Source organism: Bordetella tumbae, from assembly GCF_965139195.1.
GTDB classification, from domain to species: domain Bacteria; phylum Pseudomonadota; class Gammaproteobacteria; order Burkholderiales; family Burkholderiaceae_B; genus Bordetella_A; species Bordetella_A tumbae.
Genome location: NZ_CBCSJH010000034.1, coordinates 1 through 57,671, shown reverse-complemented (window position 1 = coordinate 57,671; position 57,671 = coordinate 1). Strand labels below are relative to the sequence as shown.

The following is a 57,671-nucleotide window of genomic DNA, read 5'->3' as shown; positions in this document are numbered from 1 at the left end:
ACGAGCACAAGGTCTTCGTACAAGCACTTATCTGGGGCATCAATCCTTTCGATCAATGGGGCGTAGAGCTGGGCAAAACACTCACTTCGCGCATACGTAAAGATTGGCAAAATATGGCAGATGGCAAAACTGTCACACGCATGTCTCACGATGCTTCAACGCAGCATTGGTTACAACGCTTCGCCCCTAGCATATCGCGGGAAAATAGCTGATCAGGATATACTCGTTGGCTGTCTAACAATAAAACAGCCAACGAGTGTCATTAGAACTAAGCGTAGCGGCTATCGTTAAAAACGAAGCTGATTCTTTACTGGAATGGATTGCCTATCATCGCGTAATTGGCGTAGATAAGTTTTTTATCGCTGACAACGATAGCAATGATGGCACCAGCGAAATGCTGCAAGCATTGGCCAAGCATGGCGTCTTGCAATGCATCCGGTTTCCCACACCTGAAAGTGGCAACGCTCAGATGCCCGCATATGCAATGCTACTGACGCATGTACGTGGAAGATGTGATGTCGTAGCATTCATTGATGCGGACGAATATCTCTTGCCCATGGACGGCAGCACATCTCTTATACCTTTCATCGATAAACTATTTGCGAGTCCCGACGTTAGTGCGGTGGGCCTAAATTGGGCAAACTTCGGTTCAGGCGGAGCTCTGTTTGCTGAGGACGGCCTTGTCATTGAACGGTTCACCAAACGGGCCCCCCAAAGCTTTGGTGTCCATTATCATATTAAAACGTTGTTGAGGCCAGAACGAGCCATCAAATTTGCAAATCCTCATTTTGTGCAACTATCCGGTGGGCGATACATTGATGCAACGGGCGAGGACATCATCCCTCACTTCAAACACGGTAAAGGTCTTAGTAGCAAGATTATCTGGGATGAAGCACGCGTCAATCACTATGCAACGAAATCCCTTGAAGAATTCTTGGTTGGCAAAAGTCGGCGCGGTAGTGCCACGAAGAAATCTCGAGTAAAGCATAAAAAATACTTTCTCAGCCATGATCGCAATGAGGATGATTGCCTGATCGCTAAGGAACTGAGTCCGCTGGTAAAAAACGAAGTAGAGTACTTGACACAACTCATGATGCCTACAGATCCGTCTACCCCCCAGCCACAACGCAACTCTTGGCGTACGCTGATCCAGCGCCTGCGATCCAAATAGATTCCGCTAAGTAATGCCACCAATGGTTAGCAACACAACGTTTTCGAAGGCGCGGGATAGATTAACGCAGTGGTAACCATAAGACTCTATAACTTCTTAAGAGTGTGGTATTTTGTACCAGCGTGCTGAAGTATAGACGTTGGCCGCAAATAGAACGAATACATCGTCGTCATTTATTTTTTAAGTGCAGGAACATTATGATCAAGTCATTTATTGTTAAAGGTAGATCAGGCGACACAATTTTAGGGCTTGGGGAAAATAACGAACTGTTTTTTTCCCACCGGCCCGCTAATAAGATTTATCTTTCCACTGTAGATATGAAGAGTGGAGCGCTTCATGGAAGTGAAATAAAACCTATAGTCGTTGAAATTAATTTCTTAGAAGGGAAATATTTCATTCGCGACAAAAAGACCAACAAAATATTCTCGTCGAAAATCTCCGACATTGCGACAGATGAGGCTTCCTTTGTGCCCACGATGGGCATTGCAAAAGACTCGTCATTGTTCGATATTGAGCCAGTTCATTTACCCAACGAAGCAACCCGGGATTTCAAAAAGGTAAATTTTTATGGCAGCGACTATATTTCAGATAATGACAAAAAAATAAAGTTCTTTTGGTCAAGAAACAGAAATGGAAAAGTCAATTTTGGCGACGATTTAAATCCGTATTTAGTTTCCCATATTTCTGGATTGAATTTAGAACGACTATCAAAAGATAATATTATTGAATCGGAGCTATTGGCAGTAGGCAGCATTTTGCACTGGGCTCCAGAACGAGACAAACCCTATCCAGTTTGGGGTTCTGGTACTCTCGGCGCCGACCCTCTCAATAGTGGACTCTTTAAAGTAAATCTATTACGAGGCCCTTTGACGAAGTCACTCTTAGATATTCAAGGAAATATCCCATTTGGAGATCCAGGGTTACTCGCGAGCCAAGTGTGGGAAAGAAGCAACGAAGAGAAATATGACTGGGGAATCATTCCTCATTGGTCTCAAAAAGACAGCCCGTGGGTAAAAAGGCTGCTAAAAGACACGAAAAACTCCATTGTCATTAACGTAAACAATCCCGATATGACTCAAATAATGAGTCAAATATCGTCTTGCAAACATATCGCAGCTACTAGCTTGCATGGATTAGTTATTGCCGATAGCTATCGCATACCTAGCGTATGGTTATGGGAAGACAACTCCACACGGAGGGTACAGTGGAAATATTTTGACTATTTCGCGGGGATAGGAAGAAACAACATAAAAAATGTCAACATTAACAAAATAGAATCATTAGCAAAAATTAAGCTTAATTCTGATGAATACGCTTACTTTGACAAACTCGATTCTGTTTGCAGCAGAATAATCTCTGCATTTCCTCTATAAATAAACTGTTAATGCCTGTGGAGTGCTACGCTTCTCGTCAAGCGCCTATCATCCAAGAGCGAGCAACTCTATCCCGCTCCACAAGCAAACAACCGGTTATCCCACCGACGCTGGCAAGTATGAGACTCAGGCCACATTGAATCCTTAACTAACCTAGCACGCTTGCTAAACGGGGGAGTTAACAATTCCTTTATGCGGCGGGGGTGTCCAATGTTTCACGAAGATATAGCGTAGCTCTGGAGATAAATTAACACCATCGAGCGATGCATCCACAATGAATACGTGCCCGCGCCTATACCCTGCAATCTTTGCAGATAATGTTTGTCCGACCGAGACTGAAAACTTGTGCGCGTCGCGAAGGCTTCTATATGGACTCACGTAAGCCTTTAGCAGAGTATTTGACGTCGCCTGCCATATCCCAGATGGCAGATCAATATTCCGCTGCGCGAAAAGTTTCTTCGAAATAGCAGAAGCCCAAATAGTCGCCGCCATATTATTATCCATATGGTGATTAGCGGGATTCTTATTTCTAAAGCTAGTATCGACCACACCAGATGTTGAATTCAGCATTTCTGAAGATACGTCGACAAAACCGAGGCCACGCGATAAGGCTTCAGTCTGTAAATATCGATTAAAATCCAAGGTAAGTTGAGTGCGCTCAACTTGCGTCGCCGTGACTTTGCTACGCCGCTCGTTAACAACAGCACCTAATTGATCAAAATCGTTAATAGTGGGCAGGGTCGCTGACGTAATAATTATGTCGCGATACCCTTCGCCTATCAACTCGTCAATAAATGAAAAATATGCAGCAACCGAGCGGCGCAACTCTGCTTGTAAACTACTCGCATTCTTCTGAACCCTCATCCAAATTAGAATACCGCAGTCCACTTCTCCCAAATGAAATACAAGCGTCGCGTCCTTAGGCTGTCTTTTTAGGAATTTTCTAAACTTCGGGGCGGCGGCTGTAATCGAATCAGGATTAATAAGGCCAGCGGCTGTAGCACCATGCACCGTACATACTCGAGCGTTCCATGGTAGTAATAACCCAGTTTCATTCGCGTGCGAAAAATAACAAGTATGGCTATCGCCGAGAAACAAAACGGGTGACTGCTGAATCACGGAACAACTCCTGATAAGAGAGTAGGCTAGTACGCTAGCGATGATCAAATGCGATGCGGATTAAATGTGGATTACGGTGAATCAACGCGGCCGACCGCACTCACTGAACGGCAACGTCACTACTGAATATTATTATCAGGCGACGATTTTATCAGAAGTATTCACTAGAAGGCCCGCCAAATAGAAGCAAGCCTCTGATAATGGTTGCGTACTGGGGCCGTGAATATTGTATTGGTTCACGTATCTTGCCATAAGGCTATCCCTATCCAGACCAGTTATCGCCGTAAATCTTACCTTCCTACCTCCTTTATTGCTCCAATTCTTCCAAGACAATGGAAAATTCTTTGACATGAATCGATTTTCATCACCCTTTACCCATTTATGTTGGCAATCAATCACAAATGGTGCCTCACCCTCCTCTTCCACTAACACGGACAGAGAATCAAAAGTAGAAACGTAGGTAAACGCCACCAGCGTCCCCGAGAGTTCGATTTCCACAGTCTCTCCCAAGGAGAGCGATGCTGCCGTAAGATCTACGTGGCTGTTCTTAAATTCCCTCTTTCTGATGCTGTACCGACTTGCATCGACTACTACACTATTCTCAAAATTATCCTGATAATTTTCAGGCAAGGGCGAATAGTCGATGCTCTTAGGATTTACCAATCCTGAAATATAATGATTAGACAACAGACTACCCACTAAAGAAGCCACAACCGGGGGCTTATAATGCACGTAGTCTTTATAAAGATTCTCATAAACATCGCGCTTCTTATCACAAATCGCCATAAGCAAGCGTGTAATATTAATAATTTCTATGCTCGCGTAAGACGAATATTTTTTAACAAGCGCATTAATCTCCCTTGTTAATCTATTTTGCCAGGCAAAAGTTGAGAGAGAGCGTCGACCCAAGACCAAATTTATAATTCTAGTGTGAGGTGCGCAATTCTTTATTAAATGACGAATCAAGCCATCATACGCTTGCCGCCATGTATGAATAGTTTCACTTTTTGCGAGCTGGTAATCGTTGATAACGTATTCGATTACGACACAATCATAGTCAGAAAGATTCTGTTCCGCTTTAATCAACTCCAAACCATGCACGCAGCTATTAGCGCCAATAGCGATATTACGTATCTCTATCTCTTCATGGCAGAATTGCTCGAGAAAGAATTTAAAGTGACGAACATACCCCTCTCTCATAAGGGTATTGGATCCACCGACAAAAAGAAACTTCATGATGCCCTATTGTTAGCTTACTGACAAAGTTCAACAATCTAAACAAAGCGAACTACAAGACAGGCCATACTTTATGCTGACTGCACTCATTTCTTCGCAGTTGTCTTGCCTTGTCGTAATGCTGCCCAGTTACATATGTCCCCGCCCAATCTCAAGGCATCGATACATTCGCGGCTACGACGAGCTGAAAAACTAGTGTCCCCGGCCCGTAATCTGTCATAAATGGGAAGCCATGAAGGTTTGGAGATACGCATTTGCTTCACTCCCACCTTTTCCTCCAAGTATCTTGGATTAGCTGCAGTCTTCTTAAGCAAGCCCACCAATTTGCCAAAACTGCCGTTCTCCAATTCACTAAAGTTAGCGTTATGAAGGACCGCCAGACCAAAAATAGCTTGCGCGGCAAATGCATGGTAAATCGCCGCCCTTTGACCTCGCCTTAATTCAATAGGCAACGTGCCATCTGGTTGAATTGCGAGTAATGATTCATGAAATATCTCAAGAGATTTATCTTGATAGGCCTTATTTTCCAAAACCAATCCCATCACTCCGAGCGAATATCCGGACCAGTAATACAAATTGCTCTTACTCTCTCGTTGAATAACATAGTCATTCACGTTCTTTCCCAGGGCCTGCAACCAATCACGGACGGCGGGTGGCGTAGTTTTCTCATCTAGCCCCAGCTTCAACACTGCTACACCAATAGCTCCTGTTGCCCAAAATCGTACTAGCTCCCCAGGACCCGACACGCTACCGTCCAACAGTGCACGTGCCTTGGCCCAGCTATCTAGATAATTTTTCCCACACTCCAATTTATCAGGAGTCGGATTATCATAATACTCGTCCGCTACATCCTGAATATCTTGCAGGAACTTGTTAATAGGGGCTCTCGCCTCATCATTAGCCGCCTTCTTCTTTGGATCAGCGATAGACCCGCGCTTATCGATATATATGCTCGGCATTTCGATATTTTTGACAGCTGCAGGCGATATAGGGCAATCAAATGCATAAGCCTTAGGCGCGCCGAACAACATAGAGCCTGCGGAAAACGCGAGCGTCAAGCACATCGACTTTAAAACGAATTGATAATTTACAGATTTCATTTAATAGTCCGATTAAAAATAACACTTGACAAATTTGAGGCTAACATTCTCGCGCATATCCGCTGCTCTTCTGCTTCACAACGTATAGGGATGTAAAAAATACAAACCTCTCCCGTTGTTTATCGAATTAAGCTCCGTACAATCTAATCAATTTAGTCATGCAACAATTCCGACCCAAGAACTTTAAGGCCTACTCTAAGATATGATGTAGGTCAGAATAACGGAATTGCGTCCAAATTCACGTCAGTCGAAGCTTTTCCACCTTATAAGCCCAATCTCGACGACACGAAAAATTACAGCACTCTCTCTATTGCGCAGAACTATTCGGAAAATAATTTATTAGCGTCCCGCAAATATTCGTACCATAATCTGGTACTCTCGTGCGTAGCGGATTTCTCTTCTCCAATCTTCCACGGTTTAGTTTGACCGGCGTAATGCAATATCTTTATATAGGGCATAATTTCCTGCTTATCTAAAGGTTTGAGTCGCCGTACAAACTGTTCCTGAAAGTTATATATAGCAGGTGCCATATACAGTAAACCCTTGTTTTCTTGGAAATATGCACTCAAATGGCCTTGCTCGTGAAGGTCGATTCGAGACGCTGCAAATTTGGTAACCTCTTCGAAGAATTTATCTGCGAGCAAATTCTTCCTTATGTACATAACGCCAGAATTTATTCGATTACGATGCCGGCCATCATACTGCCCGGCAATTAGCTCTTTTAGCTTATTTAGCGAGTCGCCCTCTTTCAGTTCTTCTTGAAATTGAGGCATTGTAATAAGACTCTTGTCTTCCCTGATCTTACTGATTTCATGCAGATTCTGTAGAACCAACATGTCAGCATCAAGGAAAAGTAGCTCTTCCGTATCTTGCTCTTCAAATACAGCCCATTTTAAGAAGGTGCCCCTATTCCATTGGGCCCTTTCTGGACGGCGGACATTGTTCTTCGCGAGCTCATACAACGTTTCTTTCTTATGCCCGTCAATTAGAACAACTTTATCAATGAAATTTTTCACCACCTCGTGGTCAAAAACTGTAGGATCATCAGTATAGAGAGAAATAGGCGAATGGATAAAGGCGCGGCTACGCAACATGCTAAAAAGCATCACTTTCATGCACTCTAAATAATTACTGTCCAGTGCAAATGCTAAAGTGACCTTTTCATCCGCTGCCTTATTACTATATTCACCAATATCGTGCCCATATATATTGGACGCATTAAATATAGTCAATTTTTCACCATCCTTAATTACTAAAATTTTTGAGCCAAGCTAATTAACTGATGTTAGATACCCTAACGGATAACTGAACGGCCTCTTACTACTCATGTAAGCCAGACAGGCCGAAAACAGCGATGTCTAACGGATAGCCTAACATTGGAAATGAGTGCGCATCTGCTGCTATAAAAACGATCGATAGGATTAAATTCATGGCGAACCAGACGAATCGTCTCTTTGAGATGCATACACAAGTAGTGCGAATCGATGATACATTTAATCTCGATTCTGCAGCGTTTTAGTTAATCTCCTCCTCAAGCAAAACACTTCAAATCACTGCGCTGCAAGTTGCTATAAAAAAGCCCAACAGTCAAACTTGCAGGATGATCGTGACTTTGCCCGTCTATCACGGTCTTCGAACAGCCACTCAAATCTCGAGTGGCAATAAATTCTTCTATGTCTTTCACACAATTCAAACTGGTGGCTTTACTCAAGCACCGAATCTGGACGAGAAGCTATTCACACTACATTGCTCAACAGCAAAAATCCGCGCCTTCTTACTCGCGTCGGAATAACGCTTCGAATCATTCCAATATTCTGTAGCAATCGAAACCACCCGCTCCGGCGCAGCATAAATTGCAGCGTTTCTGAACAATTTTCTAAATTCCGGATATGTGATCACCGGCAAACCAGCAGCCATCGCCCTTAGCATAACAGGGTCACACACTCCAGTATAGGTTCGATCTGGATAGTAAAGATAAAAATCAATATCCTTCGAAAACTTCTCTACACTGATCTCCTCTGCGCCCTTAAAAACCCAATTTTTCGGATGACGACCAAAATGACTGCAGATCATGTCCTCACCACCGATAAAGTAGATCTTTAAAGACTCATCAGCGCAATAAGCTCGTTTTGCGTCTCTAAAACTTTTAGGCCACGTTTCACCTATGAGAATCGAATCGCCATAATAGCGTCCCAATTTAGGTACCTTCCTAGCCTTATTAGGCAACTTGGATTGAAGCTTTTCTTGATGTAATTCAAAAATCGGCCACCAAATGCTGGTGGACACGTCGAGGTTAGGATCCGCACTTTTCAGCTCTGACTGTAGAGAAAGAGAGGCTGCCCACCATGTGCCACTATTACCTAAAAACTCCGCTATATGTGACTTAATAGCCTTCGAAGTTGCACTCTTGCGCCCAATCTCATAATCACCTAATGCCACAGTAGCAGGCTCATTGGCAATCACTGCTATGCGTTCGGCTCTCACTTGAGGAAATTGATCGAGCTTATATTGGAAAATTTCAGGATGCGGCACTAGAGCTGTTTGTACTGAAATTACATCGCCGTTAGTGATGATTTCCACATCATACTGCTGGCAGGCTTCATAGACCCGAGCATCAATGGGTGTATGTACGTAGCCCTCATATCGGGGCCAATGACACAATGCAGTGCTCCACCCCTTTTTTTTCGCCGCCTTAATATATAACAAAAGGTCGGTCGTCCAAGCTTCGGCGCTAAGGTCGGTCACAATTAAAAAATCAAACGAACCCTCTTGATTAGATCGTGATCTTAAAATCTTCGGCACCGGGAAAGGACGTGAGGAGTCCGATTTTATTGAAGGATTTCGCTGAAAATAATCAGATCCATGCCAATACTGATATGCGTCACGATATAACCAACGCAAGCCAAAATCTAGGCTTCTCAAATGAGTTATTTTTGTCTGAGTTAGAGAATCATCTCTCATTAGAGATAATGACAAGAGATAACTCTGCGAAATTTTGACGACAGAATTTTTTCCATACCTGCGGGCGATACGAGCACGAAACTCAGCATCGCCACTCACACGGACCTCATCCCAGCCACCTATTTCATCCAATATCCCACGTCTGAACATTAAAGATGAAAAGTTTAAATCAAAAAAACTGCCGGTAGGGCGCCATGCACCAAGAGGTCTTAAGTGTTGATTAAACCGAACCCAATGAGAAACAACAGCGATAGGATTATCAGCTGCTTTAAACCCATTCATTTGAATCTCTAATTTTTGCGGGTGCGACCAATCATCACTATCGTGCACCATAATAAAATCGCCAGTTGCATACTTCAGGCCAAGATTACGAGCGGGATATGCTCCGCCGTTAACCTCCATACGGATCAGTTTTACTCGACTATCTTGCTGAGCAATTTTTTTAACTACATCCGCCATACCATCTGGGCTACAGTCGTCGACGACAATAACCTCCAGATTTGACCAAGTTTGTTTCAGCAAACTTAATATCGGAATGTGAATAGTCTCTTCAGCCCCGTATGCGGGAATAATGATGGATATTTTTTCCGGAGTTTCAGCTAGAGGCAGAGGCTTAACGTCTTCTGCGGTGAAGTTAAAAAAACTCAGAGGGGCGTTTTCATCTATTTTCTTAAGCTGTGCCAAACCCCGCTCTTCGAACAACCTATTAATCCAAGGTAAAGGAGCGTCCCTGTCTCGTATCGACTTCTCATCAAGAACATCTTTTTCCCCTGCTACAGCTGCCCAGGCCAAATTCAAATTCGAGCTTCCAGGCATTCTTGATGTAATGTTCTCCAAAGCCTTTCTGGCCCGCTTCATTTTTCCCATTTTTGACAAACACTGGCTTTCGACGACAGCCAATTTCATCAAGGGTACAGTCAGCTTACGAAACGCTCGTAAACAATAATATTTAGAAAACAGAACGTTTTTTAAAGCTTCTTCAAACTGTCCTTCCACAAAATACCATCTGGCTAGATGCCACCCGATATTTATCTTTTCAATAACAGTAGAAGATGCAGCATACTTCATCTTTTCTAGGGCAACAATTGCGTAGGATGAATACCCTCCCCACAACTTCACCTCGAGGTCCATTACGGAGAATGGAGTCAGCACTTGGTCTTTCGAAATCAAACTAGCCCGAGGAAGATGCCAATCGGGCAATTTAATTAAGTTATTGTTGTGATCCGACTTTGCCAAGGTATCGAGAATTGACGGATCAAACATTGATGCCAGGGATTTCTCGTCGAGCGTAGAAAATCGCTTACTCGCGTCCCGACTCTCTCGCCCTTCTCTTTCCCCCCATATCACGTAATGATAAAGAGGATTAATTCCAGCTCGGAGAACGTCTGGATTCTCTACCAAGTATGCTCTCGTAGAAAAATTAGGGGCGGGATCGCGATATAGCAATGCACCCAATTGCACATAGTGAACAACCGGATCCATACCCAGAGCGGCCACATCAGGATACTCAGACAGATACCACTTCTGATCCAGAAGGCCCGAATCCTTAATAGTTGATATCACTTTATCCATTGATCACTTCTCTTCTGTGCAATTGTTTAGCCATTCTTCTTTATATAATGCAACAAAGGATTCTCCCCAGAGTTCGCAAGCTCTGGATTCTTCCTTGTGTATTCCAACGTGTTAAATCTGGGGCCAGGATCTCTACCCTCTTTGGCGCCAAATTTTAAATAATGCAAGACCGGGTCAACACCACTCTTTTGAACATCCGGATATTTCTTTAGGTACCAAAGTTGGTCAAACAGAGCGCTATTTCTTAATGTAGCCAAATCCTTCTTCAATTTGGACGTATTCTTCCCTAATAAGTAAGAAGGAATTCCCCAAAAACGTCGCTTGTGCGACCTTTCCAATTTCGCACTCTGCAATTGTGGGCGGGATTGAATTTCCTCTCGAAGATCAAGCACCAATTTACTAAGGATAATGATCTCTTGTAACCTGGCATCAGCCAACATCTGAGTGTCGGCTAATTTCGTCGTTAAATTCTTGACGTGCTCGATCGCGCTTTTCTCTTTTGGTTCGGCATCAGCTCGGCTTGGCTTCGCAAGCAAACCCGTTTTCTTGCGTGCAGCATCAGGTACGACTTTATGAGGCGTCGACATGTCTTTCATAGTCGTAGTCTAAATATCCAATTCGCAGATTAAGTTAATCACTTCCAAAGATATCTCGGGTATAAACTTTCTCAGCTACATCGCTAAGCGTTTCCGTCATACGGTTCGTAATAATTACGTCAGATCTAGTTTTGAACTCATCAAAGCTACTGATAACCGGAGAATGGAAAAACTCACTATCATTGATAGTGGGCTCATACACTATGATATCCACTCCTTTAGCTTTTATTCGCTTCATTACCCCTTGAATGCTAGAGGAGCGAAAATTATCAGATCCGCTCTTCATAATGAGGCGATGAATACCTACCACTTTAGGTTGGCGACTCAAAATATCCTCAGCGATGAAGTCCTTGCGAGTGGTATTTGAAGCAACGATTGCTTGGATTAAATTCTGCGGTACTACTTGGTAGTTTGCGAGCAATTGTTTGGTATCTTTGGGTAAGCAATATCCACCATAGCCGAACGAGGGGTTGTTATATCCATGAGCCACTCTAGGATCTAAGCATACCCCTTCAATGATTTGCTTGGTGCTAAGGCCGTGTATCGCCGAATATGTATCCAATTCATTAAAGAAAGATACTCTCATCGCCAAATATGTGTTCGCGAAAAGTTTGATCGCTTCCGCTTCTGTCGAACCAGTAAACAATACTGGGACACTCTTCTCCAACGCGGCATCTCGGAGCATTTGAGCAAACACTTCAGCCCGCTCGGACTGTTCGCCGATTATTATCCTTGCAGGATGCAAATTATCGTATAGAGCCTTTCCTTCACGTAAAAATTCTGGCGAGAAAAATACTTGATGGCAGCTCAATTCTTCCCTGATCCGTTCAGTATATCCAACCGGTACTGTAGATTTTATGACCATTACAGCGTTCGGATTAACAGCCATTACATCTCGGATGACTGCTTCAATAGACCGAGTATTAAAATAATTGGTCTCAGGATCGTAATCAGTAGGTGTAGCGATCACCACATAGTCTGCACCGACATAAGCTTCTTGCTTATCGAGCGTGGCGCGAAAGTTCAGCGGTTTGTTCTTTAGATAGAACTCAATCTCGGAATCAACAATGGGGGACTCCCTGCGCTGAAGCATTTCGACTTTTTCGGGAACGATATCCAAGGCTACTACTTCATGATGCTGAGCAAGCAGTATCCCATTAGAGAGACCAACATAACCCGTACCTGCAATTGCAATCTTCATTAAATTTCCTTAATCTCGATCGAAGCGCTGCTCGATATGTCGAACCAAAACATCGCTGTATACCCTCTTACTCAGTCTTTCTGAGAACATATTCAAACTTAATTCACACCAAGGAATAGAAAAAATTCGTAAGAATTAATTTTCTAATCGGAATCCCAGGGTCTAGGACAAATCTTCAAATCTCTCTTTAAATCGTCAGGCCAAACATTTTTTATCAGCATAATTCGATACTGATCTCCACCCTCACCACTATTTCGATCCAATGTTTTCGTGGAAATCTGGGATGCGTGGCGGACTTTTGCACTAGGCGTGTATACGATACGCTGTTTAAGCACCTGTTTAACAAAATCGCACATTATTCGGTCAGACCTATAATGCCGCCCGTTTATATAGTCCAATCCACCGCAAGCGTTCCAGGATGCCCTTTTTATATAGGCACAAAAGAAAGGCGCGAAATTCAGTTCCACTTGGTGTCCATCGTGAAACAGTCCAATTGACTCAATATTTCTATGATGGATTGAAAGAGTAACGTCACATTCCGCTCCTATAGTCGCGTAAGGAACATGTAGACTTATATCGTCTGTCTCTGGAGGTAGAATTTGACGGGGTACAGCTATCGCAATATCAGGATCCTGATAAGCTAATTTCTGCAAATACTCCAAGCTGTTTCTTGCTAACTCAGCATCATTATTCAAGATGAGGATATCTGCCTCAGTTGATGCAAGAGCTACGCCCTGGTTTACTGCGTACGAGAATCCATAATTAACATCATTCAGAACTATTTTTATCTTCTCGCATGAGATTTTTTGCAAGTATTTTTTTACCTCATCCGGGGAATTATTATCAACGATAACTACCTCGAAATACTCGCTGTTGAAGTATGGACGTAGAGACTCCACGCAATTTTGAAGGAATTGCAACGCTCGATAGCTAGGAATAACGACGCATATTTTCCTAAACAGCCAGACATCAGGATCGATTTGGGGAGTTAGCTTTCGCTTTAAGGCGATGCATTCAATGGCAGGATCGATTGCAACAGTTTTTGTAATCGTATTTTCTGCCGCATTAAGATAGTAGCGACTCAACAAAACAGGAATAGACACCATGCGAAAAGATTCGCTGATCCGCAATATAAAGTCCCAATCTACTAATCTTGACAGGCTGTCATCGAAAAAAATATCCGCTTCTAGCACCTCACGGCGATGTGCAAAGCAATTCAAATCAACATAGTTATGTTGATCTAGCAAAGATAGATTCATTGGCCCGAAACGCACCGCCGACACTTTTGTGGGATCAGAATCCGCGTATATATACTGACCGCTATAAATCGCACTTACATCATTAGGTAATAAATGAAATGCGCCAACTACCGCCCCGAGATAGTCCTCGAGCCAAGTGTTATCGGAATCAAGATATGCAATTATGGATCCGCTCGCAATCGCCAACCCTGTATTGCGTGCGATGGAAACCCCACTATGCTGCGCGAGCTTTATACAACGAATGCGAGGGTCGGCTGCTCCGGCAAGTTCTGCCAGATCGGCCGAATCGTCTTCGCTACCATCATCAATGACAATTAATTCAAAATTCTCATATTTCTGGGCGCGGACCGAGTCAATTGCAGTCAACAGCGTTTGTGCCCGATTTCGCACCGGCATAATCACCGATACTTTTACATGCTCAGCTCCGTTCAAACCTTGAACCAGATATCTGGCAATAGCTTCCATAACGGCAAAACAACGTCGATCTTCCTCTTTGAAGGGAGCCGAGGTAACGGGACTCAAAGCAGAAAATTTCAGGAACTCTGTTAGATTTGAATATTCTCTCTTCTTATTAGTATTCTTTAAATCAAATCGTCCTCGATTCTCAAGGTAGTGCAAAATCGGATTTTTAACTTCTGCTCCATCTCCGACTGCCTCAAGATATTCTTCCGTATCAAACCACGGCCCCGGCTTCCGCCTTTCTTGTGCGCCATGGCGAACATAATGCACCACCGGATCAAACCCTGCTCGCAACACGTCAGGATATTGATCGAGATACCAAACAGGATCAAAAAGATCGCTCTTTCTCACGACATCGCAAGCGATCGATTCTGCATTTGGAAGAGTTTGATTACGGCGCCGAAAAAACATCGCTTCGCTCAGATATATAAGTCGAACTCAAAAGTTGGCGCATCAGCGCTCATAAGAATATGTGGCTAGAAAATTAAGCTTTCCCATGAAAACCAAGCTCGGAGTCCAACTTATATTCATCTCCCTATTTAACACATTCAGATGACATCTTTGAGTTGATTGATTTGACTTAAAACCCTCTCTGCAAAGTTCTGCCAAATGCCATTGCCTGAACAATAGGTGTAATGATCTTCTGCCATTCGTGTATCGCAGCGTTCGTTACATAGACCGCATCCTCTGGTTGAACCAAGAACTCTTTCGCCAGAAAGATAGCTGCTGGATCGCGCATATTCAGACGGAAAACCTCAGGGGTAGCCTCCGTGGCTCCTGGCATTCGCGATAGACGGAAAACAAAGACCCCCTGGGGATCGGCTGCACTCTCATCCAACCAACCTGCCGCCCCAAGAACTTCCAACAAACTGGGCTGTTCGGAGGGCAAATCGAGCAAGCCCGGCGTCTTTACCGCTCCCATGGCGACAAAGCGCTTTTTCGCCCTTGAGACTACTATTTCTGAACGGGGTGACACAGGCCTATTCAAACCGTTCAATAAGCTCTGATAGGAATACACTTGAGCGTCTTTACCATTGCGAACGGTGACTTCCACAAGGTGTGGTTCAAGCATAGGGCCACCCGCCAAATTAATCGCATCGAGCAACGTCAAAGGTCCCTGAAGAGCGGAGAATCTTCCAGGTTGCTTCACAGCACCTGCTACCAGCACTGAGCCGGAAACATCGCCAAGCAAACTAACCATGACTTGGGGATCACTAGCTACCCCTCTTAATCGACGCCGTATCTCGTCCTCAACCGCATTAGGAGTTTTCCCTGCTACAGAGAAACGTCCAGCATAGGGCAATGATATTTTTCCTGTGGAATCAACGCGGGACTCAAATTTTGTACCGCCCATCGCCAACGGTGCAAACATTGCATTCTCTTCGCCTATATCGGCGATTATTATTTGGATCACATCCCCCGGTATCAGCCGAATCTCGTAGGCTTTCGTAGGAGATACTGTTTTGGCCACAGGTGCATCAATGGGGCGAGCATAAGGAGTTATCGTTTCCGGAGAGAGATCAATTAATTCATACGGAATTGTCCGATCCTCCGGCGAGTTAACTATCGTTCCTACATATGGGCCTGCTCCTGACAAAATACCGCCGGCGCATCCCGAAAGCAGCGCAACAAGTCCCAGCGAAGCACAAAGCCGAGAATATCTTAAAGAAAAGGCTGGCCTAGTCACGGTGATCCTCGATGCTGGCGATTACGAAACGGGTAATTCCGTATATGAATAAGAGAATGACCAAAATAGTCAATAGATCGTACAGCTTAAACGGATACGTAGGATCCTCAGGCATATTAGGTTGGACGACAGTTATCAAACTGTGTACGTTTTTATTAGCTTCGATTTTGGCGTTCTGTAAAGCAGAAACGCTAAGCTTATATGCCTCTTCAGCTATCTCGGCATCGACTGTCAATTTGCGATAAGCGGCTGCAATCACGTTTAGATGCCCACCTTGTGACGACGAAACAAGTGCGGCCTTTTCTGCAGCCAATTGTTTTTCCAGCGCGGCTACACGAATCTGCTGCTGCCTTACCTGCGGGGATTGCGGGTTGAGAGAGGCTAACAATCCTTTCAAGGTCGCTTTTGCATCCGCCAAAGTGGCTTCGAGAGTAGCAATGATTCCAGCTTGCGATTTTGCAGATGCCTCGGCATCTAGCAAACTGTTCTTGCTTTGAAACTCAACTAGAGCATCTCTCTTGCTCTCATAATCCGCACGTGTCTTTGCAAGTTCCGCCTCTGCAAAACGTACTTGATCCGTCGCCATTTGACGGGAAACATCATTAATGAATTTTTGGCTCTGCTTCAAAACCTCTTTCAGAGTTGCGTTGGCAAACTCAGGGGTTAGGCCTTGGACTTCAATACTCAGGAGACCAGTCAATTCGTCTACATGAACCGTTACTAGTCGTTGATAGTACTTGAGCAGTTTTTCTCGAGAAACTTTATCACCGATCCAAAACACGGGATCTGAATATTGAGCGGCAAAATGCTCATGCCATTTAAGTTTATCTTCCAATACTGCTAACAGATCAGGCGACGTCACATACTCCAACAAAAAGATCGTCTCTTGTTTGGAGACTTGCTTTGCCGTAGAGGCCAAGATAGCCGCGCCAGCAGTTTGCTGAGTAAGGGCGCCAGAAGATGCACTGGAATCATCAACAACCACTACCTGAGCTGTGCTCGCATAACGATCCACCGCCAAGACGCCGTAATAGATCGTTGCCAGCACCATCGGCAGCACTATGATAAATAGCCTTAGCAATCTATTGCGCCGTTTATTTTTCTGATCCATTCTTTGTTTTCCAGACTTTATTTGGTGAGATATACATTAATACCTTCTGCAACATCGTCATATACCTTTAATTGCCCGTTGTCGACCAACAGCACCATGTCGCATAGGCGCTCGACCTCTTTCATATTGTGTGTCGTAAGAAAAATCTTTGATTTTCCCAATTTTTCGTTAAAGACTTCTTGGCATTTCTTGCGAAACGTATTGTCGCCAGCAGCCATCACTTCATCGATAAGGTAGTAGTCAAATTCAAATGCCATACTCAATCCAAACGCAATTCTGGACTTCATCCCTGAGGAGTATGTACGAATGGGCTCATCGAACCAGGAACCAATATCCGCGAAATCCTGCACATATCGAATTTTGCTACGCATCTCTTCTCCAACGTAGCCATATACACGGCAGACGAATTTGACATTGTCCCGTGCGCTCATGCTGCCTTGAAATCCGCCAGACTGCCCAACGGGCCACGAAATGCTCTTATCTGTACGAATCACCCCTGAATCAGGCGTATCCACCCCTGATAACAAGCGCATTAAGGTAGATTTTCCCGCACCATTCCTGCCTATGAGCGCGATATTCCTGTCCGGGGGAATTACCATGGACAAATTTCGGAAAATGTATTTCCGGCCGCTTGTCGTGCGATATGATTTAGTAATGTTATCTAGAGTGAACATCGGCTAAACAATTCCTTTAATAGCCAACATTTTCAATCGCCGTATTCTAAAAAGCCCCAAGCCCACAGTCAGGAACACACCTGTGCAAGCTGCCAGATAAGGAAACGACGTTAAATCAATAACTTGATAAAACGGAAATACAGCCTGTCGAAGCAGCTCTGTTAGATGTAAAAATGGATTCCATGCCAAATACTGTAATGCGTATTCTGGAAATCTGGTAACAGGAAGCATCGCCCCAGAGGACAGATAAAGAACCAAAAAGAAAAAACGTGTAAAAGTACGTGCCGCTGGGAGTGCGTCCACAATAACGGCCAATACTAGGCCCATTCCAAATGCTAACGCCACGCCCATTAAGAGCAATCCCAACCATTCCAATGGTTGATGAATGCTCATATCGAATCCATACCAGGCAAAAATAGCCATAACAAACAAATACGAAATACTCGCAAGGCTACATTGCATTATTGTTCTAGCTACGAACGTGTCCATCGGCATCACTTGCTTATATGCAAATAAGCCTCGATTGGCAGATAAACCTTCCATCATTAGCATAGCAACGCCCCTAAACATCACAAAGGGCGCAATGCCAGTGAGCAGAAAAACCTGAAATGGAATACCTTGGACCGGCCCTCGTCCACGAATTACGCCCATCACGACCGTCATTGCAATCAACTGAATGATCGGTTCAGCCAACATCCAAAACGCGCCCAGTTGACGCTGACCAAAACGCGTGCGCATCTCCCGCAACAAAAGTGCGAAGATCACAGCTCGGGTAATTTGGAATGGAGTACGTGGCGTCATAAGAAAGATGTTTAGTAAACCGGTGCTGCGCTGCAGTATACCCATGAAAACAGTTCGATAAGCTGACTGAATGTTGCAGTACATTCATAGCAAGGATAGCTACCCCCTATCGAGCCAACTTTCCTCTCCACGGCAGCGTCACATGCGGCATGCCGCTCAAGCTGAAATCAGGCTGCTGGTAGTTCAAATTCGGGTTATAGAAGGGATCATGGTGCATTAGATGGGCCCACCGCGTACGCATATAGTCCACTTCTGCTCTAGCCCTTAGAATCTGCGCGGGGCTCGTATCCCTTCCTCTAGTGATAGATTCGTGGTGATAGAGCAATGCGTGAGGAGTCCATAACACGCGAAGACCGCACTCTCGGATACGTAAGCAAAAGTCCACATCATTAAACGCCACTGTCAAGTGAGTTTCATTTAAGCCACCCAACGACACATACAAGGACTTATGTGTCAGCAGACATGCAGCTGTGACTGCCGACAGGTCTTGCGCAACAACAGCTCGCCCACAGTATCCAGGCTCATCACGATTGATACCTGTGTGCAAATGATTCGCACACCCCCCGGGGCCCACAGTGTCACCACCATGCTGAACGGTATCATTGTCGTATAAGAGCTTAGCGCCGACCGCCCCTACCCCCTTTTGTAACACTAGGCTTGTCATCTCTGCCAGCCAATCGGGGGAAATGACTTCGGTATCGTTGTTTAATAAACAAATTAACTCCCCTTTCGCGTGTCGAATCGCATGGTTATTGATTTTTGAATAGTTAAACGGCTCGTCGAACGACAACACGCGGACCGTGGAAATAGTCTCAATGGTGCGGAGATAGGCCAAAGTCTCGGGTTGAGCACTCTGGTTGTCCATGACAATGATTTCGTATTCTGGGTACGTAGTCTTTTTCAACAGACTATCGATGCAACGCCGCAAATGGGCAAGACCGTCTCGTGTTGGAATAACAATCGTGACTAGTGGCAGCGATGTCGGTAAAGCGTAGCGAACGTGACAACGCCCCTGCCCCGCTGCGGATGCTACCGCCTTAATTCCCAATCGCTGCAAATGTGCGGTAACAATTTGACTCGTCTCTGTATCATCTATACAGTCAATTTTCCTACGGCTATTGTCTAGATGCCACAGAGGAGCATGCGCGTGACCTACTCCAGGGGTATCCGCGGTCAAGGCCAAAAGTAGGCTATGCAAGGCCCCATCTACACTAAGAGTCGCAGCCTGCACTGCATCCCAAATTCCTGCCAGTGGCCTTGTATGCCAAGCAAAAGCGTCGCCTATATAGTTAGTCGAACGTAACAACTCCGCCGACCAATCTGGCTTGAAAGCGGGGTTCGAGAATTTACCATCCACGCCGACGGTATCGTGATCGGCATAAACTACTCCGAGCTTACCAGTACTGTCGCCACTAATTGTATGGGCCAACCAAAACAGAGCGGCTTCAGATAACTGGGTTCCATTTCGCAGGATAATAGTCCAACTGGGGCCATGAACCGCTTGGTTGGCAAGTGCAAAATCCCGTGAGCTTGCCATGGATAGGTCGAGCAGCCTTTGCTCCCAACCTTCATAGGGTAAGCGCAATCGGGAAAAATGAGGATATATCTGATTATCCAGACTGGATTCGATCGCCGGATCTTCGATTTTCCCGTTGGAGTCATGCCCCAATATAATGACTTGAAAATGCGGAGGCCGTTGCCAATGCCGCATGTACTTTTGCATCAAGTGACGATCTTCGGGGGAAACGCTATAAAATTCAGCGTGCCAATCCGCATAGCTCCGCATATAAGCGTTGGCCCGAAAGCGGCAGGACACGTTATACGCATAGTTCAGATTGGTAAATAAAGTACCTAGCCTTAATCCGGCACGGGCACGTCGCTGCTTAGTTTGCCGAAAAAAAACCGGCACCACTCGACGCAATTGTCGGAAGCGATATTCCGGCCACAATAAGCGTCGCAACGATACAGAAACTTCGCTCGCTGAAATCGCTGAGCTTCTAAGACTGACGGCCCGTATGCCTGTATGTACTTTGACCATTTCTTGAATCTGGCCGTTACGTGTTACCAGAACATCAACGTCCACAGCTTGCCCATCGATCAGACTCAGCGTTAGGACGGCACCATAGGCACGATCATGCCCTATCGCGGAGCCTTGAATTAGATAGACGCCAGCAGTAGAGGCTCCTTCACCTTGCTCAATAGGCATTAACCAGGCATCGGAGGCTCGTTTTGCAAAAACAGTGCTGTGAGAAAAAAACATATCGTCTTGATTAGCCTCGTTGCAAGCCTGCCTTCAGGCTGTGCAACCATTGCCGCCAAGCCGACCCGGGCGCCTTTGCTTCCATCTCAGGCGCAATCAACGCCTCCAGGCGCTCTACCTCGGCGTTGACGGCGGGCACAAAGGCCAGCATATCGTCGCACTGCTCGTTATTCTTGTCATGCAACTCAAAGTATTTGCGATGCTTGATCCGGCCCGCTTTCGTGGCGCTACCTTTCGGGCTCTTGCGTAGTACAAATTCTTCGAATGATTTCACGACGTAGTGATTAATCCGTATATTCGACCAGACAACATTCTTACTTAGGCTATCCAGGCGGCCATCACGGCAAACGAGATCGTTACCTAGCACATCTACATAACGGCCGCTTTTCAGCACCGCATGGTGTGGCGTCGCCCAGTGATCAAGGTTCGTCGGCCGTATCACCGCTTTGTAGTGTTGATTAACGGGAAACTTCACCAAAGACCGCCGCAAAAACCGCTCGATGACCAACCCCTCTTCCCAAAACCGCTGCCCACCAGATCCAAAGCATGCCCAGTTCAATGCTAAACCGCCTACACCGGGGTCGGAAAACAACTCAGTCAATTTCGGCACAACCGACTCTGTACCCTCCATCGGCGTAATGAATTCATCCGCATCAACGAACGCAATCGCATCAATATCGGCCGGACACATTTTCGTCAGCAAGTTGTACGCACCCAATTGCGGCCGAACATCCGGCTGGTCCGGATAATCAACCAAGGTAATAGGCTCATGCCTCTGCAAGATCGACAGTATCTGTCGAGTCAAATCAGTGCTGCCATTATCGGCAATCAAAAACTGACTGAACCCGACGATCTTGTGGAACGCCAGCCATTCCAATACATATGCGTCTTCGTTTTTGAAGATCGCACCCACAGCAAACTTCATAGGATGATGATCAAAATGGCTGTTGAGGAGTTACCAAACGGCGTCGCGCTTATTCGGTAAAGCCGTGATATTTCTTGCCCAACGCCACGGTAGCGGAAAAGAAACCTTGTTTATTACCGCAATCGTAACGCGTACCGTCGTATTGATAACCGAAAACAGCACGGTCACGCAGCATGGCAGCGATACCATCGGTCAATTGGATTTCACCACCGGCACCCTTACCCGTTTGGCGCAGATACTCAAAAATCTCGGGTTCCAGCACATAGCGGCCCACCACAGCCTGCGTAGACGGGGCTTGGGCAGGCTCAGGTTTCTCAACCATGCCATCCAACCGCCACGTTTCGTTATCGACCTGATTACCAGAAATAATCCCGTACTTGTTCGTCTCATGACGCTCAACGTTCTGAATCCCCAGCACGCTGCCCTCGCACGAATGGGCAACCTGCACCAACTGGCGCGTCACAGGAACCTCGGCATCAATCAAGTCATCCGCCAACAACACAGCGAACGGCTCATTCCCAACCACGGGTGCGGCGCACAACACCGCGTGCCCCAACCCCAAAGGAGCCGGCTGCCGGATGTACACGCAGTTCACATGCGCCGGCAGAATGCTGCGAATCGCTTGCAACTGCTGCTGCTTGTTCTTCGCTTCCAGCTCGGCCTCGAGCTCGGGCATCGTATCGAAATGATCTTCAATTGCACGTTTGTTACGTCCAGTTACGAAAATCAACTCGGTAATGCCAGCTGCGACAGCCTCTTCAGCCGCGTATTGGATAAGAGGCTTGTCCACGACGGGGAGCATCTCTTTGGGCATCGCTTTGGTGGCCGGCAAAAAACGAGTGCCAAGACCCGCGACGGGGAATACTGCTTTACGGATTGGTTTCATAGCGACCTACGGAGAAAACGCGAGTATGAAGGAAGTTAACAGGCGAAAGTGCAAGGAAAGGCAAACATGACTACAGGAAACTAACTGAGCATTTTGACGGTTTGATGTGGCACATTACGAAACAATCTATCATTTCTGTAACTGAGTCATACTTTTCTATCACGTCATGCCGATTAGAGCACCTTCCCTGCAATATGAAGCATCATTTTTCGCGAAATACTTTGGCAATCCAATGGCGCCAAGGTTGTGCATGTTGAGGCATTTGCCGCCACTCAATTAATTCTTGCAACACACGCTCTGGGGTGGCAAACCGCCGGGTGATCCGGCTGACGTAGGTGGGATACAGAATCAAGGTACCGGCCACCAGCTCGTCCAACGTCAGCAATCGATCGCGCCTGCGCTGTACGTCATCGATTAACGCTCTATCCTCGGTCAATCCCCACCCGGCATAGAACGGTTGACCATAGGTCACCACCGGTTTATGGCGCAACAGCGCCTCAAAGCCCGCCAGGGATGTCAGGACGTGCACCTCGTCTACCGAGAGGAATAGCTGCTCTAACGAAACATTGTCGATGATTTCGTCGCACCATTGCAGTGCACCGCCCTCACCTTGGCCGGATGACCGCAGGCCGGCGGCAACGTCGGGGTGTGGTTTATATAAGACGTAATCGTCGGGATAGGCCTGCCGCACGGCTCTCAGTAAATCCATATTGCGCCGGATGGTGCTGGCGCCATAGCGGATCGACGCATCGGTCTCGACCTGGCCCACGACCAGGAGCACACGCTGTGCCTGAGGCGGACGCGACCACGCGGCCTGTCCCAACAGGTTGTATTTGGTGATGCCGGACGCGCAGATGGTTTCGCGTAATGCGGCCGCACGGGCCAGCAGAGGCGCCGAAAAGTCGGTTTGGGACAGGATCTGCTCTAGCCGCGATGCGCGGGTGGCGTCGTAATAGATACCTACGTCGTCCTGCACCCAGGACACGGGGCGGATCAAGTCTGCACCCAATCCTACGGATCGCAGAAAGCCGTCTTCGACTCGGATGACGGGTTTTTCCGGGGGACGGTTGGCGAGAGCCGTATCGAGTTTGCGGCCCCAACTGGCAACGCTGGCGTGTTGGCTCGCGCGTTTGGCGAACCAGGTGAAACGGACGCGGCTGCCGCCAAAGAAATCTCGGACAAAGCCATGTTTCCAGCCGGAAAACCCAACGGCGGTGATGTGCTCGGGAAAGCGCTGGCGCATGCGGCGCTGCAGGGCGATCCAGGCGAGGACAGTTTCCACCTCGCAGCGACGGCCCGTCTCGGGGTCGACATAACGGCAATAGTCGATCAGGGCAGCATGGGTCAGCTGTGCCAGCGAGACGGCCTGGCGCCGCCTCTCGGGCGCGAGCTGTTCGTCATGGGTCAGGCCCCAGCCTGCATAGAACGGCATGCCGAATACGCGAACGGGCTTGCCCCATAACAAGGCCTCGAAACCCAGTTGGGATGTCACGGTGTAGACGGCGTGGGCGTCAGCCAAGAGACCCGCCGGATGCACGTCCTGGTCCATCAGCACGACGCGCGGCATGGCACGCACCTGCTGGACGTCGAAATAACCGCGTTTACGGCCGGATAGGACGTCGGGGTGGACTTTCAGGACGATGGTGCGCTCCGGATGCTCGGCCAAGGCGGCCTCGAGCATGCGCGGAAAATCTTCTGGGGTCGAACCACCTGCGGTGACAGACGCATCGCCGTAGGTCTGGTCGACAACCAGCACATACCCTGTAGGCAGGGGCGCATGCGCGTCACGGGTGTGGTTGTATTTGGACACCCTGCCCTGGCGCCAGGCAGCGATCAACGCCTGGGCGCGCTGTTGCTGCGCGGTATCCAGGGGCTGTTTGATCAGGGTCTCTAGCCGTGTGGGACGGCCCGCGTCCAGGTAGAGCCCTTGATCATCGAGGACTACCGACAGAGGTGGATCCATGAAACCCAGGCCGACAGACCGCAGAAAACCGTCCTCGATGTGCCACACGCGCAGACCATGCTGTTCGGCATAGCGCTGCGCGCGCTGCGCACTGGGGCGCTGCCCCCAAGCCAGCACGCTATCGCCGGGCTGGGGCCGTGAGGGCTTTGGATAGACTAGGTCGAAATCGTCCAGCAAGGCGGCCAGGGTCGCGTTGCGGCGTACACCGGCCGAGCAGATGATGAGGCGGGGCTGCGTCATCGGCGCGGATCAGTATTCAAACAGGTCCGCCTGCGCAAAGGTGCCGGCTTGCAGGTCTTTTGCGGACAGGATCAGTTGTGGGCTCGCGGGCCAGTCGATTTTGAGCTGGGGGTCGTTCCAGACGATGGCGCGCTCTGAGTCTTTGTCCCAGTAGTCGGTCGTCTTGTACGACACGTCGGCGGAATCGGACAGAACGAGAAAGCCATGCGCAAAGCCTTCGGGGATCCACAGCTGGCGGCGGTTTGCCGCGGACAGGATTTCTCCTACCCATTGCCCCAGGGTGGGCGAACCGCGTCGCAGATCGATGGCAACGTCGTAGATTTCGCCCGAGAGGACGCGCAGGAGCTTGCCCTGGGCGTGCGGATTCAATTGGTAATGCAGGCCGCGCAACACGCCGCGCACGGAATGGGAATGGTTGTCCTGGACGAACGTGACCGGGCGGCCAATGGCGTCCTCGAAAGTCTGCTGATTGAAGCTTTCAAAGAAAAAGCCCCGCTCGTCGTCGAACACGCGAGGTTCAAAGACGCATACCTCGGGGATCGCGGTGCGAATGACGTTCATGGGGATCAGATTTCGGTCACGATGTTCATCAAGTATTCACCGTAGCCATTTTTCCGCAAGGGCTCGGCCAGATGTACCAGCTGCTGGGCGTTGATGTAGCCCAGACGGTAGGCGATCTCCTCGGGGCACGCGACTTTCAGGCCCTGACGGGCCTCGATGGTGGCGATGAACTGGCTGGCCTCGAGCATGGATTGATGCGTGCCGGTGTCCAGCCAGGCATAACCGCGTCCCATGGTGACGACGTCGAGCTTGTCTTGCTGCAGATAGGCGCGATTCAGGTCGGTGATTTCCAGCTCGCCGCGGATGGACGGCTTGATGGTTTTGGCGATCTCGGACGCCTGATGATCGTAGAAGTACAACCCGGTGACGGCGTAATGCGAACGCGGCCGCAGGGGTTTTTCCTCCAGGCTCAGGGCCTTGCCGTGCTTGTCGAAATCGACAACGCCGTAGCGTTGCGGGTCATGGACATGATAGGCAAAGATGGTGGCCCCGGTTTCCTGGGCGGCAGCGTCGTGCAGCAGCTTGGAAAAGTCGTGGCCGTAAAAGATGTTGTCGCCCAGGACCAGCGCGGAGGGCGCGCCGTCCAGGAATTTATCGCCGATGAGAAAGGCCTGGGCCAGCCCCTCGGGATTGGGCTGGATGGCGTACTGCAGACTCAGGCCCCACTGGCTGCCGTCGCCCAGCAGCTGTTCGAACCGTGGCATGTCCTGCGGGGTGGAAATCACCAGGATGTCTTGAATACCCGCCAGCATCAGCACGCTGAGCGGGTAATAGATCATCGGTTTGTCGTAGACGGGCAATAGTTGTTTTGAGACGGCCAACGTGGCGGGGTACAACCGTGTACCCGAGCCACCCGCCAGAATAATGCCCTTGCGCCTCTTCATTGAGTGTGATCCTTGCGTATCTTATCGGCGCGCTAATAGCGCAATCGTTTGTTGAACGCCGTCTTCCCATTGCGGCAGAGATACATCAAACGTCTGACGTAGTTTAGAGGTATTCAGGCAACAATTGGCAGGCCTGGGCGCGGGGGATGAATACGAGGCAGCCGGAATCGGGTGGATGGTATCGGGTGATGCCTGCAGCGCCATGCCGGCCTCTCGTGCCAATCGCACCAGCAGGCAGGCGTATTCGTACCACGAGGTGTGGCCCGACGCCGTCAGGTGATAGCACCCGTAGGGGAATTCGCCGGCCGTGTTTGCCGCTGTGCTGTGCTGATAGCGCGCAATGAGTTGCGCCGTGATGTCGGCGATCAGCGCTGCGCGCGTGGGCGCACCGACCTGGTCGGCGACGATGTTCAGTTGTTCCTGATTCTGCGCGAGGCGCAGAATGGTCTTGATGAAATTACCGCCATGTTCGCTGTGTACCCAACTGGTACGCAGGATCAGGTGCTGGGGTAGATGACGGATGATGCCCTGCTCGCCCGCGAGTTTGCTGCGGCCGTAGCTGGACTGCGGAGCGACCTCGTCGGATTCGACATAGGCCGCGGGTTTGTGTCCGTTAAAGACATAATCGGTCGAATAGTGCACGAGCAGCGCGCCGGACGCGCTGGCCTCTTTGGCCAATAGTTCCGGGCCGGTACCGTTGATCTGCATGGCGAGCTCGGGCTCGGCCTCGGCGCGATCGACGGCGGTGTAGGCGGCGGCATTGACGATAATGTCAGGCTGGTGGACGTCGAGCGTGGCCTGGATGGTGGCCGGGTTGGCCAGATCGCAATCCTGGCGATCTACCGCGACGAGCTCGCCCAGGGGCGCCAGGCTGTCCTGCAAGGCATGACCGACCTGGCCGTTTTTACCAATGATCAGGATCTTCAAACGGTCGCTCCCGTCGGGCCGTAATGCTGTGCCACCCATTCGCGATAGGCGCCGCTGACGACGCCCTGTACCCAGTCGGGGTGATCCAGATACCACGTGACGGTCTGCCGCATGCCGGACGCAAAGGTCTCGGACGGGCTCCATCCGAGTTCCTGGGCGATTTTGCCGGCGTCGATGGCGTAGCGCCGATCGTGCCCGGGGCGGTCGGTGACGTGGGTGATCTGCTCGGCATAGGACCGGCCGTCGGCGCGTGGCCGCAATTCGTCTAATAAGGTACAGATAGTGTTCACGACGTCTAGGTTGGCACGCTCGCTGGCGCCGCCGATGTTATAGGTCTCGCCAAGTCTGCCTGTCTGCAGGACACGCCGCAAGGCGCTGCAGTGGTCTTTGACGTACAGCCAATCGCGCACCTGCTGACCGTCGCCATAAATGGGCAAGGGCTTGCCCTCCAGGGCGTTCAGGATGACGAGCGGGATGAGTTTTTCCGGGAATTGGTAGGGACCGTAATTGTTCGAGCAATTTGTGGTCACCACCGGCAGACCGTAGGTGTGGTGCCAGGCGCGGATCAGGTGATCGGACGCGGCCTTTGAGGCGGAATACGGGCTATTGGGCTGATACGCATGCGTCTCGGTGAACGGCGCGTCGGCGCTGGCCAGCGAGCCATAGACCTCGTCGGTGGAAACATGCAGCAAACGGAATTCTTCTTGCTGTGTATTTGGCAGCGAGGCGTGATAGGCGCGCACGGCCTCCAGCAAGGCGAATACGCCAACGATGTTGGTCTGGATGAATGGCGCCGGGCCGTCGATAGACCGGTCCACATGGGACTCGGCCGCAAAGTTGATGACCGCACGCGGGGTGTGCTGCGCCAGCAGTCGGTCGATGCAGGCCCGGTCGGCGATGTCGCCTCGGACAAAGTGATGCCGCGCATCGCCTTGCAGTGATGTGAGGGTGTCGCAGTTACCTGCGTAGGTCAGTTTGTCCAGGTTGATAACGGGCTCATCAGATTGGGCTAGCCAATCTAAAACGAAGTTACCGCCAATAAACCCTGCACCGCCCGTAACAAGTATTGTCATTTCTCAAATGTTTCTTAAAACCCGGCCGAGGCAAAGGCGTTTTGCATGCGTGTAATGTACTATTACAGGCTCGCTAGTATAAACCTTCGCCGCTGTTCACAAGAACGTTGCCATTATCCAGATTACTTTCTCGCTTGAGGCGTTTGCGTGGCGGCCAAACGCATTGGCCGCAGAATACGCTACGTCAGTGGCTGGTATTGCAACAAAGTGACAACCCCTCAACTGATTATTACATTCGCCCACGATTGCAAGAATCTGGGCTGCCGGTGTCGTATAGAAATATAGACAAGGATATGCCTCATTTCGGCGATCTGGCACCGGGAACCGGGGTGGTGATTGTTCGGTATTTGAATTCCCGATGGGTGTCGGCGTTGCGCACGCACCGCAGCCAGCTGAGCCAAGTGGCTTACTTTATGGACGATGATTTACTTCGTCCAAAACATTGGGGGGGTTTACCGCGAGCGTATGTCAAGAAACTGAATAAATATTGCGCAGCGTTTATTCCGGACATCCTGGCGCTGTCGTCGGAATATTGGTTTTCTACTGAGGAACTGCGTCAGCGATATTCGTTTAAAACGGCGCAGGTGATTTCCCCTCGCCCGCTGGTAGGCGATGCGCATGGCCCGAGCATGCTGCATCCGCTGCGCGAACGCGGCCCCATTCAAATGTTTTATCACGGCTCGGCGACGCATCACGCCGAGATGGAATGGCTGTTTCCGATTATCGGAGCGTTGCTGGAAAAATGCCCAGATCTGCATTTCGAGTTAATCGGCAATCACACGATCAATCAGAAATTCCGCCATTTACCTCGCACCCGGATTTTGCATCCGCTGTCCTGGCATAACTACATCAGCCACTGCCATACCCTGCATGGCCACATTGGCCTGGCGCCGATACTGCCCTCGCCTTTCAATATGGGGCGCTCGCACAGCAAGATCTATGACATCGCGCGCTGCGGCGCGGTGGGGGTGTACTCGACGCCGAGCCCCTATGTGGATGCGATCACGCACGAGGAAGACGGGTTGTTGTTAAAAAATGACCCGGACTTGTGGGTGGAGACGATTCACGACCTCGTGAATGACCGTGCCAGGCTCGATGCGCTGCGCACCGCAGCCATCGAGAGACACGCGGCGCCAATGGTGGAATCTGCTGCGGTATTGGAACAGGCCTTGCACACTGCACAGGCTTGATGCGGGTTATCCCCACATATCAACTAATTGTCAGGATCCGTTCAGCAAGGTTTAATCCAGTAGCGGTCAGCCGTACTGCCGCTCAGTCTCATGCATTGCGCTTTGTTCTTGCTGCACCTTTAAAGCTGTTTCATAACAAGCTGGTTCATGCAGTTCACTCAGGAGACAACAAGCCATGCTAAACAACGCGTCATCTCGCCGCCGTTTCATTGCCGGTGCCACCACTATCGCAGGGTCCGCGGCGCTAGGGTTTCCGGCTGTCACTCGTGCTCAAGGTTCACCTATTTCGCTGCGCTTTCAGAGCACGTGGCCGGCCAACGATATTTTTCACGAGTTCGCACAGGACTATGCCCGCAAGGTCAACGATATGGCCGAGGGTCAGTTAAAGATCGAGGTGCTGCCTGCGGGCGCGGTGGTCAAAGCCTTTGACCTGCTGGACGCGGTGTCCGCCGGCACGCTGGATGGCGGCCATGGCGTGGTGGCCTATTGGTATGGAAAGAACACGGCAGTGGCGCTGTGGGGCTCGGGCCCCTCGTTCGGCATGGATGCCAACATGCTGTTGGCGTGGCACGAATATGGCGGCGGCAAAGAGCTGCTGGTGGAAATCCAAAAAGCGATGGGCGTCAATGTCACGTCGCTGATGTACGGGCCGATGCCGACGCAGCCGTTTGGCTGGTTCAAGAAACCGATCACGAAATACGAGGACGTCAAGGGGCTCAAGTTCCGTACGGTGGGTCTGGCGATCGATATGTATACCGCGATGGGTGCGGCAGTGAACGCCCTGCCCGGCGGCGAAATTGTACCTGCGCTGGATCGCGGGTTGCTGGATGGGGCGGAGTTCAATAACGCGTCGTCCGACCTGGCCTTGGGCTTTCAGGATGTCTCAAAGATCTGCATGCTGCAAAGCTTTCACCAAAGCGCCGAGCAGTTCGAGATCCTGTTCAACAAGAATAAATACGAAGCGCTGCCCAAGCATTTGAAGCATATCCTCGCCTATGCCGCGCAGGCCGCGAGCGCCGATATGTCCTGGAAAGCGGCCAATCGTTATTCGACCGACTACATCAAGCTGCAGAAAGAACACAACGTCAAGTTCTACAAAACACCCGACTCGATTCTGCAAGAGCAGTTAAAGATCTGGGACACGATGATCGAAAAACGCTCGGCAGAAAACCCCTTGTTCAAAAAGGTGCTGGAGTCGCAGCGCGATTTTGCACAACGGGCGGGACGCTGGCAGAACGACGTCTCGGTGAATTACCGGATGGCATTCAATCATTACTTTGCGCGCAAGCCTGCGGCTTGACCGGCCATTGGTTGATGTTGCAACACGGCTTCGTACCCGCTCGCAGTGCTGGGCATTAACCCAGTGCGGCGAGCGGGTGCGGAGTCGTGTCTGTGTGGTTGTCGCCGAGTCGATATAGGTACTTCAAGATATTCGATGCAGTACTTCGATGCAGGTGCCTCGATGGCGTTTCGATGAGAATGCCTCGATGCCATTGCCGCAATGCAGTGTCTTCCGATGCCGCCGTCATGCTGCACCGCCCCGTTGTGACCACCCTATTCTCACCTGACCTGGATCACGCCCTATGCTAAAGCTGATACGCATGGTGGACCGCTTGTCTACTTTTGTCGGACAGGCCTTTGCCTGGTTAATTGTCGTGCTGACGGTGCATATCTGTTGGGAAGTGTCTGCCCGGTACATATTCAACACGCCCAGCGCCTGGGCCTTTGATTTGCAGCTCATGTATTACGGCATATTGTTCATGATGGCGGGCGCGTATACCTTGGCGAAAAGCGGCCATGTACGCGGCGACATTCTGTATGGCTTTTTGCCCCCGCGCGTGCAGGCGGGGCTGGACGTGATTTTGTATATCGCGTTCTTTATTCCGGGTGTGGTCGCGTTGGTCTGGGCGGGATGGTATTACGCAGGAGAGTCGATTGCGATTCGTGAGCACTCGTCGTTGATGGCGAATGGCCCTCCGATTTATCCATTCAAGGCGTTTATCCCTGTCGCGGGCGCAGTGCTGTTGTTGCAAGGCTTCGCAGAAATCGGGCGCTGCCTGCTCTGTCTGCGCGATGGTGCGTGGCCGTCGCGTGAGGAGGATGTGGAAGAAGTCGACGTCGATAAGCTCAAGAAAATGGTGCACGTCAAAGACGAAGACATCGCAAAGCTGGATCGCTATGTCATTGATGAACAACACGGGGAACAGGATCACGCGTTCACAGACGAAGAGCGCAGCAAATCAGGCCGCTCCGCGAATGACCAGGAGCGCACCAAATGAAAATTCACAAAGCACTGTGGTTTGGTTTGACGTGTATCGGCATTGTGCTGGCGATGATAGGTTTCTTGACGCCATGGCACGATCTGACAACGGGGCATCTCGGGTTGTTGATGCTGGCCTTAATCGTGGTCGCCATTATGTTGGGGTTTCCGACCGCGTTTACCTTGATGGGCATGGGGGTGTTGTTCACCTTTCTCGCGTACTACCTGCAAAATCCGGATGTGCAGCGCTCGATTCATCAGACCTTGGATCTGATGGTGCAGCGGACATACGCCACGATGACCAACGATGCGTTGATCTCGGTGCCGTTGTTTGTGTTCATGGGCTATCTGGTCGAACGCGCGAACCTGATTGAAAAGCTGTTTCGTTCGATGCACCTGGCGTTGGCCAGGCTGCCCGGTGCATTGGCGGTGGCGACGCTCGCAACGTGCGCGATATTCGCGACGGCCACAGGCATCGTGGGTGCGGTGGTCACGTTGATGGGATTGCTGGCGATGCCGGCGATGTTAAAGGCCGGTTATAGCGTTCGACTGACCGCGGGCTCGATTACCGCTGGCGGATGCCTGGGCATCCTGCTGCCGCCCTCGGTCATGTTGATCGTGTACGGCGCAACGACCGGCGTGTCGGTGGTGCAGTTGTATGCCGGGGCGTTTTTCCCGGGCCTGATGCTGGCCGGCCTGTATGTGCTGTACGTCATGCTCGTCGCCAAACTGCGCCCGGATATGGCGCCGCCATTGACGGCCGAAGAACGGCGCATTGCGCTGCCTGCCGAGGCTGATGCATTGTCACGCCAAGGCTATACCCACGCCATCAACGGTTTGCTGGGAACTCTGTTCAAGGGTCGCCGCAACGCCGGTGTATCGTTTGGATTCCTGTCGCGATACACGATGTTGGCGTTGACGCCATTACTGGCGTTTGCGGTGTTGACCGGGTCGGTCTATTACCTGGTGACGCAACCGCCAACGGTGTATGAGATCCCTGATGAGTTACGGTTGGGCAGCGGCGGCGGTGATTTTGGTGGACTCGCTGAGCCTCCGATGGCGGGAGGATTGGCTGAACCGCCTGTTGAGGGAGGGTTGAGCGAACCACCGATGGAAGGTGGACTAAGCGAGCCGCCTGCAGATGGTGGATTGGCAGAGCCTCCCATGAATAATGGCGTCGCGGAGCCGCCAGCTACTAGTGGTGTGGCAGAGCCACCGGGAGCCTCATCGTCCGGATTGAGCGAGCCACCGGGCAGCGCTGCGGCAGCGCCGAATACGGCTGCTGATCCTGCTGCGGCCAATACGGCCAGCGCCGCATCAACCGCATCCGACTCAGGTCCCGCACGCGTCCCTGCCCCCACTGGCTATTGGATATTCTTCGGCATCTGCCTGGCCATCCTCGCAGTCTTTTATATGCTGCTGACGTGGGCGCGATTGGAAATCTTTAAAATGCTGATGGGGTCGTTCTTTCCCTTGGCATTGATGATCGCCGCAGTATTGGGCTCCATCACGTTCGGTCTCGCCACCCCCAGCGAAGCCGCCGCAATGGGTGCCATGGGCGGCGCATTGTTGGCGCTGGCCTACCGGCGGCTCAACATGCCCGTGCTGAAAGAATCGGTCTACCTGACCGCAAAAACCAGCGCCATGGTGTGCTGGCTATTCGTCGGCTCGTCGATCTTTTCCGCCGCGTTTGCGCTGTTGGGCGGTCAACGTATCATCGAAGAATGGGTGCTATCGCTGGGACTAACGCCGATCGAATTCATGCTGCTGGCGCAGATCATTATCTTTTTGCTGGGCTGGCCATTGGAATGGACCGAAATCATCGTCATCTTCATGCCGATTTTCGTGCCCCTGTTGATCACATTCCAGATCGACCCGCTGTTCTTTGGTCTGCTCGTGGCGTTGAACCTGCAGACTGCGTTCCTCTCGCCTCCAGTCGCCATGTCTGCGTTCTATCTGAAAGGCATCTCGCCGCCTCACGTCACCTTGAATCAGATATTTTTGGGCATGATGCCATTCATGGGCATCCAGGTCGTGGCGATTTTCCTGCTGTACATGTTCCCGGGAATCGGGCTTTGGCTGCCAACGGTGTTGTATCGTTGATAGGCCAGAGGTAGCGGCGGCATGAGCGTATTGTTGATATTGATGTGGTCGCCATGATGCGTGGCTCATCACTGCGATAAGCTATACACCTCGTCGTCGCCGCGCCTTGAACCCATAAGGAGTCCGCATGCTGCAAACGTTGGAAGTCGCCTATGGCCCGCAAACCGCTGTGCTCTGGCTGGCCCGCCCTGAAGTGCGTAACGCGCTGGATGCGCGTCTCATTGCCGAGCTGACCGAGACATTCATGACACTCGCGGACGACAGCGAAATACGCGCCATCGTGTTGGCCGGACATGGCAAAGTCTTTTGTGCCGGTGCCGATCTCAATGCCATGCGCCACAGCGCGCAAGCCAGCGAGGCCGACAACCGCTCGGACGCGCAGGCCCTCGCGACCCTGCTCCATACGATTTACACCTGCCCCAAGCCCACTATCGCACGCATACACGGCGCCTGCATGGCGGGCGGCCTGGGCCTGGCCACCGCCTGCGACATCGCCATCGCCAGCCGCGACACCCGCTTCGCCCTCACCGAAACCCGCCTGGGCCTCATCCCCGCCATGATCTCGCCCTACGTCCTGCGCGCCATCGGCCCTCGCGCCGCCAGCCGCTGGTTCCTCACCGCAGAGACATTCGACGCCGCCGAAGCATGGCGCATCGGCCTCATCCACGACATCTGCGAATCCGAAGAACTGGACGCACACATCAATGCATTGCTAGGCAAACTCATGCTGGCCTCGCCCAATGCGTTAAAAGAATCCAAACGTCTGATCCATGACGTCTCTCAGCACCCCATCGACGACGCCATACTAGAAGACACCGCCACCCGCCTGGCCGCGCTCCGCGCGTCTCCTGATGGCCGGGAAGGTATTGCCGCTTTCCTGGAAAAACGTGCGGCGTCCTGGGTACCGGATCCAGCAGAATCGAACGACAAATAACACCGAGCCCACATTCAACAAAGCGACAAATCTCGGCGATGCTATCTCGCCCCAGCGCTAGTTAGCAATGCGCTTTCGAATTGCTTCCAGTAAGTTTTGAGGCCTTCCAACAACTGTCACGCCGTATTTGTCAACGTGGCGTTGAATTACCGAGGCCATGAATGAGTCCGTTCGAAATATATCGACATATGGAGCATACAGGGAGTGAATACAGTCACCCCAGTCACTTTCTTTCGGCTTCCGAGCACGTGAACCTACAGAATGCCTGACCAACGAGAACAACGTACGAATACAGGTGGAAAACCCACGCATAAACTTATCAGCCGACACGGAAGATAGAGACTCAAAAACAACATCGCCATATACGCGCGACACCTTTGTTATTGTGTTGCTCACAACACCCTCTTCGGCGCTTTTCCACCAAGCATCATCTAATTTTTCCAACTTGCATGGAATTTCCAACAATTTAGCCTGCTCCTGCGCCAGGCGGATCCTTTCAAAAAGCTCGCTAACAGCAGTGGCTGCTGTACGTACAACGTCAATCATTTTCGATGCATCCCCGCGTACCCAAGACTGTATCGTCGACATTTTGTCGTAATGCAAATCGAACCATTGCATCATCCATCGGGGATCCCTCAAACTCTCCGAAAAAGCTATCTCTGCCTCACTCTTTGTCGCCTGACCCAAAAGGTACTTTCTAAGGACAAGTGCGTCTTGCTCTCGCATCGGATACTTGTCAATGATTTCACTGACATCACTATTTTCCGACATATGCGCAAGGTACTCTTTCCGTGGCTTTTGATGCCTTATCAAAGTCTCCTTGACCTTCCGTCTCATAGCTCGATTCATGCCCTGGCTCTTCAACAAATCTGTTGATGATTGAAGAACACTCGCCCATTCAGGCTTCGGCATGATTCCGCTTATGTCTGGAAACCAATTGCCATCGTAAGAATAGACCGGCTCCGAAATATGTTGTCCCTGCACCAAGCAGGCGTACTCGTGGGTCAACAGTCTATTCATCGATATCAAAGCATGTCGTTGACATAGGTCTGACAAACATGCAGCACGACCTGCTGCAGCACCTCCATGCTCCCATTTGATAGGAGCCATTTCACTAATGGAAGCGGCGGAATACCAAAACTCCACTTGTCCGCTGTCTGCAAGACGTTGCAACTCGGCCCTTACTTCACTTGTCTCTGCCGATTTTCGACCATTAGAGAGTATCGAATAATCCGAACTGTCTAGGTAAATACGCAAAGGTCTTGTGTTGATGATCGTCAACGATGTTCTCCGATGTCTTAGACATAACTCACAACGACGATCCTTGATCCGACCTCAGCCTGTAGCACTGAAATCGCCCAGCTGACTCAATTGCACCTATCGACCTTAGCAAGACATTCATTAGTCAAATTATGGCCTGCAACCCCTTGTCTGCAATGATATTCAGCAGTTTGAGCGCGGGCCCTGCAGGATGAGTGTCACCCTGCTCCCATTTGCGCACAGTTGATGCCGATGTGTGCAAATGCAATGCGAACACAGGCTGGCTGAATCTCAACGTTTCACGTAACCGCTTAATGTCATTAGCACTAAACTCTCGTACGGGTGCAGGACAGATCGCATCAAACTGACGCATTGTGACTTTGCTGATCGCTCCCGCTTCATGCAAAGTCCGTAGATCATCACGTAAAGACTCAATGATCTTGCTCATGACAGCACACCTCCAATAGCACACCACAATGTAGCGCCTGCAATAACGCCTCTGTCGAAAAATTCAAAAATATTTTCCCAGCGTATTGCAACGCCTTTCGTTCGTCCTGTGTGATGTTCGCCTTGTCGCTTTTAAGAAACCCATGCAAGAACACATAGCGGCTGTCAATTCGAGCCGACAGCAACGTTCGATAACCGCCACTTTTGCCTCCACAAAGACGGGCTACTCGCTTCTTGTATAACCCGCCACCGAGATCTGCATCAATCAAACCATCAGCCATCTCACGAACTGCTTTACACAAAATGGCATCGGGCAACTTTTCGCATGCTTGCCACCGAGCAAAGTCCTTGCGCTTGAAGACTTTCATGTCCAACAACCCACTCCCAATATATACCCGAAACGGGTATATATTCAAGAGGCCGGCGGAGACACCCAACAGCAGCAGGCCAGTACATACCCGTAATGACCGCTGATCCTATCTCTCTTCAGAAAATTACTGTATATATTTACAGCAATTAATAAAAATAAGATCGATCCTGCGCTTTATACGTGATAATGGATCGCCCTCTTTTAATTCCCTGTGGCAGCATTCGACTTCAAACTCATCAACACCCGCATCCCGCCCTGATGCCGTTCCTCCCCCGTCTCGCAAGACTTGCAGATCCCGCCCACATAGCGCCCATTCACTACCGTCTCAGCAAACACCCCTGATCGGTAATTGTGTCGCGCATCCGTCTCCACCCGGTACCATTCCCGATCACCGATCCGCACCAATTCAAGCGGTTGGCGAATACCAGCATCCGGCCCAGTCGAACGCAGCACAGCCCGCAAGCGGAAATAACGCTTGAACGGCGACGCATAATATTCACGCAGCCTATCCGCATCATCCTCGCCTGGCAGCGGTTCACTGCGCATCAAAATTGTGCAAGTCTCCTGCGTCTGTTCGCACGCCTCGGTCTCGCAAACGAATTGCACACGGCGCAGCCCGCTTTTTGCCACCGTGCCTTGCGGCGAACCGTCCAGGACCCATCCTTCGGGAAGCTCAACCGACAGCCCGTTGGGCATAACAACGGTCTCAGCCCATGAGCTCATCGCCGCCAGCGAAAAAGCCAACATCGCAACAACGCGGGTTGCAACAGAATGCCTCATACGCCCGCCTCCAGCCGATGGTTTTCCTCGTCAATACGACGCGCAACAACACGCTCAAAAGCAGCCTGCTTATCGTCATCAAACGCACGTAACGGCACGATCACCGGCTCGCCGACCCGCTGCAGCAATAGAAAATGCTCGCTCCGCCGCTCAATGCGCTCAAAGCTGATCATCTCGAAACGATTCAGCAGCCCCTCTTGCCAAATATCGAGCCTGTCCTCATAAAGCCGCACCTCTTGCTCATAGACTCGCATACGCTTGTGCAGTTGCTCGGCGAGCCGATGCGCATGCCGGCCCCTTGCCCACGGGTGCAAGACGATGATGGCGACAATGATCGCCCAAAAACCCAGCACATACTGCCAAACAGAGCTCGCCAGCATCTCGAGGAAAAGCGGAAACGCATAGCGAACAGGAACGCGGTCCGCATCCAGCAACCAGAACACGACCAAAATCGCCGGCCAAATAAGGGCAGTCAGTAGAAAGGTCAGCGCAAAGCCCCGCCGACGGCGGCGACGCATGCTCGGACGCTCCATTTGCCAACCGAGTGCGATGGCGCGATCCGCAGCAGTTTGCTCGAAACGCACCATCATCAATGGCTGTGAGCCGGTTTGATCTGCCAGTCCATGAAAATCCAGGGCCTCCCCCGCGCCGCCAGCCTGGCACGATGCAGCCCATGCCTTGATGCGTGCGATTTGCTCATCGGACAATGCACTGCGCCGCAAGACAAGGACATCCTCGATGTCCTTTAGCCGAATAAAAAAATGCGTGTCTCCCTCGGTCAAACCGATGATGCGCTGGCAAGCAATAGCGCTGCAGTGTCCCGGTGTGTACGCAGTGATGCCGCCCGGCTCAAATCGGTAGGTGGCGGCCATAGGCCGATCGAGCTGTTCGTCGCGGCACCAACGCGTCAACCGGCGTCGAAAGATCATCGGTTGGATCGCATAGTAGGCCAACGTCGGCACGACGACGAGAAGGATCACCAGGCCGTCCAAGCCAAACAGTTTGCCGCCAAAACGGGAAGCAAAGGCGCCGAAACCCTGATCACCGCTATCCTGCCATGACGAGAAACCGATCAGCACCACCAACAGAAGCACTACCCAGAACAGAATGTGTAGCAAGCGCCGCCGGGCAGCCTCAAACAGATCTGCATAGACAAAGAGCGAACCCGCGAGCCGCTCAGGCAATTCGATCGAGGACTCAACGACAAAGGTTTCTGACGACGCTGAGATTTCGGATGTTTGAATAGACGGTGTCGTGTTCGTGCTCGTCATCGCTGGCTCAGTTAGTAGACGGTGTCTTGTTCATACTCGTCATCGCTAGTTCAGTTAATAGATGGTGTCTTGTTCGTACTCGTCGTCGCTGGTTCAGTTGTCGGCATCGTGAATGTGATATCTATATCGATATCAGTGTCGACGATGCGGGTTCAGGACCGCACAGCCTGTCTCAATGCTGATGCTCGTCGATCACCAAATGCGCCATACCCGCCTCGGTAGCAATGCCGACCTTTTGACCAATGGGCAGCGTTGCCTTGGTGCGGACGTGCCCGTAGGGCAGCCCAGTAATGACGGGGACTTTAACGACGCTGCGCAGCCATTTCACGACGGCAGGCATATCGTACCCGGCATCATGCGGCGCCAACCGATAGTCTGTGAAATGACCGAACACGATGGCCTTTTGGCGTTGCAGCACGCCGGCCTGCCACAGCTGAGCCAGCATGCGTTCCACCCGATACGGATGCTCTGCAACGTCCTCAATGAACAGAATGCCGCCCCGCACTTTAGGCATATATGGCGTGCCCATCAACGACATCAAGGTCGCCAGATTCCCGCCCCACAATACGCCACGTGCATCGACCGGATCGGCATCCTGCGTCTCAAAACTGAGGATCTCCAACTCGCCGCGCATGGTCTCACCGAACAATGCAGCCGTCAGATCGTCGACCTTTTTACCGCCAAAATCCGCGACAGCTGTCGGCCCGCTGTAGCTGACCGCACCCGTCTGCGCGAGCAAGGCGAGATTGAACGCCGTGAAATCGCTCAATCCCACGAAACGCTTGCCACTATCCGCAACAGCGCGCCAATCGATCTGCGGTAATAAACGGCTGAGCCCATAGCCGCCACGCGTGGCCATCACAATCGGATGTTTTTGCTTCAGCGCCCGGGTAATGCCAGCCAGGCGTTGTTTTTCCGTGCCGGCAAAACGTTGATGCACAGCCAATGCGGCGCGATCCACTGCGGTCTTGAATCCCTCTCGTGCCAGGCGCTCGCACGCCAACGCCACGGTGTCCGGGTCACGCACCGCAGACGAAGGCGAAATCAAATAAATCCCGCCGGCGGGCTTGGCATGATGATGGTGCGAGTGGTCGTGATCATGACCACAATCGTCATCGCAATCATGTCCATCGTGCCCATGTGCGGGATGTGTAGAGGTGCTCATTTCGTGGATTCCTTTGTACGGCGTTCGCGGAAAAACCGCCGCAGCATATCGCCGCAGGGCTGCGCCAATACGCCACCTATAACAGTCGTGTGATGATTCAATCGCTCTACCGCGCCGACGTCCAGCACGCTGCCGCAGGCGCCGGTCTTGGGATCCGAGGCGCCGTAGACGACGCGCGCCAAGCGGGCGTGCAACATGGCGCCAATGCACATGACGCAGGGTTCCAGCGTGACGTACAGGCTCACCCCAGGCAACCGGTAATTGTCCAGATGCAGAGCGGCTGCGCGTAATGCAACGATCTCTGCGTGCGCAGTAGGGTCGCTGTCAGTGATAGTGCGGTTATAACCTGTGCCGAGCACCTGACCCTCTGCATCGACGACGACGGCACCGACGGGGACTTCGCCCACACGCCAGGCGGCCTCGGCCTGCTCGATCGCCAGAGACATGAATGATTCATCCGCCGGCGACGCCAGCGTTACCTCATCAACCACGATACACCCGGGATTTCAGTGCGATGCGCCCGGCCAGGCTGGTGACGGCCTCTTCGAGCCATTGATAGAGTTCGGCTTCTTCGCCGTAGCGAGCCTGATTCAAATTCGACACGCGGCCTTCTTCGATAAAGCCCCATGCCCGGCTGCGTTTGTCGCGATGTTTCGGATCCCATACACCGAAGGCGAAACCACCGGCTTTGCGAATCAAGGAAAAACACGGGATGTCGGTGTAGCCGTCGCCAACGAAGACCATCTGGTCAAACGGCACACGCAGGCGGTCTTCGGGGATCTTGCGGTTGACTTCGAAAGGCTTGTTGCGAAACTCGCGCCCGATGATGCCTTTTTGGATGTGAAACAGATAACGGGTCTTGTCCGTAAAGCTGACCAAACGGCGGGGAAAAGTGATCCCGCCATCGGCGCCATACACGAACTCCGACGCCCAGATCTCGGTGAATTCGTGAGCGATGGGTGTAGACCGCACCACGTCGCCGATGCCGCTGGAGATCAAATAAAACTCGAGTTGTACTTGAGGGTGCTCGGCTCGGACCGCGGCACGCAAGCGTTGGAATAATGTCGTGACGCCGTCATGCAGGGGCAGCCTGGCGCCCCACTCTCGCAGGCCCTGTTGCGTGATCAAGCCGTGCGTCCCGCTGCGCGACAGCTCGATCATCTCGTAGAGATAAGCGGGCACAGGGTCCCAGTCCTGATCGGACAGCAGCGGACCGACCCTGTCTTTCCAGAACGCAGCCGTATCCACCCCCAGGCTGTCGAGGAAGCCAGATGTGCTGTCTGGCGCCAGCGTGTCGTCGAAATCGAATATCAGGGCGATGACGTCAGACATGAGTGCGGCAAAGAGTCGGTAATAGGCGACATTTTGCCTGATCCCGACTCTGCCGTCTTATTGCTGCACGGGTACAGGTGTCGCAGGTGTCCCGGCAGGCGGCGTCGTTACCGTGCCCGGCGTCGTCGAACTGCCGGGCGCAGCCCCTGGGACGGCGCCCGGCGCGGTGGAACTACCCGGCATGGTGCCCGAAGTCCCCGGCGTCGTGCCCGTCTGGGACGGGGGCACCGGGATCACCGTTTCGCGCAGAACGCCGCCGCTCTCTACACTGCCTTTCACCGTAGACGGCGACTGCATCTGCTGCAGGCAATCCTGACGCTGCGGTTGGGGTAATTTCGTGCAACGATCTACCGAATTGTTGCCATAGTTCGCCGACTGGCCGTCGTCGAGCCGCTTGCGCTGGGCCTCTTCGCGCGCCGCGCCGGCCTCTTGCAGGCAGACGGCCTTGCTCTGGTTCGTCTGGCCGCTATTGCAGCGCTGTACGTCATGTTCGTACTGAGATTGGATAGAGGCGGCCGTCGGTGCATCGGCCGCGTTGGCGGCAGAAATCCCTGCCATCCCGCCTAACGCGCTCAAAGTCGCAAATGCCAGGCTGCAATACCGATTGTGCATACGTCGTAAGTCCATTTTCCGCTCCTTCAGCATGGCTGGGCGCCGAAGCGTCCGGCTAAGCTTTTACAGTACGCCAAAGCGGGAGGCGTGAGGGCGTGCAAATGTTACAAACACTAGCGGATTCGGACGGTGCGGCGTGGGTAGGACGGGGGATTGAGTGCTATTGGACGTCAAGGCGGGGCAGTGACCGTGTTGGCGCTTCACGTGGCTGGTCGGCCGCCTGCGCGTCCGACACCGCTTCGTTCGTCTCGTACGGCCCCTTCGGGCCTCCCTACGACCTCCACTCGCTCAGCCACGAGGCGCGCCAACACGGTCACTGCCCCGCCTTGACTCGCAGAATCTCTGATTCCCTCGTCGCTGGCACGGGTGGTGTACGTAGGCTTCGTAGGAACTGGCTTTTGCAAGGATGAAGATCTTGCAGGGCTGCTATTCATTGGCGCCTACGGGCGCGCCAATGAATAGCATTCGTGATCGGCATGCGAGGGCTTTGGCGTCAGAGATGAACGGAAGATCTCTCGAGTGTCGGCGTCGTAACACCTGGAGATTCGCTATGCGTCATCTTCGCAGGCATCAACTATCACCAAGCAGATCCTCCAAACTGGCACCATGCCACCCCGCCGCATGCCCGGACCGGCTTTGTGAAGCCCTCACGGCCCGATTGCCTCGGCTCGACGTCCAATAAGCACGCCAACCTCGGCACAGTTATTCAGCGCCAACTATTTCGTATTGAACTCGCCACGATCCCGCCGCCCACGATACACCGCCGCACGCATCAGCAACATGGCCGTGACAGGCGAACTGATAAACAGCAACAGCGTGATCAGAATTTCATGGATCACAAAACGCTGTTGCAGAGAGGAAAACACCAAAATCGAAGCCAGCAATACACAAACGGCCCCCAGGGTGTTGCCCAGCGTCGGCGCATGAATACGCGAGACGAAATCTTTGAATCGCAGCAACCCGACTGAGCCGATCAGCGAAATGACGCCGCCTACGACCAGCAGGATAGTGGCCGGAATGCCGGCCCACAATGGGATATCGACGTTCATGGCTCAATCACCTCGCCACGCAGCAGAAACTTGGCCATCGCGGTAGAGCCGACAAAACCGAACAAGGCGATCAACAAGGCCACGTCAAAGTACACCGGTGTGCCTGACCGGATGCCAAAGGCCAGCATGGTCAGCATGCCATTGATGTAAAACGCGTCCAACGCCAGCACGCGGTCCTGCGCGGTGGGACCGCGCACCAGCCGCACCGTTGCGCACGCCATACCCAGGACAAAACACAACAAGGCAAAGGATGCGGCCCAGAATAGAACAAGGTTCACTGAAACACCTCAATCAGGGTACGCTCGTAGCGCTGTTTGACCAACTCGATCCAGGCTGCTTCGTTTTCCAGATCGAGCACATGCAATGTCAGGATATTGTTGGACACATCGACCCACACGGTGCCCGGCGTATAGGTCAGAATGCAACCCAGCAGCGCACGGCCATGCGGGTCATGCAGATCCAGCGGGATATGCACAAAGCCCGGGGAGTACTCGCGCCGATAGGCGATGATCAGTTTGGCCACGGCGATATTCGAACGGATGATATCGATCGCCACCCGGCGGCTCAATCCCAACAGCAACCATAATTTGTGAGGCCGTCCGCGCAACGGGCGCAGGCGGCTGGACGCAAAACCCAGCCACAGCGCAAGCGCCAGGCCTAATGCGATCTGCCCGACAGACAGCGACTCGTTGAGCAACAGCCACAGAACGAGCAATGCCGCAGGCAGCAGGAGTTTGTACCAACGCCGCATCAATGCCCCCCCAAGGTACGCGCCGGGTTGGCCGACAACACCGCATCAATGTACAGCGCAGGCTGATCGAGCGAGCGCGCCGCATCGTCCAGATAGGCCGACACCGGCCCTGCCCCCGCCGCGAGCGCGACGCACAACAGAATCAACACGGCAACCGGCCCCGCCTCGAACACGCGCAGCCGCGGCGTCGTGCGTTCCTCGTTGCCCCAGAAAATCCGCATCCCGGCGCGTCCAAACGCCACAATGCCGGCCAAACCCGCCGCCAACACGGCAGCCACCAGAATCCAGGCGTCCGCCGGCTGGGTCGAGGTATTGGCCTCGGCAACCGCCGCAGACAAGAGCGAGAACTTCGCCACAAAGCCGGACAACGGGGGCAACCCCGTCACGAGCAAGGCGCACGAGACAAACGCCAATCCCAGAAAGGCCATCGCTGCAGGAATCGCCACGCCCACCACATCGTCGGAACGGTTCGGGCTCTCGGGATCATCCAGGTCAAACATGTCCAACGTAACCGCCAACACGTTTGCCCCGAACGTCTGCGTACGCTCGACCAGCTCGACCAGCATGAAAAATGCCCCCGTGGTCAGCACGGAGCTCAGCAGATAGAACAACGCCGGCCCCGTCAGCCGCACGCCCGGCATACCCAACGCGGTGAGCAGCGTACCGGCGGAAAGGATCACGCAATAGCTGACCAGTTGATCCAACCGCTGGGTCGCGAGTAATCCGATAGCCGCAAAAATCAAGGTCGCCAGGCCCGCCGCGAACATCCAGTCCAGGCTGAATGCTGCCGGCGCACCCGTGGGCAGCAACAGTGAACCGATGCGCAACAAGGCGTAGATGCCGACCTTGGTCATGATGGAAAACACGGCCGCCACCGGTGCGCTAGCCGAGCTATAGCCGCGCACCAGCCAGAAATTCAGCGGCCATGCGCCGGCCTTGACCAGAAACGCCAGGCCCAGCACCGCCGCGCCGGTCTCGAACAACAAGCGATCGCTGCCGCCCAGAACGCCGGCGCGCACAGCGAGATCGGCGAGGTTCAAGGTGCCGGTGACGCCATAGATCAGCGCAATACTGATGAGCAACAGGAACGACGCCACCAGATTGACCGCAATGTACTGCAGGCCGGCGCTGACCCGCGCTACGCCCGATCCATGCAGAATCAGACCATACGACGCGGCCAGCAAGACCTCGAAAAACACGAACAAGTTGAACAGGTCGCCCGTCAGGAACGCCCCATTGAGGCCCATCAACAGGAACTGGAACAGCGAATGAAAATGCACGCCCAGGCGATCCCAGCGCGCCAGGGAGTAGATCAATGAAGCCAAGCCCAGCACGGCCGTTAATGTCAGCATGACGGCCGACAGGCGATCGACGACCAGCACAATGCCAAACGGTGCAGGCCAATCCCCGGGCAGATACACCCCTACCCCATTGGGCCAGACGCCGCCGACGCCGGCAGCCAGTGCGAGCAACGTGATCGCCGCTGCGAGCTGAGCGAGGCTGGCCACCAGCGCAATCCCGGCCCGTAAACCCCGCCGTTTGTCCGCCAGCAATAGCATCGCCGCCCCCGCAATCAGCGGGACAGCAATGGGATATATAGGCGCGTGTTGCAACCAATCGATCAAGATTCCGACTCCCTGCCATCAACGTGGTCGGTGCCAGTCAACCCGCGAGAAGCCAGCAATACGACAAGAAACAATGCGGTGGTCGCGAACCCGATCACGATGGCCGTCAACACCAATGCCTGCGGCACGGGGTCGGCCATGGCAGCCGGATCCGGCGTGACAGAGGGATCGATGACAGGCGGCCGTCCGACAGTCAGCCGCCCCATTCCGAAAATAAACAAGTTGACGGCATAGGACATCAAGGTCAGCCCCATAATGACCTGAAATGTGCGAGGCCGCAGGATCAGCCACACGCCAGAGCCGGCCAACACGCCAATCGCGATGGCATATATCAATTCCATTAGGCAGGACTCCCGGATTCTGCGGCGGCCTGGGCTTCTGCTGCCGCCTTGCGTTGTGCGCGCAAGGATTGGTGAGCCAAGGCCACCAACACGAGCACGGTGCCGCCCACGACCAGCATGTACACGCCCAAGTCAAAGAACAACACGCTGGAAAGATGGACGTGGCCAATCAGAGGCAACGAGACATCCCACGCCATGGCCGATAGGAATGGGCGCGCGGCGAACCAGGCCGACACCGCGGTGAGGCCGGCACACAGCAGCCCCAAGCCGATCCAATGCTGCGGATTCAGGCGGCTGCGCGACTCCACCCAATACACGCCGCCCACCATGTATTGCAAAATGATGGCGGTCGCCATGACCAGGCCGCCGACAAAGCCGCCACCAGGCGAATTGTGCCCACGCAAGAGCAGATACACCGATGCCATCGCCGCAATGGGCAACAGGAAACGCACCAGCACGGCAGGCAGCGCCAACGCGTTATCCGGCAACAGCGCCTGGATATCGGGCGCTACGACAGGCTCGCCCTGGTCGCGCTGCTGACGGGGCAGATCGACACTTTCCGCCGCCGGCCGGAAACGGCGCAGCAACGCGTACACCGTCAGCGCCACGATACCGACGACGGTGATCTCGCCAAAGGTATCAAAACCGCGGAAATCCACCAGAATCACATTGACGACGTTGGTGCCACCGCCCTCGGGCAAAGCGTTTTCTACAAAATACGAGGCCACCGTCTGCCCCGGCGGACGAGTCAATATGGCATAGGCCAAGGCAGCCAGCGACGTACCCGTCACGGTGGCAATCACCAGATCGCGCACGCGGCGAGCACGGGCGCGGGCACTGCCATCCAGGCCCCCTCCCTCGATACGGCGCGGCAACCACCGCAGCCCCAGCAGCAACAGCACCACGGTTACGACCTCGACCGCCAGCTGCGTCAATGCCAGATCCGGCGCAGAGAACCAGACAAACGTCAGGCAGGTCACCAGGCCTGCCCCACCAGCCAGGATCAATGCCGCCAACCGGTGGTATTTGGCCTGGAACGCCGCCCCGACCGCACAAATCGCGCCCACCACCCACAACACGGCAAAGGCCGGATCCAGGGGGGTGACGGGCGACGGCGCGTCGTTCCACTGGCCGCGCTGCAACGGCAGCCAAGCCACAAGCAGCGCGCCCAGCACGATCAGCACCATCTGAATCTGCATGCGTGGCGACGACACACGCGCCAGCACCCAGCTGGCAGCGACGCTGGAATAGTCAAACAAAAACTCGAACGTGCGCCGGCCATCGAAATGGTAGATAAACGGCACCTGCCCCGGCAACGCACGCTGACGGGCACGTAATCCGGCATACAGCAAAATGCCCGCAAGCATCGCGACAAAACTCATCACCAGCGGCAGATTCACCCCATGCCATACGGCCAGGCTGTATTCGGGCATATCGGCGCCGAGGATGCTTTGTGCCGCCGCGTGCAGGAATGGACCGACTGTCAGTCCCGGAATCACGCCCACGACCAAACACATCAGCACCAGCAAGCCGCTGGGCACCAGCATAAAGCGCGGCGGCTCATGCGGCGCACGAGGCAAATCCTCTGCCGGCGGACCGAAAAAGACCTGCAGGATGAAACGCAGCGAATAGGCCACGCTGAACGCGCTGGCCAGCACCGCCATCGCGGGCAGACCATATTGAATCATCGGATCGCCGCTGACAAAGGTCGTCTCGGCAAAGAACATTTCCTTGGAAATGAAACCGTTGAGCAGCGGCACGCCCGCCATGGCCGCGGCGGCCACCACGGCCAAGGTCGCGGTGATCGGCATGGCGCGCCTGAGGCCGCTCAGACGGCCCAGATCGCGCGTACCCGTCTCGTGGTCGACAATGCCAGCTGCCATGAACAGCGATGCCTTGAACGTGGCGTGGTTCACCATATGAAAGATCGCGGCCACCAGACCCAGCGAGCTGTTCATCCCTAGCAACAAAGTGATCAAACCGAGATGGCTGATCGTGGAGTACGCCAGGACGCCTTTCATGTCCTGCTGGAAAATCGCGGCGTAGGCGCCCAGCACCAGCGAGCACAACCCTGCTCCGCCGATGATCCAGAACCATTCTTCTGTACCCGAGAGCACCGGCCAGAACCTCGCCAGCAGGAATACGCCCGCCTTGACCATGGTGGCTGAGTGCAAATAGGCCGAAACTGGCGTCGGCGCCGCCATGGCATTAGGCAGCCAGAACTGGAACGGGAATTGCGCGCTCTTGGTCAACGCCCCCAGAGCCACCAGCACCAACACGGCGGGATACCAGGGATCAGCGCGAACCACGTCACCCGCTGCCAACACCCGATCCATGTCGTAGCTGCCCACGATATGGCCCAGGATCAAGACACCGGCCAACAGACACAAGCCGCCCGCACCCGTGACGGTCAAGGCCATGCGTGCACCGCGCCGGGCGTCTTGGCGGTGATGCCAATAGGCAATCAGCATGAACGACGCCAGGCTGGTCATTTCCCAGAACAACACCAACTGAATCAGATTGCCCGACAGCACCACGCCCAGCATGGCCGCCATGAAGGCCTGGAAAAACGAGAAGAACCGCGGCACCGGATCGTCCGGCGACATGTAATAGCGTGCGTATAGCACCACCAATGCGCCTATGCCCGAGACGATCAGTGCGAATAACCAGGCATAACCGTCCATACGCAGCGTGAACTGCAGGCCCAGTGCCGGTGCCCACTGCAGATCGGCACGAACCACTCCGCCATCGGCAACCTGCGGGTACAGGCTGGCCACGAGGACAAAGCAGCTCAGTGCCATCAGGCCTGCCAGCCACGCCTCGGCATTACGGGCATTGGAAGGCAACAGCGCGGCGCACAGGCTGCCGATAAACGGCAGAGCGAGTATGAGAATCAGCGACATGGTATTCCGGGAGGGCCGGCGGCCTGGCTCTTGGGCAGGAGCCAGATTTGAAACCGGGGTGACGTTATACAGATGCGAAATTGAGCCCATCGTTGCCGTAACACCGCCGATCCGGTGTCACGCTGCCGACAAGCGCCGATCAAGTATCCACCCCGAAAAATATCAGATTCTTGTAAGGTTCGCATGGCGATGTAAGTGATTTTTTTGGTTGATCAGTGCTTTAAGTGCATTTTTCGCGTTAATTTGACTCATTTAGCAGGTAACCAAAAGAAACGATCACTCCGGTCAGGGGACCGCTCGCACTCCCACCCCCATGTCTTGCCACGACTCGCCGTGACAAGTCAGCAGCAACACCTGATGCCGCGAGGCGGCGTCGTACAGCGCGCGTTTCATCAATTCCCGGCGTTCCTGATCCGCGTGCACCAAAGTATCGTCCAATACCAGCAAGGTGGGCCGGCCAGCTTGTTGTAACAAATCTGCATACGCAAAACGCGCCAGCACGCCGAGTTGCTCGCGCGTGCCGAAGCTCAAGGCGTTCAACGTTTCCGTCGCGTCGGGCCCTGACCCACGCACCACCGCAGCAGGCATCAGCGCATCGTCCAGGCGCCATTGTGCCCCCGGAAACAACAGTCCGACATAGTGTTGCAGACGCTGGGCCAGCGGGTCCAGCAAACGTTGCGTCGCGTCGGCGCGCCGCTGCCCCAGCAATTGCCATAACAGGTCCAACGCCTGCGCCCGGGTCGCGAACTCGTCGCGCCGCCGGGTCAGCCGCTGCGCCTCAGCCTGTGCCTGCAGCAGTTGCTCGCCCAGGCCATGAGCCTGGGCCTGTTCGAGTTTGCCTTGCAATTGCAGTAATTCGGCATGGCGGCGCTGCTGTTCCTCGCGCTGCAAGCGAGCGGATTGCTCGAAACGCTGTGCATCCTGCTCGATCAGTTCCGGCTGTAGGGCCTGCAGAGCGGCTTGTGCCGCCTGACAGCGTTGCGCCAAGGTGTCACGGGTCGCGCGCGCCTCGACCAGCCTGGCGCCACGCTGCTCGCGCTGCTCTACCCGGCTCGCCGCGCCGAACTCGGCCTGCCGCGCGGCCCATTGTGTCTGAAAAATCTGCGCCTTGGTCTGCTGGGTGTCCAATGCAGTGCGTGCCGCCGTCACCGCCTGACCGGCAAGATCGGCCTCGACGGTCGCGGTGTGCAATGCCTGCTGCGCCTGGGCCAGATCCACGGGTGCTGCCGCGCCCTCGGGCATCCCCGCTAACTGTCCCTGCAATTGCGTCAATCGGGATTGGGCCTGCGACTGCAGCGCACGCAATGCCTCGATGCCCTCCGGCGCCTGGATACGCAAAGTTTGGCGGGCCATGTCCAGGTCGCGCCGGGTCTGCTCATACGTCACCGCCCGGGCCTCGGCCTGGGCCAGCGATGCCACACCCAGACGGGCCAGACACGCGGTGCGCTCTGCCTGTGTCTGCTGGATAGCAGTCAAGACGGCCGGCAAATCGCTGCCACCCGGCTCGATATGCAGAACCCCGATCCCGGGAATCTGTAATTCGGTTGCCTCGGAAACCAGGACCTCGCCCTCGCCTGCTATATCCCGGCCAGCCAGCTGCAGCGTATGGCCGGCCAGCAGACGATGACGCACCCGCGTCGCACCGGCATTCTGTTGGACCTGCAATTGCGCCAGACGCTGTTCCAACTGGCGCAAGGTGCGCAGCGCGCTGTCATCGATTTCCAGTTGTGCAGCCGAGGCCTGCAGGGCCCGGACCTGCTCGGCGAGCTGCTCGGCCTGTGCAATGCTGTCTTGCCCGCGCCGCAATTCCTGGTTCAAGCGATCGATTTGCGCCAGGCAATCCAGCCGCTGGGCCGCCTGCTGTGCGGCGGCCACCTGGGCGTTGGCCTGCGCCAGGCTCTGGGCGGTGCGCTGCTGTTGCAGCAAGGCCCGGTCCAAAGCCTCGCGTGCAGGCGCCAAACTGGCGGCGGCAGCGTCTGCATCGGCCTGCAGATTCACCAGCGCCGCTGCATCACGCTGATCGCGTTCGACCTGCTCGTGCAGCAAAGCCAAGGTGTCGTCGGCCTGTGTCAGCTCGCGCTGCAAACTGGCCAGAGCATCCCGCTCGCGGCTGATCTCGGCCAGGCGGGCGCGCGCCTCGCCGGCGCGCTGCTCCAGATTGAGCCAGGGTTGTTCCTGCTCGGCCTTGTCGTGATCACGACGCAACAGCGCCAGGCGATCCACATCGGCATCGAGCGCCTGTTTCGAGGCGGTCAAGGTGGCGACGGATTGCTCGGCGCGCAGCAGCGCATCCTCAGCGTCTTTATAGGCCCCCTTGGGGCGGCCACTGCGCCCATCGCGCAAGGCAGCACGTTCGGCCTCGACCCTCTCGTAGAGGGAATCACCGTCGGCCGAGGTCAACTCACCCGTCAATCGAGTCAATGCGTCCCGGACGTGACTCTGTGCGTAACCCGCGGGCTCCAACAGGTTTTGCCCCTCGCCCTGAGCGATCCAGAGCAGCCCGGGAATGCCGCCGTGTTCCGGCCGACTGTTGCCCTTTGCCGAAAACTCGAATCCCAGCAACGCCGCCAAGGCATTTTCCGCCGCCTCGCCCTCGTGCCGCTCAGCGCCATCGTCGACCAGCAGCTCGCAACGCGCACGGCTCAAAAACGATTTCCGCAGCAGGTACTCATGGCCATCGTGTTCGAACGCGATTTCCACCGAGGGCCGAGCGCCGGCCATGCCCCACGGTGCCAGGTCGGATACCTTGGTCGTCTTGTAGCGCTCGAGAAAGGCCGCACGGATCGCGGCCGCCAGCGTGCTCTTGCCGGCCTCGTTCGGCCCGGCAATCACGTTCAAGCCCTCGGCCAAATCATCCAGCACGACCGGATCGCGGAATTTGCGAAACTCTTGCAGCGCAATGCGGTGCAGCTTCATAGCGCCACCCACTGGCCAGCATGGAATCGTGCGGTGGCAGACGCCTGCGCTGCGATGCGATGCAGTTTCATTGCGCCCCCGCCCGCTCGCGCTGGAATTGCACCAGCAGCCGCAGCGCCTGGCGCGCGGCCGCTGCCTGAGCCGGATCGTCCTGCATGGCCTGCAATTGTGCTGCGACTTCGCCTACATAGCCGCTCGCCCCCAATGCCGCCAAGTCCTGGGCGTCAGGCGCCAAGGACAAACCGTCTGTCTCCAATAACAATGCCCGGCAGCGTGCCACGGCGCGCGCGATAGTGGCCTGCAGGGCGTCCCAGGCCTCTAGCGGCAGTTGGCCCGACAATTCCAGGCGCAACACATCCTCGGCGCCGATATCCTGCAAACGATGCGCCAACGCCTCCGCATCGGACGCCAACATCAACGACTCGGCCCACAACGACCAGCGAAATCGCCCGACAGGCACGCTCTGCACCACGGGCTCCGCCCCCGCTGCGCACCGCACGTCCAACACACTGCCATTGGCATTCGACCGAAAACGATCCGGCTCCGGCGTGCCGGCATACCAAGTCCGCGCATCGATCTGCAACGTGCCGTGCCAATCGCCCAGCGCCAAATAATCCAGACGCGCGCGCGCAGCCCGGTCGGCTGCAATGGGATTGGCCGAATCCACGGTGTCCGGCAAGCGGCCCGACACGCTGCCATGCGCCAAGCCCACACGCAGCCGTCCAGGCTCGGTTTCCAAGGCGTCAAAAATGGCCGTCGTGTCGTCGTAGGTATGCCGCTGCGTCAGCGGCGCCGCCAATACTGCGAGATTCAGTTCAGGTAAATCGACCACGCCCGGCCGCAGGGGAATATGGACATTGGGCCCGATGCATCCCAGTTGATGCGCGCGCGACCAGACACTCTCGGCCAAGGCGGCATCGTGATTCCCGGCGATCATGACCCACGGGCCGGCAAACGCGGCCAGTGCATCAAACAAGCGTCGAATGCTGCGATCCGACACGGCCTGCGTATCGAACACATCCCCCGCTACCAGCACCGCATCGGCGCGGCGCTCGGCCGCCAGCGCAGCAATGCGCGCGACGGTTTCATAACGTGCCTCGGCCAACATGGCCGCATCGTCGGTTTCAAACTGACCGTACTGCCGTCCGATCTGCCAATCAGCGGTATGGATGAGATGTGTCACGGAGCCCCTGCAAGTGCCTGCGCCATGATGGCGTCATGGCGCGATTGTGGCACAAAGGCAGGCGGCGGTAAGCAGGCAGCGTGACGAATCCAGCCCTCAGGCTGCGGCGTGCTCACCCAAGGCCACACGCGGCTGGCGCTTGCCTGCCGCGCCATAGCGCGACAGGGCCAGGTCATCGGCACGAATCTCCGGCCGTTGGCCCATGACCAGATCCGACAAGAGCTTGGCCGAGCCGCAAGACATGGTCCAACCCAGGGTGCCATGCCCGGTGTTCACATATAGATTGGGATAGCGCGTCGGCCCAACGATAGGCGTGCTATCGGGCGTCATGGGTCGCAGGCCGGTCCAGAATTCGGCTCGCTCGACCTCGCCACTGCCGGGGTACAAATCATTGACCACGTATTCCAGGGTGCGGCGGCGCTCTGGATTCAAACGCAGATCAAAGCCGGCCAGCTCCGCCATGCCGCCGACGCGAATACGGTCGTCAAAACGTGTGACCGCTACCTTGTAGGTCTCGTCCAATACCGTCGACACCGGCGCGGCATCGGGATCCAGCAATGGAATGGTCAAGGAATAGCCTTTGACGGGGTAAACCGGCAGATCCAGGCCCAGGGGCGCCAGAAAACCACGAGAGTAACTGCCGAATGCCGCGACGTAACGGTCCGCCGTCAACACCTCGTCACCGACACGCACGCCGGTGATTTCCCCCCGTGTGGTCTCCAGACTCGTGACACTCTGCCCATAGCGAAACTCCACACCCAGCTCCACCGCCAACTGCGCCAATCGTCGCGTAAACAGACGGCAATCACCCGTTTCGTCGTTGGGCAGGCGCAGGCCGCCGGTCAATTTATAAGCGGTACGTGCCAAGGCAGGCTCGGCAGTTTCCAGACGATTGCGATCCAGCAATTCATACGGAACGCCGCACGCCTCTAACACCTGAATATCGCGTTGCGCCGCCTCGTATTGGTACTCGGTGCGAAACAGCTGCAATGTGCCCTTCGTACGCGCCTCATACTGGATGCCCGTCTCAATGCGCAGGCTCTTCAGACAATCGCGGCTGTATTCGGCCAGGCGCAGCATGCGCTCTTTGTTCACGGCGTAACGGCTGGCCGAGCAGTTGGCCAACATCGCCGCCATCCAGCGCCACTGATAAAGCGTGCCATCCGGACGGATCGACAGCGGGGCGTGATCCTTTTGGAACATCCATTTCAGGGCCTTCAGGGGGATACCCGGCGCAGCCCAGGGGGTGGAATAGCCCGGCGACACCTGGCCCGCGTTGGCGTAGCTGGTTTCACTGGCCGCCTCGGACTGGCGATCCAGTACCGTCACTTTGGCGCCCTGACGCGCCAGGTAATACGCGGTGGTCGTGCCAATCACACCACTGCCCAAGACGATGACATGCATGAAAATCCCCTGAGTTCGGCATCTCTGATAGATGAATCAATAGTCTAGGACGATGTGAATAGTGAAAAGCACTAAAATCGGGGACTCTGAAATGTACTTTTACTGACAACAGGGGCTAAACGGCCCCCTTCAAAGTGAAATGCGCGAACTCGATCGTATTGACCGGAAAATTCTGGATATTTTGCAGCGCGATGGGCGGATTTCCATCACCGATCTGGCTGAGCGGATCAGCCTGTCGGCGACCCCGTGTTCCGAACGCGTCAAGCGTCTGGAACGCGAAGGTGTCATCACCGGGTATCATGCTCGCGTCAACCCTGCCGCACTGGGCCTGAATCTATTGGTCTTTCTGGAAATCAAACTATCGGCCAAATCAGGCGACGTCTTTGACAGGGTCAAACAGGAACTGCTGTATGTCCCCGAGGTCATGGAATGCCATCTGGTATCCGGGGATTTTGACTATCTCGTCAAAGCACGATTGAGTGAAATGAATGAATACCGGCGGTTATTGGGCGAAATATTGAAACGCCTGCCCGCCTCGGCCGAATCACATAGCTACGTGGTCATGGAAGAAATCAAGGAGACCTTGAGTTTGCCTGTCACCGGCCATTGAATCACTACGTATTACCGGAGCTTCACCCCTATGACGCGTTTGTCTCGATATTTTTTTCGCGGGCTGATTACCGTCCTGCCGATTGCACTGACGCTATATCTGCTGTTCGTCTTTCTGGCATGGACGGAGGCTGCCGCCCTGTCCTTGCTCAGCCCCTTTATTGGCAGCTTTTATATCCCCGGCATGGGATTGACGCTGGGTGTTCTGGGCATTTTGCTGGTTGGTTATCTGGTTTCCAAAGAGCGCATGCAGCGGATATTCCATTTTGTGGAAATGCCGTTTACCAATATCCCGGTCATCAAAAGCATTTATTCGTCATTGAAGAGCTTTGCCGATTATTTCTCGCCCAGTGCGAAAGCCGATACCCAGCACGTCGTTGTGCTGCGTATCCCAGGCCAGCCGCTCGAGTTGGTCGGCCTGATCACGCGGCGCAACACCGAGGGGCTGCCCGAGGGGTTTCTGCCCGGAGAACGGGTTGCTGTCTATCTGCCCATGGGGTACATGATTGGCGGCTATACGGTTTTTGTCCCGACCGACTGGGTCCAACCCATCGATATGTCGGTCGAAGAAGCCATGCGCGCCTCGCTGATTGCCTGGATGGCGCGTGCGCCGGGCGAATCGGCAGCGGGCGGCCGCGCAAATCCACCCTCCTCCGGCAACGCGCCGCAGGAGCCTGTCCCAGGGGTGCGGCCGGTGCCGCCATCGCCACGGACGGAGCCGAGTGCGCCGGATGAACACCCTGCTACCCCTACGCCTCCTTCTAATACGCCGGATCGCTGACCTCGCCGACAAGCGCCCAGGCGCTGAAAACCGGGACGGTCACAAATCCTGCGATCATCCCGACCATCCATTTCGACAAGCTGCTTAGGACCCTCACCCATGAAACTCATGGCCAAGAATTCTCTGTTTGCGATTTTGCTCCGCTCATCATGGTGGATCAGCATGTTGGTGGCAGCCGCGCTGATCCTGGTGGCGGTTGCGGTCGTTCCACCGGCGTATGCGCTTTTTCCGATCTGCGGCGCTGTGCCGTTCATCATTATTTCCGGCATTGCCGCCTGGAAACAACGCAACAAACCCTCGTCAGCACGCGTCGAGCAAACAGCGCAAGCCCTGTCGGCCATGCCCTGGTCCACCTTTGCCGATCACTTCGAGGCCGCGTTGCGTCATGACGGCTGCCAGGTCAAGCGCCTGAAAACCGATGCCGCCGATTTCGAGGTCGCGCGCCCCGGCGCTGGACGTGCACTGATATCTGCCCGCCGCTGGAAAGCCGCCCATACAGGAGCCGAACCGCTGCAACGCCTGCAGACGGCGCGCAGCGCGGCAGGCGCCAGCGAGGGCATCTACGTCACGCTGGGCGATATTTCGAAGCCTGCGCAGGACTACGCGACGCAAAACAATATCCAATTCATGGACGCCGAATCGCTGACGCAGTTGTTCCGCCATCAGAAACTCTGACGTTGACGGTCGTTTCACCGTCAACACGCCGACTTTCGCTATCTGCTCATCCGACGGTCGCCACGGCTGTTTGCGTCAATCCTGACAGCAGTCTGGCAACCGGGCTCAGGCATCACGGAAAAACGACGCACACTTAAAGAATCCGACGGATTCCCTCCCTCACAAACCCACAGCAGCAGTAGAATTTCTCGCGCCAGACACGGCGCGCTTTTTCTCCCCAACGCTGGGGACCGCTCCGGTCTACGGAGCCCTCGCATGTCCACATCCGATTCCCCACGCGATCCTGCCCTGCGGCAAGGTATCCGCATCGTCACGCCGGTACCCGGCGCGCTGCATACCGAAACCGAAGCCGCCCTGCACTGGTTGCAGGCACTGGATCTCAACGCCTATCTGACCACGGTACCTGACGGCCCCAACGCGGTCCATTTCGAGCCGAGCGAGGCCTTGTTGGCGCTGGCACCGCAACGCGATACGACGGCGTTATGCACAACCCTGCAACTGGACACGGAAAATCGCCCCGACGATCTGACGCGCGAAATCGTGCTGGCCATGCTATTGGGCCCGGTGGCATTCCCCTTTCCCAGCGCGGCCGAGCTGCGCAGCGCCGTACGCATTCGTCAGCACATCGTGCAGGCCGCACGCAAGACAGCACTGGCGTTCGATACCGAGCAGGCCGAGCGCCCCGCCGGCTATTGGCGTTACGACGAGGCGCGTGGCTTTACCATCGAACCCGGCGTGTCGTTGATCGAGGCCCTGACCAAAGCCACGCAGCCCGATGCCTCGGACAAACGCTATGCGTTCTCGTGCTATCGAGCCACCGAATATGTCACCCTGCTGGGCGTCGCGTTGGAATTACGCGACGCCCACCCCGCGCTCTATGCCAAGCTGCAACAACAATGGGAAACCCGTGCCGTGATGTCGGGGGCTTTTCACGAGGTCTTTCTGCGCGAATACGGATCGATGGACGAGCCTTTGCCATCCAAGTATTACGTGCCCGGAGACCGTCTGTGGTTTCGCAACCCCGATTCACACTCGTCCAATGTCGAGGGCTATGAAGGATCGTGGGTGTTTTATCTGGGCGATGGCCGATTCAACAATTTCTGGAAACGCGATCAGCCCTACACATTGACATCGAAATGCGTAGAAATCTATCACTGGCGCGATGGCGCGCGCACCGATGAACAAGACCGCCTGATCATCGACGAGGCCATCGTCGAAACCCGCGCGGCGCAGACCCTGCAAGACCCCGAGGCGCTGCACGCCGTACTCGATCGCATGCTGCGGCGGCGTGACCCGCAAGGGGTATATGCCGAAGGCGGCTGCATCGATGCGACGCGGGAATGCGTGCAATGGATCCTGCACGGTACCGCGCAAATCAAACTGCCGGATTGCCGATAGCCTAAACGCTGCGCCTTCGGCTTGCTGTCCCTAAGGGGTAATGCCAGTTAGTCAAACTCTGAGCGGCATTTTTTTATCGCCGGGCCGCCCCAAGATAAAAACGCCCCCTTGGGGGGCAGCAAGCCAAAGGCGCAGCGTGGGGGCATTTTTTATCGCTGTTGGTGTTGTGGGCGTTTGCTGTTCGTGATTGTCTCTCTGAAGGCGTCCCTGCCGCGTGCCTGGGCGTGGCGCCGGGCCTATCGCACGGACTCGGCCCATGACCAGGGGCCTCGG

The 57,671-nt window shown here is 53.9% G+C and carries 50 protein-coding genes (1 of these 50 running past the window's edge); 12 read left to right on the top strand and 38 right to left on the bottom strand.

The genetic code is table 11. From position 1 onward, the window contains the following. The 3 genes from pgi to ACNA0J_RS24245 form a co-directional block, all read left to right on the top strand. Positions 1 to 212: the final stretch of a glucose-6-phosphate isomerase gene (gene pgi, locus ACNA0J_RS24255; protein WP_415821462.1), read on the top strand. It extends 1,405 nt beyond the left edge of the window; only the last 212 of its 1,617 coding nucleotides appear in the window; its start codon lies off the left edge, out of view; the stop codon is at positions 210 to 212. Between the two features lie 44 nt (positions 213 to 256). Further along, entirely contained in the window at positions 257 to 1,171 is a 915-nt protein-coding gene (locus ACNA0J_RS24250; protein ID WP_415821461.1) for a glycosyltransferase family 2 protein, read from the top strand. Positions 1,172 to 1,368: 197 nt separating this feature from the next. Next, positions 1,369 to 2,544, top strand: coding sequence for a polysaccharide pyruvyl transferase family protein (locus tag ACNA0J_RS24245; protein WP_415821460.1), 1,176 nt, complete (start codon positions 1,369 to 1,371; stop codon positions 2,542 to 2,544). Between the two features lie 165 nt (positions 2,545 to 2,709). Here the strand turns inward: ACNA0J_RS24245 and ACNA0J_RS24240 are convergent, their stop codons facing one another. From ACNA0J_RS24240 to rfbB, 20 genes are all read right to left on the bottom strand, one after another. Continuing rightward, the gene (locus ACNA0J_RS24240) at positions 2,710 to 3,663 is read right to left on the bottom strand and encodes a hypothetical protein (protein WP_415821459.1); all 954 of its coding nucleotides are present in this window, start codon (positions 3,661 to 3,663) and stop codon (positions 2,710 to 2,712) included. 135 nt (positions 3,664 to 3,798) lie between these two features. Further along, positions 3,799 to 4,899 carry an SGNH/GDSL hydrolase family protein gene (locus tag ACNA0J_RS24235; protein ID WP_415821458.1) on the bottom strand — a complete coding sequence of 367 codons (1,101 nt, stop codon included), beginning with the start codon at positions 4,897 to 4,899 and terminating at the stop codon, positions 3,799 to 3,801. Between the two features lie 86 nt (positions 4,900 to 4,985). Next, positions 4,986 to 5,999: an alginate lyase family protein gene (locus ACNA0J_RS24230; protein WP_415821457.1), complete on the bottom strand. Its 1,014-nt coding sequence runs from the start codon at positions 5,997 to 5,999 to the stop codon at positions 4,986 to 4,988. 320 nt (positions 6,000 to 6,319) lie between these two features. After that, on the bottom strand, positions 6,320 to 7,231 hold the full coding sequence (locus tag ACNA0J_RS24225) for a glycosyltransferase family 8 protein (protein ID WP_415821456.1): 912 nt from the start codon (positions 7,229 to 7,231) through the stop codon (positions 6,320 to 6,322). A 475-nt stretch (positions 7,232 to 7,706) separates the two neighbouring features. Continuing rightward, positions 7,707 to 10,532 (bottom strand): glycosyltransferase, encoded by a 2,826-nt coding sequence (locus ACNA0J_RS24220; RefSeq protein WP_415821454.1) that lies wholly within the window; start codon positions 10,530 to 10,532, stop codon positions 7,707 to 7,709. A gap of 26 nt (positions 10,533 to 10,558) precedes the next feature. Further along, the gene (locus tag ACNA0J_RS24215; protein WP_415821453.1) at positions 10,559 to 11,128 is read right to left on the bottom strand and encodes a hypothetical protein; all 570 of its coding nucleotides are present in this window, start codon (positions 11,126 to 11,128) and stop codon (positions 10,559 to 10,561) included. A gap of 34 nt (positions 11,129 to 11,162) precedes the next feature. Beyond that, positions 11,163 to 12,329 carry a nucleotide sugar dehydrogenase gene (locus ACNA0J_RS24210; protein WP_415821451.1) on the bottom strand — a complete coding sequence of 389 codons (1,167 nt, stop codon included), beginning with the start codon at positions 12,327 to 12,329 and terminating at the stop codon, positions 11,163 to 11,165. A gap of 143 nt (positions 12,330 to 12,472) precedes the next feature. Then, positions 12,473 to 14,398, bottom strand: a complete 1,926-nt coding sequence (locus ACNA0J_RS24205; protein ID WP_415821450.1) for a glycosyltransferase — start codon at positions 14,396 to 14,398, stop codon at positions 12,473 to 12,475. 229 nt (positions 14,399 to 14,627) lie between these two features. Next, positions 14,628 to 15,734, bottom strand: coding sequence for a polysaccharide biosynthesis/export family protein (locus ACNA0J_RS24200; protein WP_415821449.1), 1,107 nt, complete (start codon positions 15,732 to 15,734; stop codon positions 14,628 to 14,630). After that, complete coding sequence (locus tag ACNA0J_RS24195; protein WP_415821448.1) at positions 15,727 to 16,845, bottom strand: ABC transporter permease; 1,119 nt, start codon at positions 16,843 to 16,845, stop codon at positions 15,727 to 15,729. Before ACNA0J_RS24195 ends, ACNA0J_RS24200 begins: the two co-directional genes overlap by 8 nt. Positions 16,846 to 16,862: 17 nt before the next feature. Next, positions 16,863 to 17,444 carry an ABC transporter ATP-binding protein gene (locus ACNA0J_RS24190; RefSeq protein ID WP_415821447.1) on the bottom strand — a complete coding sequence of 194 codons (582 nt, stop codon included), beginning with the start codon at positions 17,442 to 17,444 and terminating at the stop codon, positions 16,863 to 16,865. A 78-nt stretch (positions 17,445 to 17,522) separates the two neighbouring features. Further along, positions 17,523 to 18,365 (bottom strand): ABC transporter permease, encoded by an 843-nt coding sequence (locus ACNA0J_RS24185; RefSeq protein ID WP_415821446.1) that lies wholly within the window; start codon positions 18,363 to 18,365, stop codon positions 17,523 to 17,525. Between the two features lie 61 nt (positions 18,366 to 18,426). Next, on the bottom strand, positions 18,427 to 20,580 hold the full coding sequence (locus ACNA0J_RS24180; protein WP_415821445.1) for a glycosyltransferase family 2 protein: 2,154 nt from the start codon (positions 20,578 to 20,580) through the stop codon (positions 18,427 to 18,429). A gap of 10 nt (positions 20,581 to 20,590) precedes the next feature. Further along, positions 20,591 to 21,493, bottom strand: a complete 903-nt coding sequence (locus ACNA0J_RS24175) for a glycosyltransferase family 2 protein (protein WP_415821444.1) — start codon at positions 21,491 to 21,493, stop codon at positions 20,591 to 20,593. Between the two features lie 61 nt (positions 21,494 to 21,554). Then, complete coding sequence (galU, locus tag ACNA0J_RS24170; RefSeq protein WP_415821442.1) at positions 21,555 to 22,391, bottom strand: UTP--glucose-1-phosphate uridylyltransferase GalU; 837 nt, start codon at positions 22,389 to 22,391, stop codon at positions 21,555 to 21,557. A 202-nt stretch (positions 22,392 to 22,593) separates the two neighbouring features. After that, complete coding sequence (locus tag ACNA0J_RS24165) at positions 22,594 to 24,594, bottom strand: capsular polysaccharide biosynthesis protein (RefSeq protein ID WP_415821441.1); 2,001 nt, start codon at positions 24,592 to 24,594, stop codon at positions 22,594 to 22,596. Positions 24,595 to 24,603: 9 nt separating this feature from the next. Beyond that, positions 24,604 to 25,155 carry a dTDP-4-dehydrorhamnose 3,5-epimerase gene (gene rfbC, locus ACNA0J_RS24160; protein WP_415821440.1) on the bottom strand — a complete coding sequence of 184 codons (552 nt, stop codon included), beginning with the start codon at positions 25,153 to 25,155 and terminating at the stop codon, positions 24,604 to 24,606. A 5-nt stretch (positions 25,156 to 25,160) separates the two neighbouring features. Beyond that, the gene (rfbA, locus tag ACNA0J_RS24155) at positions 25,161 to 26,039 is read right to left on the bottom strand and encodes a glucose-1-phosphate thymidylyltransferase RfbA (protein WP_415821439.1); all 879 of its coding nucleotides are present in this window, start codon (positions 26,037 to 26,039) and stop codon (positions 25,161 to 25,163) included. Between the two features lie 21 nt (positions 26,040 to 26,060). Further along, positions 26,061 to 27,005, bottom strand: coding sequence for a dTDP-4-dehydrorhamnose reductase (gene rfbD / locus ACNA0J_RS24150; protein ID WP_415821438.1), 945 nt, complete (start codon positions 27,003 to 27,005; stop codon positions 26,061 to 26,063). After that, positions 26,963 to 28,039 (bottom strand): dTDP-glucose 4,6-dehydratase, encoded by a 1,077-nt coding sequence (gene rfbB / locus ACNA0J_RS24145; protein ID WP_415821437.1) that lies wholly within the window; start codon positions 28,037 to 28,039, stop codon positions 26,963 to 26,965. The genes rfbD and rfbB overlap by 43 nt, the downstream gene beginning before the upstream one ends. Before the next feature lie 293 nt (positions 28,040 to 28,332). Between rfbB and ACNA0J_RS24140 the strand changes: the two genes are divergently transcribed. The 5 genes from ACNA0J_RS24140 to ACNA0J_RS24120 all read left to right on the top strand — a co-directional run bounded on the left by ACNA0J_RS24140 (position 28,333) and on the right by ACNA0J_RS24120 (position 34,526). Then, the gene (locus ACNA0J_RS24140) at positions 28,333 to 29,229 is read left to right on the top strand and encodes a glycosyltransferase family protein (RefSeq protein ID WP_415821436.1); all 897 of its coding nucleotides are present in this window, start codon (positions 28,333 to 28,335) and stop codon (positions 29,227 to 29,229) included. A gap of 175 nt (positions 29,230 to 29,404) precedes the next feature. Then, a complete protein-coding gene (locus ACNA0J_RS24135) occupies positions 29,405 to 30,529 on the top strand; it encodes a TRAP transporter substrate-binding protein (RefSeq protein WP_415821435.1) in 1,125 nt (374 codons plus the stop codon). Positions 30,530 to 30,812: 283 nt separating this feature from the next. After that, complete coding sequence (locus ACNA0J_RS24130; RefSeq protein ID WP_415821434.1) at positions 30,813 to 31,508, top strand: TRAP transporter small permease subunit; 696 nt, start codon at positions 30,813 to 30,815, stop codon at positions 31,506 to 31,508. After that, positions 31,505 to 33,592 (top strand): TRAP transporter large permease subunit, encoded by a 2,088-nt coding sequence (locus ACNA0J_RS24125; RefSeq protein ID WP_415821433.1) that lies wholly within the window; start codon positions 31,505 to 31,507, stop codon positions 33,590 to 33,592. The genes ACNA0J_RS24130 and ACNA0J_RS24125 overlap by 4 nt, the downstream gene beginning before the upstream one ends. A 127-nt stretch (positions 33,593 to 33,719) precedes the next feature. After that, on the top strand, positions 33,720 to 34,526 hold the full coding sequence (locus ACNA0J_RS24120) for an enoyl-CoA hydratase/isomerase family protein (RefSeq protein ID WP_415821432.1): 807 nt from the start codon (positions 33,720 to 33,722) through the stop codon (positions 34,524 to 34,526). Between the two features lie 57 nt (positions 34,527 to 34,583). On the opposite strand, the gene ACNA0J_RS24115 is transcribed toward ACNA0J_RS24120, so the two are convergent. The 18 genes from ACNA0J_RS24115 to ACNA0J_RS24030 all read right to left on the bottom strand — a co-directional run bounded on the left by ACNA0J_RS24115 (position 34,584) and on the right by ACNA0J_RS24030 (position 53,935). Then, positions 34,584 to 35,807 carry a hypothetical protein gene (locus ACNA0J_RS24115; RefSeq protein ID WP_415821431.1) on the bottom strand — a complete coding sequence of 408 codons (1,224 nt, stop codon included), beginning with the start codon at positions 35,805 to 35,807 and terminating at the stop codon, positions 34,584 to 34,586. Positions 35,808 to 35,931: 124 nt separating this feature from the next. Beyond that, positions 35,932 to 36,234, bottom strand: a complete 303-nt coding sequence (locus ACNA0J_RS24110; protein WP_415821430.1) for a helix-turn-helix domain-containing protein — start codon at positions 36,232 to 36,234, stop codon at positions 35,932 to 35,934. Next, the gene (locus ACNA0J_RS24105) at positions 36,218 to 36,601 is read right to left on the bottom strand and encodes a type II toxin-antitoxin system RelE/ParE family toxin (protein WP_415821429.1); all 384 of its coding nucleotides are present in this window, start codon (positions 36,599 to 36,601) and stop codon (positions 36,218 to 36,220) included. Before ACNA0J_RS24105 ends, ACNA0J_RS24110 begins: the two co-directional genes overlap by 17 nt. A 203-nt stretch (positions 36,602 to 36,804) precedes the next feature. Then, on the bottom strand, positions 36,805 to 37,350 hold the full coding sequence (locus tag ACNA0J_RS24100) for a hypothetical protein (RefSeq protein ID WP_415821428.1): 546 nt from the start codon (positions 37,348 to 37,350) through the stop codon (positions 36,805 to 36,807). 29 nt (positions 37,351 to 37,379) lie between these two features. Then, on the bottom strand, positions 37,380 to 38,654 hold the full coding sequence (locus ACNA0J_RS24095) for a YcxB family protein (RefSeq protein WP_415821427.1): 1,275 nt from the start codon (positions 38,652 to 38,654) through the stop codon (positions 37,380 to 37,382). 172 nt (positions 38,655 to 38,826) lie between these two features. Continuing rightward, positions 38,827 to 39,819 (bottom strand): LD-carboxypeptidase, encoded by a 993-nt coding sequence (locus ACNA0J_RS24090; RefSeq protein WP_415821426.1) that lies wholly within the window; start codon positions 39,817 to 39,819, stop codon positions 38,827 to 38,829. Beyond that, complete coding sequence (gene tadA / locus ACNA0J_RS24085) at positions 39,816 to 40,265, bottom strand: tRNA adenosine(34) deaminase TadA (RefSeq protein ID WP_415821425.1); 450 nt, start codon at positions 40,263 to 40,265, stop codon at positions 39,816 to 39,818. Before tadA ends, ACNA0J_RS24090 begins: the two co-directional genes overlap by 4 nt. Positions 40,266 to 40,302: 37 nt before the next feature. Then, the gene (locus tag ACNA0J_RS24080; RefSeq protein ID WP_415821424.1) at positions 40,303 to 41,151 is read right to left on the bottom strand and encodes an HAD family hydrolase; all 849 of its coding nucleotides are present in this window, start codon (positions 41,149 to 41,151) and stop codon (positions 40,303 to 40,305) included. 57 nt (positions 41,152 to 41,208) lie between these two features. After that, positions 41,209 to 41,778 carry a hypothetical protein gene (locus ACNA0J_RS24075; RefSeq protein WP_415821423.1) on the bottom strand — a complete coding sequence of 190 codons (570 nt, stop codon included), beginning with the start codon at positions 41,776 to 41,778 and terminating at the stop codon, positions 41,209 to 41,211. A 701-nt stretch (positions 41,779 to 42,479) separates the two neighbouring features. Beyond that, on the bottom strand, positions 42,480 to 42,812 hold the full coding sequence (gene mnhG / locus ACNA0J_RS24070; RefSeq protein WP_415821422.1) for a monovalent cation/H(+) antiporter subunit G: 333 nt from the start codon (positions 42,810 to 42,812) through the stop codon (positions 42,480 to 42,482). Further along, the gene (locus ACNA0J_RS24065; protein WP_094821630.1) at positions 42,809 to 43,090 is read right to left on the bottom strand and encodes a K+/H+ antiporter subunit F; all 282 of its coding nucleotides are present in this window, start codon (positions 43,088 to 43,090) and stop codon (positions 42,809 to 42,811) included. The genes mnhG and ACNA0J_RS24065 overlap by 4 nt, the downstream gene beginning before the upstream one ends. Beyond that, positions 43,087 to 43,563 (bottom strand): Na+/H+ antiporter subunit E, encoded by a 477-nt coding sequence (locus tag ACNA0J_RS24060; protein ID WP_415821421.1) that lies wholly within the window; start codon positions 43,561 to 43,563, stop codon positions 43,087 to 43,089. The genes ACNA0J_RS24065 and ACNA0J_RS24060 overlap by 4 nt, the downstream gene beginning before the upstream one ends. After that, positions 43,563 to 45,188 (bottom strand): monovalent cation/H+ antiporter subunit D, encoded by a 1,626-nt coding sequence (locus ACNA0J_RS24055; RefSeq protein ID WP_415821419.1) that lies wholly within the window; start codon positions 45,186 to 45,188, stop codon positions 43,563 to 43,565. Before ACNA0J_RS24055 ends, ACNA0J_RS24060 begins: the two co-directional genes overlap by 1 nt. Next, complete coding sequence (locus ACNA0J_RS24050; RefSeq protein ID WP_415821418.1) at positions 45,185 to 45,529, bottom strand: Na+/H+ antiporter subunit C; 345 nt, start codon at positions 45,527 to 45,529, stop codon at positions 45,185 to 45,187. The genes ACNA0J_RS24055 and ACNA0J_RS24050 overlap by 4 nt, the downstream gene beginning before the upstream one ends. Further along, complete coding sequence (locus ACNA0J_RS24045; protein WP_415821417.1) at positions 45,529 to 48,432, bottom strand: monovalent cation/H+ antiporter subunit A; 2,904 nt, start codon at positions 48,430 to 48,432, stop codon at positions 45,529 to 45,531. Before ACNA0J_RS24045 ends, ACNA0J_RS24050 begins: the two co-directional genes overlap by 1 nt. A 285-nt stretch (positions 48,433 to 48,717) precedes the next feature. Then, positions 48,718 to 51,348, bottom strand: a complete 2,631-nt coding sequence (locus tag ACNA0J_RS24040) for an AAA family ATPase (RefSeq protein WP_415821416.1) — start codon at positions 51,346 to 51,348, stop codon at positions 48,718 to 48,720. Positions 51,349 to 51,415: 67 nt separating this feature from the next. Then, the gene (locus ACNA0J_RS24035) at positions 51,416 to 52,531 is read right to left on the bottom strand and encodes a metallophosphoesterase family protein (RefSeq protein WP_415821415.1); all 1,116 of its coding nucleotides are present in this window, start codon (positions 52,529 to 52,531) and stop codon (positions 51,416 to 51,418) included. A 96-nt stretch (positions 52,532 to 52,627) separates the two neighbouring features. Then, entirely contained in the window at positions 52,628 to 53,935 is a 1,308-nt protein-coding gene (locus ACNA0J_RS24030; protein WP_415821414.1) for a D-amino acid dehydrogenase, read from the bottom strand. Between the two features lie 139 nt (positions 53,936 to 54,074). Here ACNA0J_RS24030 and ACNA0J_RS24025 point away from each other — a divergent pair, with 139 nt between their 5' ends. From ACNA0J_RS24025 to ACNA0J_RS24010, 4 genes are all read left to right on the top strand, one after another. Then, positions 54,075 to 54,545, top strand: a complete 471-nt coding sequence (locus tag ACNA0J_RS24025) for a winged helix-turn-helix transcriptional regulator (protein ID WP_415821413.1) — start codon at positions 54,075 to 54,077, stop codon at positions 54,543 to 54,545. Between the two features lie 30 nt (positions 54,546 to 54,575). Then, positions 54,576 to 55,325: a DUF502 domain-containing protein gene (locus ACNA0J_RS24020; RefSeq protein WP_415821412.1), complete on the top strand. Its 750-nt coding sequence runs from the start codon at positions 54,576 to 54,578 to the stop codon at positions 55,323 to 55,325. A gap of 108 nt (positions 55,326 to 55,433) precedes the next feature. Beyond that, positions 55,434 to 56,000, top strand: a complete 567-nt coding sequence (locus ACNA0J_RS24015) for a restriction endonuclease (RefSeq protein WP_415821411.1) — start codon at positions 55,434 to 55,436, stop codon at positions 55,998 to 56,000. Positions 56,001 to 56,255: 255 nt separating this feature from the next. Next, positions 56,256 to 57,398 (top strand): hypothetical protein, encoded by a 1,143-nt coding sequence (locus ACNA0J_RS24010; RefSeq protein ID WP_415821410.1) that lies wholly within the window; start codon positions 56,256 to 56,258, stop codon positions 57,396 to 57,398. The last annotated feature ends 273 nt before the right edge of the window (positions 57,399 to 57,671 follow it).

What these genes read in the sequence shown, in the direction of transcription:
- ACNA0J_RS24095 (WP_415821427.1), bottom strand. Translation starts at nt 38,654, where the DNA reads ATGACGAGCACGAACACGACACCGTCTATTCAAACATCCGAAATCTCA.
- ACNA0J_RS24040 (WP_415821416.1), bottom strand. Translation starts at nt 51,348, where the DNA reads ATGAAGCTGCACCGCATTGCGCTGCAAGAGTTTCGCAAATTCCGCGAT.
- ACNA0J_RS24125 (WP_415821433.1), top strand. Translation starts at nt 31,505, where the DNA reads ATGAAAATTCACAAAGCACTGTGGTTTGGTTTGACGTGTATCGGCATT.
- ACNA0J_RS24060 (WP_415821421.1), bottom strand. Translation starts at nt 43,563, where the DNA reads ATGCGGCGTTGGTACAAACTCCTGCTGCCTGCGGCATTGCTCGTTCTG.
- rfbB (WP_415821437.1), bottom strand. Translation starts at nt 28,039, where the DNA reads ATGACAATACTTGTTACGGGCGGTGCAGGGTTTATTGGCGGTAACTTC.
- ACNA0J_RS24165 (WP_415821441.1), bottom strand. Translation starts at nt 24,594, where the DNA reads ATGACGCAGCCCCGCCTCATCATCTGCTCGGCCGGTGTACGCCGCAAC.
- ACNA0J_RS24245 (WP_415821460.1), top strand. Translation starts at nt 1,369, where the DNA reads ATGATCAAGTCATTTATTGTTAAAGGTAGATCAGGCGACACAATTTTA.
- ACNA0J_RS24020 (WP_415821412.1), top strand. Translation starts at nt 54,576, where the DNA reads ATGACGCGTTTGTCTCGATATTTTTTTCGCGGGCTGATTACCGTCCTG.
- ACNA0J_RS24235 (WP_415821458.1), bottom strand. Translation starts at nt 4,899, where the DNA reads ATGAAGTTTCTTTTTGTCGGTGGATCCAATACCCTTATGAGAGAGGGG.
- ACNA0J_RS24135 (WP_415821435.1), top strand. Translation starts at nt 29,405, where the DNA reads ATGCTAAACAACGCGTCATCTCGCCGCCGTTTCATTGCCGGTGCCACC.
- ACNA0J_RS24015 (WP_415821411.1), top strand. Translation starts at nt 55,434, where the DNA reads ATGGCCAAGAATTCTCTGTTTGCGATTTTGCTCCGCTCATCATGGTGG.
- ACNA0J_RS24025 (WP_415821413.1), top strand. Translation starts at nt 54,075, where the DNA reads ATGCGCGAACTCGATCGTATTGACCGGAAAATTCTGGATATTTTGCAG.
- ACNA0J_RS24180 (WP_415821445.1), bottom strand. Translation starts at nt 20,580, where the DNA reads ATGTTTTTTTCTCACAGCACTGTTTTTGCAAAACGAGCCTCCGATGCC.
- ACNA0J_RS24030 (WP_415821414.1), bottom strand. Translation starts at nt 53,935, where the DNA reads ATGCATGTCATCGTCTTGGGCAGTGGTGTGATTGGCACGACCACCGCG.
- ACNA0J_RS24010 (WP_415821410.1), top strand. Translation starts at nt 56,256, where the DNA reads ATGTCCACATCCGATTCCCCACGCGATCCTGCCCTGCGGCAAGGTATC.
- ACNA0J_RS24215 (WP_415821453.1), bottom strand. Translation starts at nt 11,128, where the DNA reads ATGAAAGACATGTCGACGCCTCATAAAGTCGTACCTGATGCTGCACGC.
- rfbD (WP_415821438.1), bottom strand. Translation starts at nt 27,005, where the DNA reads ATGGGTGGCACAGCATTACGGCCCGACGGGAGCGACCGTTTGAAGATC.
- tadA (WP_415821425.1), bottom strand. Translation starts at nt 40,265, where the DNA reads ATGTCTCTGGCGATCGAGCAGGCCGAGGCCGCCTGGCGTGTGGGCGAA.
- ACNA0J_RS24140 (WP_415821436.1), top strand. Translation starts at nt 28,333, where the DNA reads ATGCCTCATTTCGGCGATCTGGCACCGGGAACCGGGGTGGTGATTGTT.
- galU (WP_415821442.1), bottom strand. Translation starts at nt 22,391, where the DNA reads ATGAAACCAATCCGTAAAGCAGTATTCCCCGTCGCGGGTCTTGGCACT.
- mnhG (WP_415821422.1), bottom strand. Translation starts at nt 42,812, where the DNA reads ATGAACGTCGATATCCCATTGTGGGCCGGCATTCCGGCCACTATCCTG.
- ACNA0J_RS24105 (WP_415821429.1), bottom strand. Translation starts at nt 36,601, where the DNA reads ATGAAAGTCTTCAAGCGCAAGGACTTTGCTCGGTGGCAAGCATGCGAA.
- ACNA0J_RS24210 (WP_415821451.1), bottom strand. Translation starts at nt 12,329, where the DNA reads ATGAAGATTGCAATTGCAGGTACGGGTTATGTTGGTCTCTCTAATGGG.
- ACNA0J_RS24110 (WP_415821430.1), bottom strand. Translation starts at nt 36,234, where the DNA reads ATGAGCAAGATCATTGAGTCTTTACGTGATGATCTACGGACTTTGCAT.
- ACNA0J_RS24075 (WP_415821423.1), bottom strand. Translation starts at nt 41,778, where the DNA reads ATGGACTTACGACGTATGCACAATCGGTATTGCAGCCTGGCATTTGCG.
- ACNA0J_RS24050 (WP_415821418.1), bottom strand. Translation starts at nt 45,529, where the DNA reads ATGGAATTGATATATGCCATCGCGATTGGCGTGTTGGCCGGCTCTGGC.
- ACNA0J_RS24080 (WP_415821424.1), bottom strand. Translation starts at nt 41,151, where the DNA reads ATGTCTGACGTCATCGCCCTGATATTCGATTTCGACGACACGCTGGCG.
- ACNA0J_RS24130 (WP_415821434.1), top strand. Translation starts at nt 30,813, where the DNA reads ATGCTAAAGCTGATACGCATGGTGGACCGCTTGTCTACTTTTGTCGGA.
- ACNA0J_RS24045 (WP_415821417.1), bottom strand. Translation starts at nt 48,432, where the DNA reads ATGTCGCTGATTCTCATACTCGCTCTGCCGTTTATCGGCAGCCTGTGC.
- ACNA0J_RS24185 (WP_415821446.1), bottom strand. Translation starts at nt 18,365, where the DNA reads ATGGGTATACTGCAGCGCAGCACCGGTTTACTAAACATCTTTCTTATG.
- ACNA0J_RS24100 (WP_415821428.1), bottom strand. Translation starts at nt 37,350, where the DNA reads ATGTTGGCTTTTTCGCTGGCGGCGATGAGCTCATGGGCTGAGACCGTT.
- rfbC (WP_415821440.1), bottom strand. Translation starts at nt 25,155, where the DNA reads ATGAACGTCATTCGCACCGCGATCCCCGAGGTATGCGTCTTTGAACCT.
- rfbA (WP_415821439.1), bottom strand. Translation starts at nt 26,039, where the DNA reads ATGAAGAGGCGCAAGGGCATTATTCTGGCGGGTGGCTCGGGTACACGG.
- ACNA0J_RS24190 (WP_415821447.1), bottom strand. Translation starts at nt 17,444, where the DNA reads ATGGTAATTCCCCCGGACAGGAATATCGCGCTCATAGGCAGGAATGGT.
- ACNA0J_RS24090 (WP_415821426.1), bottom strand. Translation starts at nt 39,819, where the DNA reads ATGAGCACCTCTACACATCCCGCACATGGGCACGATGGACATGATTGC.
- ACNA0J_RS24220 (WP_415821454.1), bottom strand. Translation starts at nt 10,532, where the DNA reads ATGGATAAAGTGATATCAACTATTAAGGATTCGGGCCTTCTGGATCAG.
- ACNA0J_RS24195 (WP_415821448.1), bottom strand. Translation starts at nt 16,845, where the DNA reads ATGGATCAGAAAAATAAACGGCGCAATAGATTGCTAAGGCTATTTATC.
- ACNA0J_RS24230 (WP_415821457.1), bottom strand. Translation starts at nt 5,999, where the DNA reads ATGAAATCTGTAAATTATCAATTCGTTTTAAAGTCGATGTGCTTGACG.
- ACNA0J_RS24120 (WP_415821432.1), top strand. Translation starts at nt 33,720, where the DNA reads ATGCTGCAAACGTTGGAAGTCGCCTATGGCCCGCAAACCGCTGTGCTC.